Genomic DNA, 57,671 nt, shown 5'->3' with positions numbered 1-57,671 from the left:
GCAGAAAGCAGAATTATCGTATCGGATTCTAGGTAAAATTAATGAGCATTATCTGTTAGAGGTCAATCCTATTACAGGCCGTCCTCACCAAATCCGATCACAGTTAGCCCATATGGGTTGCCCCATTCGGGGTGATGTCAAATATGGTTATGACCGGGCGGTATCTGATAAGAAGATTTACCTGCACGCTCGTCGTCTTTACTTCATCCATCCAGTAAAGCAAGCTGGAGCACCAGACCGACCAATCATCTGTAAGGCAGGTTTGCCTAACGATCCTTTTTGGGAAGAATTTCTGGATCTGGACGACGAGAATTATAAGGACAAAAATATGGACTTCATTTTTGAATAAAAGAGCACAACGTAAGGTTATCTAAAAGCTAAAGGCCGCATTTTCTGAAGATCAGAAAATGCGGCCTTTAAAGCGTTTGCGAGCTGACTTGATTAAACAAGTCTGTTCGTAACTATATGTACTAGAAAATAAGTCAAGGCTCAGTCAATGTCGTTGCCGATGCTTGCTCTGATGGGGCTATATCCGAAATAATTTGTTCCATAACGCGCTCAACCATCTGCACAATCCCACGCAAAGCTCCGAAGATTATACACAGCGGCAGAATAATGGGCAGGAAAAAAACCCATTGAAAAATCATGTACAAGCGAAAATTTCTCATCGGTTTCAAGAAGTAATTTTAAGATTAAGGTTACGGTTTAGCCAATTCGACAACTTACGAATCAATGCTCAGTACGTTATTCTATTCTTATTCAAAATTAACCTTGCCTTAATACAAAAACAAGGACATCCTCTAAAAGTTTGCCGTGAACTATCGACTTTATATTTCCCTACTGGTTAATCTGTTGTCACTTGCCTAACCTACTCAATCCTTATCAATTATAATGCCAAAAATTAGTCAGGCCCAACCAAGTTAATCATTTTACAATTAAGACTTCTAGTTTATTTAATATTTTTTAAAAATGCTCCTTTAACGAGTTATTAATAGACCGTTTAGTATACATTTTTCAATAAGTATAAAGCTCAAAATAATACTAAATAGAGTCATCTTTCAATAGATTACCTGATTGCCAATGGTATTAATGAAGAAATTCGCCTTACTAAACGATTATAGTACTAAATAATAATCAACCAACTCCTGAGCTACCATGTGAACGGGACAATACCTAAACGCCAAACGTCGTCAGTACCACTGAAAACAGCATACTGACGACGTTTGGTGTCTGGCAATTAATTATTTATTGTAGAGTCGCCACAGCATCTTTAATGCGTTGCACGGCTTCAACTAGTGACTCATCTGAGGCTGCCGTTGAAATACGCAGGCAGTTAGGTGCCCCAAAACCCGAGCCTGCCACGGTTGCTACGTAAGCCGTGTTTAGTAACCATGAAGCAAAATCATCGGAATTCTCGATACGAGTCGTACCATCCGATTTGCCATAGTAGTAACTGATGTCAGGGAAAGCGTAAAACGCTCCCTCTGGTACATTAGTCCGAAAATGCGGTACTTCTTTCAATAGTTTCACAACTAAATCGCGTCGACGATGATAAGCCTTAGCCATTTCTATTGAGGGCTCCATCGGGCCATTCAAAGCAGCAACAGTTGCTTTCTGAGCAATCGAATTCGTACCCGAAGTAACCTGTCCCTGCAACTTCTCAACACCTTCGGCAATCCATTTAGCCGCGCCAATATAGCCAATACGCCAGCCGGTCATAGCATAACCTTTGGCTACACCGTTCACGGTGATTACCCGTTCGGCAACTTCAGGGATCGAGCCCATACTGAAATGACCTTCGGGTGTGAAGTTGATGTATTCATAAATTTCGTCGGCCAGAACATGAATATTTTCATAACGAGCTACTACATCGGCAATGGCCCGGAGTTCGGCTTCAGAATAAATAGAGCCAGTCGGGTTATTTGGCGACGCATACATCACAATCTTGGTCCGATCTGTAATGGCTGCCTCAAATTGCTCCGGTGTGACTTTGAAGTTATTATCGAACGCTCCATCAATAACAACTGCCTTACCCTCTGCCAGTTTCACCATTTCGGAGTAACTAACCCAATAAGGCGAGAAAATGACCACCTCGTCACCAGGGTTAATCAGCACCTGAATGACATTAGCAAGCGAGTGCTTGGCACCGGTCGAGACAACGATATTTTCGGGTTTCCAATCAATATTATTGTCGCGCTTGAATTTATCAGCAATGGCTTTGCGGAGATCGGGATAGCCCGCAACGGGTGAATAGCCATGAAAACCGTCATCAATGGCTTTTTTGGCAGCTTCGCAGATGTGTTGGGGCGTTTTAAAATCCGGCTCTCCAACGCTCAGGCTAATTACTTTGTGGCCCAGTGCGGCCAATTCGCGGGCTTTTTTGGTCATCGCCAGCGTGGACGATTCCTCCAGCGCGTTGATGCGATCGGCTAACAAACTCACGGTGTCAAGCGTGGCAGACATAATCGGTAATGTTTTTGAGAAAATGATAACAAACTGACTGCAAAGGTACTATATTTTCAGTGGAGGGGTTAAGTTTTTGGAGAATTAAAAATCGCATATTACCCTTCACTAAGTTGAACGCCAGTTGTATTAGCTTATACTATTCCTAGATCAAGCTTAAACTTTGTTCACTATAAGTAAACTTTCTAGCTAAATACCCTGTTCATCTGACTAGAAAACGCACCAGATGCAAAGGGGCTGCTGATGGACTCTAGTTTAATAATATGTTCAATATTATCGCAAGACGCACTCTACTTGCCTATTGCAAACTGTATCCATCAGCAGCTAATGCATTGAAGCAATGGTACGCAGAATGTAAGGAACACAGTTTCTCTAATTTTAATGAGCTAAAAGCAGTTTATGGTTCAGCCAGCATTGTTGGAGATGACCGAATCGTTTTTAATATCATGGGCAATAAGTACCGATTAATAGTACGTCTGGTTTTTGACTACAAAACCATTCAAATCAAGTGGTTCGGTACTCATGCCGAATACGACAAAATTGATGTTACAACTGTACAATATCAGAAATCGTGATCTTAAAAACGATAAAAACAGACGAAGAGTACGAGGTACTGATGAACTGGATTGATGAACAATTCGACAAAAAAACACCACCTGAAAGCCCAGATGGTGAACTACTACAAGTAGCCTTACTTCTTATCAAAGCTTATGAAGACGAGCATTATCCTATTCCTGCCCCTGATCCCATTGAGGCAATTCGATTAAAGATGGAAGAGTTAGGTTATAAAAACAAAGATTTTGTAGGTAAAGTAGGTAGCAAGAGTTACGTCTCTGCCGTATTGAATCGGCGAAAACCATTAACACTCGAAATGGTTAAATTCTTCCATAAGGAGCTAGGTATACCAGCAGGAGTGCTATTGAGTTAACCATACTTATGATCACCTTAAAGGCAATACTTCACTTTCATCTCCACATTCTTCTAATAACTCCAGCGTTGTTTTCTGTAAAATCGGATGTACAAAATCTGGTGCAATCTCAGCCAGCGGCACAAGCGTAAAGCGTCGCTCATGCAGATAAGGATGTGGAATAGTCAGCGTATTTGTTTGCCAAATGAGTTGATCGTAATACAAAATATCAATGTCAATTACGCGGGCACCCCATTTTTCGAGTCGAACGCGACCCAATTCCTGCTCAATTGCCTGCGTCTGAACCAGGAGTGCTTCTGGGGCTAAATTCGTCTCAACAGTTAGCACCTGATTCAGATAGGCCGGCTGGTTAGTCACGCCCCAAGGCGCCGTTTCGTACAAACTCGACTGCTTCACTATAGCCCCAACATGTTCTGCAATCAAATCAACAGCCCGTTGAAGAGTTGATCTACGATCACCAAGATTCGCACCGAGAAGAAGAATAGTCATGATGTAGGATATATGATGTAGAATATACGACATATGGTAGTCATTCATACACCCTACATCATATATCATACATTGATCAATAGTCTTTAATTGGCTTAATACCATAGTATGCCTTAATCTCTTCTTCGCTGGGTGCTTTGGCTGGCCGCACTATACGAAAACCAACGAACGAAGCGGAAGTCAACCACCAATCTGATTTAGGGCTTTGTGGGTCGAGTACTTTCCAGGATGGCGCAGAGGGTGTCCGGGCAGCTGAACGTAGCACATCTGGCTCATCGTCCCAGGAACCACCTCGTACGGCGTTGGGATAAAGTGTCGTCGTTGGTGCATAGGGTTCCTTAACTTTTCCACTAGCAACCTGCTTATAATAATCCTCAATGTACTGGTCCTGAGTCCACTCCATTACATTGCCATGCATATCATACAACCCAAATGAGTTTGGCTTTTTGGTTCCCACTTTTTTATACCCGCCACCACTATTACCTGTAAACACAGCATAGTCGCCTAGTTGCTTCACATCATTCCCGAATGAATAAGCTAACGTGGCATTCTTGTCATTTCCCCGGCAGGCATATTCCCATTCAGCTTCGGTGGGTAAGCGATAAAATACCCCCGTTTTAGCGTAGAGCCATGCGCAGAATTTGATCGCGGCATATTGCGTCATGTTAATGGCCGGATAGCCTGCCCGACCCATTCCAAACGACATGTCTACATAAGGCGGACTAGGTCGTGTAGTGGCATCTGTTTTGGCAAGGTTCGCATCTGTTTCGGTGTATTTGGCAGCCATCTCTTTCTCCATATTTGTGAAGGCAAACAGGTCGTAGAGGTCCCACGTTATTTCATACTTGCCCATAAAAAACGGCTCGATCGTTACACCGTGCTTAGGACTTTCATCGGATTTATGACCTTTTTCATCAGGTAAGCTGCCCATCAAAAATTTACCACCCGGAATAGCCACCATTGCATAGGTTTGATTGCTCCCTGGGATAGTTTGGGTATATGATTTACCGGGCGAAGACGTCTGGGCATTCGTACTGATGAGTGCTCCAGTCGTTAATACGAAGGTTGATAGGAGGTATTTCAGGCGCATTGTTAAGTAGGAATATAGAAACAGCAATGAGTGGTAAAAGTACGAACGATTTTCTTTGTTGTACCTTTGTACCCTCAAACCTATGTGCTTTTCAAAAGCCAGTAGGTTTCTCCGACTTATGAACTATCTATCAGCCGAAAATTTAACGAAGTCCTACGGCGACCGTACTCTGTTTAAAAACCTTACGTTTGGTGTCAATCGAGGTGATAAAGTCGCTATCGTTGGAGCCAATGGCTCAGGAAAAACTACACTTTTATCGATTCTGGCGGGAGCCATGCCGCCCGATTCTGGAATTGTCAGTCACCGAAAAGATATCACCATTGGATACCTTGACCAACAACCCGATCTGAACGACGCGCTGACCGTTATGGATGTTGTGTTAGCTGGCGAAAGTGCGCAGCTCGACGCGGTACGGGCTTATGAACACGCTCTGGCTACTGACGATCATGCAGCTCTCGAGAAAGCTATGATCGACATGGAAAAGCTGGAAGCCTGGGACTATGAATCTCAGATTCGCCAGATTCTGGGTGAATTGGGTATTCAGGATGTAGAGCAATTGGCGGGATCGCTGTCGGGTGGGCAACGCAAACGGGTTGCTTTGGCACGAGTTCTGATCCAAAATCCAGACCTGCTTATTCTGGATGAGCCAACCAACCACCTCGACCTTGAAGCGATTGAATATCTCGAAAATTTCCTGAATACGAATAATGGCACGTTGTTAATGGTCTCCCACGATCGATACTTTCTGGATCGGGTTTGCAACCAGATTGCCGAAATGGACAATGGGCAACTCTACACCTACAAAGGCAATTATGCTTACTTTTTAGAGAAAAAAGAGGAACGCGAATTAGCGGCTGCATCCGAATTGTCGAAAGATCGCAACACCTTCCGGCGTGAACTGGAGTGGATGCGTCGGCAGCCCAAAGCGCGGGGCACAAAAGCGCAGTACCGGATCGATGCGTTTGAAGACCTAAAAGAGAAAACAAGTGGCAAACGCAACGATGGTGAATTGGAGCTGAATCTGCGTATGGCCCGATTAGGGAGCAAAATTCTGGAAGTTGAAAATCTCAGTAAGCGGTTTGGCGACAAAATCCTGCTCGACCATTTCAACTATACCTTCAAACGGCCCGATCGTGTGGGACTGATTGGCAAAAACGGCATGGGGAAAACCACACTGATGAATATGCTGACTGGTCAGCTTCGCCCCGATTCGGGCAAGATTACAACAGGCGGCACGGTCAAGTTTGGCTATTACACACAAACGGAACTCGATTTACCCGAAAATCAGCGCGTAATCGACGTCGTTCAAGACGTGGCTGAAGTTATGAAATTAGCCAATGGCGACACGGTTACGGCTACGCAATTACTCAGCCGGTTTCTATTCGACCGTTCCAAACAGTATGATTTTGTGGCGAAACTGAGCGGGGGCGAAAAACGACGATTACAATTGTTGCTGGTTCTGGTACAGAATCCAAACTTCCTGATTCTGGATGAGCCCACCAATGACCTCGACATCACGACACTAAATGTACTGGAGGATTTTTTGCTCAATTTTTCGGGCTGTGTACTCATTGTAACGCACGATCGGTACTTCATGGATCGGCTGGTTGAGCACGTTTTTGTGATGGAAGGTGAAGGAAAAGTCCGTGATTATCCAGGAAACTACACCGACTATCGAGAATGGCGGGATTCACAACCCAAAAAATTGGCTTCACAAATTGATAAACCCACATCAGGGGTTATTAAGAACCAAACACCGGCGCCTGTAGTTTCTTCGGCAACAACTACGGTAAATGGCACCAAGAAAAAGCTTTCGTTCAAAGAAATCCGTGAGTACGAAACGCTGGAAAAAGAAATCGAATCGCTGGAACAACGAAAAGTCGACGTTGTGGATCTTCTTAACGGAGGTGGCCCTCATGAACAGTTAATAGCCTGGTCGCGTGAAATTGAGCAAATTGAGCATAGTATCGCCGAAAAATCAGACCGCTGGCTTGAGCTGGCGGAATTTATTTAAAGAGCGAAAGAGTGAAAGGGTGAAAGAGCGATAAGTACACACGCGGTTTTCACTCTTTCGCTCTTTCACCCTTTCACTCTTTACTCATGAACCAGATCATCGACTTTTTCCAGTACCTGCTTAATTCCGAAGAAATCATTCGGACGGGCGGGCTGGTGTTGATTACGCTCATCATTTTCGTTGAAAACGGCATCTTCTTCGGCTTCTTCCTGCCAGGCGATTATCTGCTGTTTTTATCGGGCGTATTTGCTGGCACAAAATTGCTGAACGTACCCCTCTGGCTATTACTAACCTGCATCTTTGGGGCAGCTGTATTGGGTTCAGCAACGGGCTACCTAACGGGTTATTATTTTGGAGCGCGAATCAAAAACCGGCCCGATTCATTGTTTTTCAAACAGAAATACATCGATAATACACGTGATGCTTTTCTGCGCTATGGCAACAGCGCCCTGATTATTTCCCGCTTTTTGCCCATTGTCCGTACGTTTGCTCCGTTGCTGGCTGGCCTTATTCATATGCCAGTCGGCTTTTTTATGCTTTACAATGTAATTGGTGGAGGTATTTGGGTGTTAACCTTAGTGGGTGGAGGGTTCTATTTTGGGGAGAAGTTCCCCTGGATTGTTGACTATGTTCAATACATCATCGTATTCTTCCTGGCCATCACCACCTTTACGGTTATTAAGGGTTATCTGAACGCTCGCAAGGAGAAAGAGCCCGAGAAGGTGAGCGAATAAGCATCAAGACGTCTTAATACCCTCAATAGGATATATGATTCGCACTAACTAGATCATATACCCTACATCATACTTAATACATCCCTCTTATTGTTCTTCGTTTTCCAATTTATTGGCTAATTCAAACATTGTGTCAAGGACCTGTTCCATTCGGTCGTGACCAACGATGGCGTCAAATTTATCACGAGCTTCCTGCATGCATCCTTTAAGACTCACGAATAGCTCCTTTCCCCGGTCATTCAGAAAAATGATGTTGGAACGGGAATCAGCTGGATTTTTTTGGATATAGATATAGCCTTCGCTCTCCAGCAAGCCAACAATCTTACTCATCATCTGTTTGGTGACGCAAGCCCGCTTTGCTAATTCATTATTTGTTGTTCCCCCCTCTTCAATGTTCGAGAGAAACATCAGATAACTCATTTTGAAATCAGTATAGCCAAGGGCATGAAGCTTGGGTTCTATCAAGTTACTCGTATATCGTTTGAGCCGCCAAAATAAACGACCTATAGATCGTTCCCGGATAGCCCGAAATTGGTCGAAATCAAAGGAATTTTTGTCTGTTTCCACGAACATGTCTGCAAAATAAAAAACGCTGAAACAATTCAGAACAAAAGATTGTACAAATATAGTCAACCTACTTGACTTTATAGTCAACCTGGTTTACTTTTGTCCCACATTTAGTCAAACATTTTTGACTGCATAATAGGTTCTTTATCAATAGGACTTGCCTAAAACCAGATATATACAATGGCAACCACAACACAAGAAATGGCAACTACAGAAGAAAAAAGCGGACTCAGTACGTATTTACCCCGCATTATTATAGGCCTCGTAGTAATCGTAGGAGGTTATTTTGGCTATCAGGCCTTCCGCCACAGTCAGCAATACGAAACGACGGACAACGCTCAAATTGAAGGCAACTCAGCGCCGGTACTGGCTCGGGTAGCAGGTTATGTAACATCGGTTAATGTCGATGATTACGCGAATGTGAAACAGGGCCAGCCGCTGGTAACGATTGACCCTCAGGAATACGATGTCGCGCTGGCACAAGCTGAAGCCGATTATCAGCAATCCCTGGCCGATTTACAAAATGCCCGCGCCGATCTACAAAATGCCCAGGCGACTGCCCGTAATGTAACGCAGAATGCCCGTGTTGCTCAGTCGAACGCAGCAGTGCAGGCTATTCGGCGCAACAAAGCCCAACAGGATTTGCAACGTGACCAGAATTTGTACAAAGAGCAATCGCTGACAAAAAAGCAGCTGGAAGACTCGCAGAATAATGTGGAAGTGCAGGCTGGTCAGTACAATGCAAATGTAGAGCAGATTAACCTTGCTAAAACGTCAGAAAGCGTAGCACAGGCTGGTATCGCTAAAGCACAGGCCAATATCCAGAAAATTCAGGCGGTTCTGAAAGTGAAACAGGCGGCCATCGACAACGCAAAACTGAAAGTAGGCTACGCACGATTGGCCGCTCCGATTGCCGGCAAAATTGGTCGCAAAAACGTAGTCGTTGGCCAATACGTACAACCTGGCCAGAATCTATTCACGATCGTTGCCGATTCAACCTTCTGGGTCGTTGCCAATTTCAAAGAAACCCAATTGGAGAAAATGCAGCTAGGTCAGCCTGTTGACATCAAGTTAGACGCTTATCCTGACCTCGACATTAAAGGTCGTGTATCGTCATTGTCAGATGCTACCGGAGCACGGTTTGCGCTTCTACCTGCCGATAACGCGTCGGGAAACTTCGTAAAAATCACGCAACGGGTACCGGTGAAAATCGAAATCCTGAATCCAGAGAAATACAAAAATCAACTGCGGGCGGGCCTTAGCGTAGATGCTGAGGTACGGGTAACACAGTAGTTGATTTATCCCTTTATTAACTTATGGCAACTCAAACATTGGCTTTGCCTGCACAAACGACTCTACCTGCTGGATTTAAAAAGTGGATTATTGTCGTGACAGCCATCTCGGCAGCCATTATTGAATTAATTGATACATCCATCGTGAACGTCGGCCTGACCGATATTGCGGGGAACCTCGGCGTCACCATTGAAGACGTGTCGTGGGTAGTAACAGCCTATGCCATTGCCAACGTCATTGTCATTCCAATGACCGGCTTTTTGCAGCGCTATTTTGGCCGCAAGAACTACTACGTTGGGTCCATTATCTTATTTACGGTTGCTTCGTATGGCTGTGGTTTTGCGGATAATCTCTGGGTGCTGGTTGGCTTTCGATTCTTACAGGGTATTGGAGGTGGAGCTTTGCTCTCGACCTCGCAGGGTCTGATGTTCGATGCATTCCCTCCTTCGCAGCGTCCTCTGGCATCAGCCTTGTTTGGGATGGGTATTGTACTCGGACCAACGCTTGGCCCAACACTCGGTGGCTTTATTATCGACAATTACCACTGGAGCTGGATGTTTTACATTAACGTCCCGATTGGCATTGCAGCCGTTCTTCTGAGTGTAGCCTACATCGATAAGAAGGCAGACGAACAAAACATTGACCGCAAACGTATTCAGATTGATCAGATTGGCATCCTATTGCTGGCCGTTGGCATTGGGAGTTTGCAATATGTACTGGAGCGGGGAGAATCTGACGATTGGTTCGATAGCAAAGTAATCCTATGGCTGACGGTTGTAGCCGTCTTTGCGATTCCGTGCTTCATCTGGTGGGAACTTAGGGGGACCAAAGATCCGGTGGTCGACCTCCGTGCCCTGAAAAACCGAAACCTGGCGGTTGGGTCGATTCTGATGGTGGTTATTGGCTATGGCCTATTTACGTCGGTGCTACTGTATCCACTCTTTGCCCAGCGGATTGTGGGGCTAACGGCTACGCAGACAGGTAAACTTCTGGTTCCTGGCGGCTTAATCATGCTCCCCATGTTTGCACTGGTTGGTCGATTGCTGGCCAAAGGCGTGTCGCCAAGATTGGCCGTGGCAGTGGGGTATGTGGCCTTTGCGTCCTTTTGCTTCATTATGTCGACCTATAACATGGACGTGTCGAATGGAGACTTCATTATTGCACTCACCATTCGGGGGGTTGGGCTGGCGTTTGTTAACGTCCCACTTATCAATCAGTCCGTTTCGACACTGGAACCCCGGCAGCTACCAACCGGTATCGCCATTGTGAACATGATGCGTCAGGTAGGGGGTGCCTTTGGGGTTGCCATTACAAATACCTACGTAACGCAACGAGCAGCTGTTCATCGGGGAGATCTGGTTTCGAATCTGCAACCCGGCGAAATGCTGACAACCGACCGCGTGAATGCCATGACACAGGCGTTGGTTGCCAGAGGTGTAAACGCGTTCGATGCTGCAACAGGCGCCTTCAAAAATCTCGACCTGATTATTTCAAGGCAGGCACTGATGCTTTCGTATCTGGATACATTCAAATTGGCGGGTTTGTTTTTTGTTGTCTCTTTCCCGCTACTATTCTTACTTAAATCGAAAAAGGTGGACGCGGCTACGGCCAAAGCCATTGCCGATTCAGCACACTGATAATTGGTTTTCGGTTTACAGTTCACGATAGCCGGCGCATCAACAAGTTCCTGCGCTAGTCCCGTAAGCGATAAACCACAAACCGTAAACCGTTCAAAACATGCATTCCCAATTTCTAATAATACCTATTCTGCTGGCCGCAGGAGCCCTTCAGGCGCAGAACCAGCCAGCACAGCTTCCCGACGATTTGCGAGCGCTGGTACAACAAGCCAATACGAATTATCCAGTCCTGAAACAGCAACAACAGCAAATTCAGGCAAATGAATTGCGGGTCGATATTGCCCGTACCAGCATGAAACCCAACGTATCGGGGACTGCCACCTATCAATACCTGAATCCGGTGGCGAAGGCTACGCTTCCCATTGATGGCGTGGATCGAACGCTGCAGTTCCAGCCTAACCACAACGTAAATGCCAACCTAGGCATTGGGCAAACTATTTATGACTGGGGCCGGACAAATGCAGCCGTACGACAGGCAACCGACAATGTGCAGGTTCTGCGCCGAGGTCAGGAAATTACCCAGCAAACACTGGCATATCAGGTAGCGGCTGCTTATTATGGCGTTGGATTTCTTCAGCGGAGTTTAGCCGTTCAGGATTCGGTTATCCGGACTGCCAGCGCCAATGTTCGGTTGTTGGCTACCCGCTTGCAAAATGGCGATGCGCTTCAATATGATGTGCTTACGCAGCAGGTTCGGGTGAAAGTGGCGCAAAATCGTAAGATTGAGATTCAGAATCAGTTAGAGCGGCAATTGGCGACACTCACCTACCTGACGGGTAACCCTAATCCAGACATTAGTCGGGCGGTGGAGCAATTTACGCTGGAAGCCATGTCGGGTCGTACACCAACCCAGATATTTGCACTGGCCAATGACAGCCAGGCAACATTAGCTGGTAATAAAGACGTACAACTGGCGCAGGATCGCGTTCGGCAGGCCGAAACAGACCTTCTCGTTAATAATTTGGCGGGACGACCCAGCCTTAGTTTCTCTGGTTCGGCAGGTTTCCGAAACGGTTATTTGCCCGAGATCAACACACCAAAGTTCAATATTGCAGCTGGCGTATCGCTTAACGTTCCCATCTATTCTGGAAAGCGGTATCAGTTACAGAATCAGGCCGCTCAGTTAAACCTGAATGCCAGCCAGTATGCTGTGGAGAATGCAAATGCCCAGGTTCGCCAAAGCATTGCTCAACTCAATGCCGATATTCGGAGTAACCAGACTCGTTTGGCGAACCTCGAAACGCAGGTGGAACAATCCCAGAAAGCCCTCCAGATTGCAAATGCCCGTTTGCGGAATGGAGTGATCACAAACGTTGAATTGCAAAGTGCAGAAACAGGTGTAGAGGAAGCGGAATTAGGGCGACTTAATTTCCAATATCAACTGATGCTTAATCAGTTAGAACTAAAACGACTACTGGGAGAATCCTTATTTTAGTAGTAACTGGTTATCATTTATTGCCATTTTTTAGTCATTGATTACTAGTCTTAGAAATACGGCCAATACAACGACTTACTACTAGATGATAACCGTTAGCCAGTAATGACGACCACTCTTCAACTGGTTAAACCACTGCCTAAAAAGTGTTAAAAATTCGGTCGTATACATACTAAATCGCACAAAAATGGCTTCTATATATAAAGACAATGGGCTGCAAAATAAAGATCGTATGATGAAGGAGCGAGTTATTGAGATTCTAAATGGATTTGGCGTTCCGGAAACCGCCATCACCGACCAAACTCATTTCACCCGCGATTTGGGTCTGGATAGCCTGGATACGGTCGATCTGATTATGCAGCTCGAACAAGAATTCGGGATTCGCATTCCTGACGAAGACTATGAAAAATTGACGACCATGAAAGGCGTCATGACATATCTGCATGGTGAACAAGCGATAGCTTGATTGACTAAAAACGCTTAGTAACTGGTTAACTTAACCGTGTTTGGCCGCTTCAACAATCCGTCGAAGCGGCCATCTTTTATTTGACCACATCGGTTGTCCACTAGTATTTAAGGAAATAGGATAGGTCTTTACTCAAGCAGTTACTAAAATCTCCGTTTATTAATTTCAGCCATAAAGCCATCCCGAAACTTTTCGCTTATAGGTATTTTCTTGTCGGCGATATGGATGTGATTATCCTCAACTTTAGTGAGTTGTTTGGTATTGATTATATATGAGTTGTGTACACGCACGAAAGGAGAAGAAAGTTGCTCTTCTATGTCTTTCAATCGGCGGTAAATTAATAATTGTTCCTGCCCGGTAATGAGCCGTACATATTCCTTTTCGCCCTCGAAATACAGGATAGTTGACAGCAATATCTTCTGCAGCACTTTCCCCGATTTCACAAAGAAATAATCATAGTCGATGGCTGGTTGGATAGGCTGTCGGGCAGGTTCGTTATTGCCGAAATACGATTCAATCTTTTGGGTCGCCGTCAGAAAACGCTTTAGGGTAATGGGTTTCAGCAGATAGTCGATGGTTGAAAATAGATAACTATCGGCAGCGTATTCCGAATAGGCGGTTGTAAAAACGATTTTCGTTGTCGGGGGGAGTAAGCTGGCCAGTTCCATGCCCGTGAGATGCGGCATGTTGATGTCCAGAAAAATAAAGTCTACGCTGTGGTCCTTCAAAAAAGTCAATGCTTCCAGCGCATCATAGCACTTGCCTTTTAGCTCCCATTGCGTAGTTTGCTGGATGAACATTTCCAGCAAATTCACGGCATTCGGCTCGTCGTCAATAATTGCACAGCTTAGATTCATACCAACGGTATTTTTAAAAAGGCCGTAAATAACCCGTTCTGTTTATCGATGGTCAGCTCAAAATTTGAGCCATACAGCATGGTAAGTCGTTTGGTCAGATTGGCAATTCCAAACCCCGTTGACCGATGCACTGGCGTTGTATCGAAGACCTTGTTGCGGGTCATAAAAAGCAGATAGCCATCTTGCTGTTCCAATGCAATATCGATCTGGTTCTGCGTACTGGATTTATCGATGCCATGCTTGACAATATTTTCTACAAAGGTCATCAACAGCATAGGCGGAATGCGGAGATCGGGATTAAACTTCTTTTCAAAATTGATGAGTACTTCATGCCGTATCCGTATTTTCTCCAGAGCGATATAGTTATCAATAAACTGAACTTCAGTGGTAATGGCCACAGTATCCTTCGGACTCTCGTCCACAAAATAGCGCATGATTTCCGATAGTCGTTCGATCAATCCGGCGGTTCGTGGCGCTTCGCGATAGGCTTCATAGTAAATGTTGTTCAAGGTATTGAACAGAAAATGAGGTTGTACCTGCGACTTTAGCAAGGCCAGTTCCGTCTGACTTTTTTGAATCAGAATCTCTTCCGTTTGCTGTTTCAGGGTGAAATACGCAATGGCAATCCGAAAAATCAGGCTGAGCACAAACGTCAATATGCCGCCGGGAATATATCCTAGGAGCGTCAGCAGGCCGGTATCGCGAGGTGTTGGCAGTACAACAAACTGGTTATACAGCGTGAGGGTAATAAATCCCCTGGCAATTCCTGTAAAAACAATAAATAAAATCGCCAGCAGGATGTACAAACTGGTTTGACCCTTCTGGTAAAAAGTTGGGTACAGAAACAGAATATTGCCGTAGATAATGATGGCGTAAAAGAGCGTGTTGACAAGCGTATAGATAATAGATCTTGGAAACCCATCCATCGGCAGAAGGGAAAAGAAGATCAGCAGCAATACCGATAGCCAGATCCATAGCTGAAGCGAAACGATATTCGACTTATTCTGAACAAGTTGCCTGTTTAGTTGCATACCCAAAGTTACCGGGCGATTTGATGATACTACTGTCTTTTACACGGATTGCCCAATTTATTCAATCAATGCCATCAGGTAGTCAATGATTAGGTAATTGCCTGTTCAACAGAAGCTTATTGAATAAAGCGCGGGGCTTGTTTAAAATCCAGTCGTTCTGGTTGAATTGATTTTTCGTGGCCATCTATCTGATTCAGTTTTGGCGAACGGATCTGGATAAGCAGACGAGTTACAAATCAGTCGCTTCATGAAATCGATAGCCAACTTTCTGGTCTGGGTTAGCATTTCGTTGCCTCTACAGGCGCAAACGAGCAGTAAGTTAATCGGGCGTGTACAAGATGCTTCTACAAAAGAACCCATCCCCTTTGCCAACGCAGTCCTGACCGATTCGATCACGAACGTTCGGAAAGCAGCGCAAACGGATGTGAACGGAACGTTGATTTTAGAAAATCTGCCTAACGGCCTGTTCTCCCTGACAATCAGTTTCGTTGGCTACGAATCAGTCCGTAAAGACAGCCTGTCGATTGACTCCACAAGCGGCTCGATCGATGTGGGCCTTATAGCTTTGCAGCTTGCCCGACATGTATTAAGTGAGGTGACGATTATCGGCAAAAAAGCGGCCCTGCAAATCGGTGAGGATAAAAAAGTTTTCTCCGTCAATCAGAGCCTGATCAGCGAAGGGGGCACCGCATCTGATCTGATCCAAAATGTGCCAACGCTGCAACTGGATGTTGACGGCAATGTGAACTTACGGGGTTCGGCGGGTGTAAAAGTGCTGGTTGATGGCAAACCGTCTCTGATTGCCGGTGGTACTGTATCGGAATTACTTCAATCGATTCCAGCGAGTTCAATTGAAACCATAGAAATAATTGCCAATCCATCCGCTAAGTACAATGCAGAAGGAGACGCCATTATCAATATTGTCCTGAAGAAAAACAACCGATTGGGGCTCAATGGATCGGTAGCACTAACGGGCGGCACTCGGTCGAATTATACGGGAAATGCTGCTTTAAGTTTTCAGAACAGTAAAGTTAATGTGTATGGAAATTATGGTTATCAGCATGTTAATACCTATGTCAATGGGTTTCAGCAAATTACCTATCTGAATTCGGCAGGCCCAATACGTTACTCGAACGAGACATTTCCGGCTACGAGTATCAACAAAGGGCATACGCTCAAAGCCGGCGCTGACTACTTCATCTCAGAGAAAAATACCCTTGGCTTTGCAGGGAGTTTTACAGCGCAGGAACCCCACCGGAATGAGTTTCTCCAGATTGATTTACTAAGCGCCACGCTTGCTTCCGTAGAGCGAAACCATCGGAATAATACAACGAATGGTAAAAATCAGAGCTATGATATTAGCCTGGATTTTACCCAAAAATTCAGGAAACCTCAGCAGGAGTTGAGCATAAATTTTACCTGGGCTCATGGAACGAATACGAATTACAGCCTCTACGAAACCACTGCGTATAACGCCAATGGCGAATTGGTTTCCGCCATACCCGATGCGCTGCAAGACAACCTTTTAGGGCAGAATACAAATTATAACATACAGACCGATTATGGCATTCCCATTGGTAAATCCGGAAAGCTGGAAACCGGTTATCGCGCTCAGATCAGTTCTGGACAGGCCGATCGATTTGTGAATGACCTGAATAAAGTAACTGGTGCCTTTGGCCCGAATTATGTATTTACGAACTTCTATGCCAGTACAAATCAGGTGCATGCGCTGTATGTGAACTACAGCAATCAGATTAAGAATTTCAGCTATCAAGTCGGTGTACGGGGAGAAGATGCCGATATGAAAGCCAACTTGCAGAGCTATGACCCCAATCATGTATTGTATGAAACCCCGATAAGGGTCGCCAACCGCGGGCTATATCCGAACCTGGTTTTAACCCAGAAACTGAACGGTGATCAGCGATTGAAACTAAGCTACAGTCGCCGGGTAAATCGGCCGAACGCGCGCGAGATAAACCCGTTTCCAGATATTGCTGATCCGGTCAATTACGTCGCAGGCAACCCGAACATACTGCCTGAAAATATTCACCTGATCGAAGTTGGCTATAGTAAAAATCTAGAAAAAATCACATTTACATCGAATGTATATGTCAAACAAACAGACAATGTCATCAAGCGAATCGAAGGCAATCCCGTGAATAGCCTGATCGTAGGGTCGTATCAAAACCTGAATCGGGCTGTCATCAGCGGCCTTGAGTTAATTGGTCAGTTTACACTCGTAAAAGCCTGGGAGTTTACGACCAACGTGAATATGTATTATCGGCACAGTGCGGCTAATCCTCAGTTCGGATTGGCCGAAACGCACGGCTTAAGCTGGAATGCAAACATGACGCATACCATTAGCGTAGTTAAAAATCTTTCGTTGCAGCTACGCGCCGATTATCGGGCTTCCGACATCATTATTCAGGATCTGTATCATCCGTCATTTGGCATCGATGCCGGAGCAAAGTATGATTTCCCCAACCGAAAAGCGTCGATCAGCTTCAACGCCCGGGATGTATTCTATAGTCGTCAGCGATCTTTTTTACGAGAGAGTAAGACCGTTCTGTTTGATTTTTCCAGCAAATCGCAAAGTGCACGGGCCGCGCTGACATTTTCGTATCGCTTCGGAAAAACAACAGCTAACCCTAAAAAAGGCAAAAAGACCGATGTGCAGGAAAAACGGATTGATGAAGTGCCTTAGGAGCTGTCAGGGCCTCATTAATGGGATTCATTAGTAGTAGCTGAGTTACCTGTAGGCTTTATATAAGCCATTATCAGTAAAGCCGTCCAGGAAAAGCCTTTAGTCTATACTCAATGTAGGACTATCCATGCGCTCGATTTCTTCACGTATCCTGATTTATTTTCTGACTCTCTTTCTACCGCTTGCTTGCACAGATCCAGATACGAATGTTTTAGTCAGCACAAATGATATACTCGTAGTCGACGGGACAATCACCAACCTGGCCGAACCCCAAATTATTCACCTCAACCGATCAAAAGCTGACCCCCTCACTGGGCGATTCGGTACTACACCAGTTACCAAAGCGACAGTGATGGTTGTTGTTGATTCGTCATTGCAAGTCCCCTGTCATGAGACAGTTGATGGGAGTTATCAACTACCCAGCGATTTTAAAGGCCAGATAGGCCATGCCTATCAACTTCGTTTTACGCTGGACGATGACACTCAATATGTATCCAGTCAGCAAGTGATGCAGGACGTACCACCCATTACCAAAGTAAGTGCCCGCTTTAACCCAAAAAGCCTTCCTACTACCCAATTATATGGTTATACGGCCGCTCATGACCTCTTCCTGGACAGTCAGGACCCGGCCCAACAGCACAATTATTATCGCTGGGATTGGAAACTCTATGAACGCCAGTATTGGTGTAAAACCTGTAGAAACGGGGTTTATGCCGTTCACAAAATCCTGCCTGGTGTCTATAAATCAGACAAGGATTTCACCTACTTCGTGGCTGGTAACGAACTCTATGAAGATTGTTTCACGCCCTCACCTGGACTATCGCAAGTCGATGCGAATGCACCTGTTGTCCCTTCAACATCCTGGAATTATGATTATCCTTGCCGAACCCCTTGCTGGGAAATATTATATAGCTCCGATATTCAGGTCTTCGATGATCGCTTTGCCAATGGGAATATGATTAGCCAGCAACGGGTAGCGCAAATTCCTTTTTATGATTACCAGCCCGCTTTAATCGATGTTCGCCAACTTTCATTAACACCCGACGCCTACCGGTACTATAAGCTATTTGCCGATCAGTCCCAGAAGGCAGCTGGTTTGGTCGATGTACCACCTACGGCCTTAGGTGGCAATGTTCATCGGGTGGCTAATTCACAAGTCCAGGCTGTGGGGTATTTCACGGCTTCAGCCGTCTCGGTGGTGCATTATTGGCTCGACAGGGCTGATCGGCAGGGATACGCTTATGGTGCAGATCCTACAGGAAAGCACATTAACGATGGCGACGATTTATTTTTTGCCCTCAATGGTCGTTCGTCCCATCCAGAGCCGCCCCCGCTTTATATCCTGGATGACTACAGGGAGACGCCTAAAGTCAAGATTTGGCCTTATACAGACCGCCCACCAACAGCTCCCTGTTTGCAAAGCGATAATCGAACTCCCTTTAAACCCGAAGGCTGGCGGGAGTGATTTTCTATTTCACATCCATGTTCACCAACGCGCTTCCCCGCAACACCGGAATCACGTCGTACAGGTCGTGCTGTAAGCAATAAGCAATATCTTTTTGAATACCCAGCCGCTGGAGTCGTCGGATGTGTGATGCGTTCGACATATAGCCAATCAGGTTGTCTTTTCCTTGAGCGTAGAGCCGCCAGGCCATAATAGCGCTGTCTTCGGCCATCGCATAACTGTCCTTTAGTCGATCCACCAAGGCTCCGGCAAAGAGTGTATCTTCCAGATTGACGCGACCTTTCCAGCCTGCACAGAGTACCATTACGTCGTAGCCGTCGGTTTTTAGATACCGCACAATAGCATCTAAATTCAAGAATGAGCCCACCAGCACTTTCACCGCCGATCTTGATTTGGTAATAGCCAGCGTCCCGTTGGTAGTTGTCATAGCGACGTTTGCTCCCTGAATGCGCTCATCCATATAGGTAAACGGTGAGTTATCTAACTCAAATCCATCTACCTTGCGGGCGTTTCGTTCAGCAGCGGCCAGATAACCACGCTCCTGCAACTGCCGACATTCTTCAATCGTGGCGACGGGTGTAATACTATTGACACCATACGCAAAGGCAGTGACCATACACGAAGTTGCGCGGAATACATCGGCTACGACAACAATCGTGTTTTCAACGGTGTGGAGGTGTAATAAATCGGGGGTAAAGCAAACGTCAATTTGTTTCATAGAACGGTTTCTGAACCGGGATTTAGTTGATTTAGGGATTTTCTAGATTTTGCTTATCGATTCGCTTCAAAGAAGCGCGAAACAAAATCCAGAAAATCCCTAAATCAACTAAATCCTGGTCATTTTTTAACGAAAGGGAGTTTAACAACCTGAGCTTTCAACAGCCGGTCGCGGACTTTGACAAAGATTTCGGAACCGGGCTTGCTGAATGCCGTTTGAACGTAACCCAGGCCAACTCCTTTGCCCAATGTAGGCGATTGGGTGCCCGAAGTCACTTCTCCGATTTGGTTTCCGTCGGCGTCCGTCAGCTCATAATGGCCACGGGGTACGCCCCGGTCAAGTAATTCGAAACCAACTAATTTGCGTGGAACACCTTGTGTTTTCTGCTCTTTCAGCACATCGGCGTCAATGAAATCGTGGGTAAATTTCGTCACCCAGCCAAGTCCAGCTTCAATGGGCGAAGTCTCGTCGGTAATATCGTTGCCGTAGAGATTATAACCCATCTCCAGGCGTAACGTATCACGTGCACCCAGACCGATGGGTTTGAGTCCGTAAGGTTCACCTGCCTTCGTGATGGCAGCCCAAACATCCTCAGCCTGATCATTCGACACGTAGATTTCGAAGCCGCCCGCACCCGTGTAACCCGTTGCCGACACAATTACGTTGGCACATCCGGCAAAATCGGTTTTCTCGAAGGTGTAATATTCCATCGAGTCGAGGTCGGCATTCGTAAGCGACTGGAGTGCTTTGGCAGCCAGAGGTCCCTGAACCGCAAACAGGCACATGTCATCGGAGACATTGACCATGTTTACGTTGTAGTCCGATACGTACTGACTAATCCAGTTCCAGTCTTTTTCAATGTTCGACGCATTGACCACAAGCATGTATTCCAGATCGCTGATGCGATACACCAACAGGTCATCGACAATACCACCACGGCCATTGGGCAGGTAGCTATATTGCACTTTACCATCATACAAAATGCTGGCATCGTTAGCCGATACGCGCTGAATGAGGCCCAATGCGCCCTCGCCTTTGAGAATGAACTCACCCATGTGCGAGACATCGAAAATACCGACAGCATTACGAACCGTGTTGTGCTCGTCGAGGTCGGAAGAATAGCGAACGGGCATCTCGAAGCCCGCAAACGGCACAATTTTAGCGCCTAACTGCTGATGAATGTGATGAAGAGGGACTTGCTTGAGCGACATGTACGCGGAGGTTATCCGGCAAATTTACGAACAGATTACGGTTTTAACTTCTGGTTGTTCAGATTAGCCTTAGTACAGAGAGAAATTGACGGGCATAACATAGTTGACCTGTACTTTTTTTCCATGCTGGATACCGGGTATCCAGCGACCACTCGTCTTTTTTACTACTCGAAGAGCTTCTCGATCTAAATCCGGCTGAACGCTTTTTATTACTTCATAATCGCACAAAGTGCCATCGGTACAGACAGAGAAACTAACGACAACCTGCCCTTCTACGCTAGCTTGCTGAGCGCGAATAGGGTACTGTAGGTTCTGGCTTAAAAACTGTTTTAAGCCCAACATCCCACCCGAAAATACAGGCATCCGATCCTCTACTCTATAATCGGTCATTTCCTGACCAGCTAGGGATGATTTTCCGGCGATTAAAACTCCTTTATCATATTGCTCTTCATAGGAATAGGAGCTATCGGCATAATGACCCGTCCATACGCCTTGCTTAAAATAATCTTTGAAAACACCCTGCTCGACAACTGATGTTTCCGGGCTATTATCCCGATATGATTTTATCTTCCGGCTGTATTCTGCCCAACCATTTCCGTTTTTAACCAACTGCCGTCCGGTGCTATCCCAAAATGAGGTTACTTTCTCTATGACTGCCGGTTCCAGTGTAGAGCCTGTAATCAATTCCCGAACATGCTGAATCTGACCATTTGAATACCAGGACACAATTGCCTGTTTATTGTCATCATATTCTTTTCGTTCGGCAATCGCGCCATTTGCATGATAAACAAACTGCTGACCGAATAATTTCCCCGTCCTGTAATGACTGGCTGTCAGGCGTTTTCCGGTTGCATCTACTACGTATAAATCACCATTCAATTTTAGTAGCGCCTGCTGATGGCCAAGAGAATAAGAAGGCTGTCCCGCCAAATCGGGCTGCACATTTTTTATACGTACGAGTGTATCGCGCGCATATTCTTCCCATCGTTGATTAATGAACTTATAAAGCACAAGATCATCAGTGGGCAAGCCATTGGTATCCAAAGGGCTAACTTCTTTAAATTTCACACGCTGATTACTATCAGGCAGTATATTAATATCTGCATCCAGGTAGGTTATTTTTTCGCCATGTTCATAGCTAAAGGGTGTATTGGGTTTGAACACAATGGGCATGCTTATTTGCTGCCGAACGACTTTACCCGCTTTTTGAGCTGGTTTCCACGCTCTATATAGGCTAAACACGCGTATAGCTTCCCGATCACAATCGGGACGAATGCTTTTTATAAGCGTTACGCTCGACACATGACCGTCTGGTTCCACAATGCCATTCACTACGACAACCCCGCCTATACCTTTTGATTCAGCCAGTATCGGCTTCCGTAAATTCGCCTGAAGGAATGTATTAAACGTTGTAATACCACCACGAGGAGTAGCAGCACTATCGACCTCAAAGGATTGGTATATATCCTGCTGGGCAATAGCTACTGAGCAGCAAAGAAGCAGTAGTAGCGAAAGAACAATTTTCATGAGAAACGATACAGGAACACTAGTGGCAGGTTATACAAACGGCTCTATTCTAATACTAATCACTCTATTAGGATTACCTTATTGCAAGGTAAAATTGATCGGTACATTATATTTTACATTGATCTTCTGCCCGCGCTGATGGCCTGGTACCCAACGGCCACTTGATGCTTTTAAAACCCGTATAGCCTCTTCATCTGTACCGAAACCAAGGCCTTTTATTAGATCAATATCCACCACTTGCCCATCCGTATTGATTATGAAACTAAGGAATACCTGGCCCTCAATTTTAGACCGTTGGGCATCCGGCGGATATCGGAGATTCTGCGCCAAAAAACTACCTAGTGCTTGCATACCTCCCTTAAACTCCGGCGTCTTTTCAAGTACTGTATACGTTACTGTATCACCTCCAAGCAGGCATGACTTTCCTTTTTGGAACACTCCTTTGTCAAATTGTTCTTCATAATAAAATGACTTATCCTCGTAACGCCCTGTCCAGATACCCTGTTGAAGGCCATTTTCATAAACGCCCTCTTCAACAACTGTTGTTTTAGGCAATAAGCTAGCATACGATCTTCTATATTCTTTATTACTTACTCGTCCGTTCCCGTTTTTTACCAACTGCTGGCCTGTTGAAGCCCAGAAGGCGATAACCGAACTTGGGATTGGGTTGTCCGTAGGTTTTGTTTTTTTATTCATCCGAATTTCTCTGATCTGACCATTGTCATACCAGGATGTGGCAGTAAGCCCTTCCTCAAATTCTTCTCTTTTTTCAGACACCAACCCATTTGAGCTATAGTGTACGCCTGTACTTGTTGGCACCCCATTCTTATAAACATACTGGTAAATCATCGATCCAGACTCACTACGCATGATCACCTCACCATCCCACGATTTAGCATTAGTCTGGTATCCTGTCATGATCGTTGGTTGTTCCGACGGATCTTGAGATTTATTGACCTGACGAGCAAATGGTATACGATACTCTTCTTTCCAGTTCGCTCCTTTAGCCTTATAAACAACGATGTCACCATTGGCAAAGCCATTGCTATCTAAAGGTGCTATTTGTTTATACCGAGCCTTATCACTGCTATCGGCAAGAGGATTCTTATCAACGTCATAATAGTTAATTCGGGCTCCATTGTTGTAGATAAATGGAGGATTGGGTTTGAACAGAACAGTAGCCGTAATTTGCTGTCGAACTGCCCTTCCACCTTTAAAACCAGGCTTCCATGCCTTAAAGAGACTAAACACGCGTATCGCTTCACGGTCGCAATCGGGACGGAGACTATTCATCACCTTGACATCCGATACGCTTCCATTTGGCTCAACAATAGCGTTAACAATAACACGCCCGCCAATGCCTTTTGCCTCAGCAGCTACCGGTTTACGTAAGTTCGTTTGTAGAAATGTGTTCAGAAAGGGAGAGCCACCACGTGGGTCAGCAGCACTATCAACTTCAAATGATTGATACACTGGCTGCTGCGCTATAGCAGACGAGAAACAAAGCAGAAAGAATACTAAAAGTGTGGATTTCATAAACAGGTGTTGAGAATAATCGGCCCTAATTTATATAAAATGTGCACTTCAGCATGCCCGTTTTTAATTAGTTTTAAATCTCTCTACTCCGATTTTCTCCGAATGAGCAGCTAATTCAAATCGAACTATTCCGCGATTTCACAGATGAATAGGACTCGTATGCAGATTACATATTGGTTCATGATACTGATAAACTGACTTTTATATCGCATTAAACCAACAGTTGCATCATGAGACTATTCATCTTCCTCCTACTGACAGCACTCAATTTTCAGCATGTAAACGGCCAGGCAAATCGTAAAGGCGACGTTTACGCCAAAGCCATTCAACAGGCAAAACGATTTGTCGACTCACTCCGGCAAAAGCAGGACATACCGGGCATTTCTGTTTGTGTTGGCACAAAAGACAAAATTCTGTGGGCAGCTGGCTTTGGCCTTGCCGATGTTGAGAATAAGGTACCTATTACGACTGAGTCCAAATTCCGCATAGGTTCAGTTTCTAAATCACTGACGTCCGTTGCGTTAGGCAAGCTGATCGAAGAAGGGAAATTAGACCTTGATGCGTCTATCAATCAGTACGTTCCTAATTTCCCGCAAAAGAAATTCCCCATCACCAGTCGGCAACTGGCGACACATACGGCGGGCATTCGCCATTATGGTCCAAACGACCCACTAAACTGCCTGAAACGGTACGAAACAGTGCAGGATGGCCTGGTGATATTTAGTCAGGATACGCTACTGTTTAGGCCCGGAACCGCGTACAATTACTCCACCTATGGCTACAATCTGCTAAGCGCCGTTATTGAAGGGGTTAGCCACAGCGATTTTCTTTCGTATATGCAAACGGCGGTTTTCACCCCACTGGGTATGAGCCACACCAGCCCCGATTATAGCGAGCACATTATTCCGAATCGAGTCCGATTTTATGAGCACACGAAGACGCAAGTCGTCAACGCTGCACAGGTCGATAATAGCTACAAATGGGCCGGTGGGGGCTTTTTATCGACGCCGTCTGATTTAGTCGTGTTTGGCAGCAGTTTGTTAGCCGGTAAAGGCCTAAAAAAAGAAACCGTCACTTTGCTATTCACACCACAGCTACTCGAGAATGGGAAAAATACGTATTATGGATTCGGTTGGCGGGTTGGTACGGATAGCAAGGGCCGGAAAATTATTCATCACGGTGGTACAATCGATGGTGGCCGGACTTTTCTGATGCTCTATCCAGACGACAATCTTGTCGTAGCCATTGCTGCCAACATGCAACAGGGCGTAACCATTAACGTCTCTGAAGTAGAAGCGATAGCGCAGTATTTCCTACACAAGTAGCTATGAAACAATCGGTTATCATTTTCTTGCACATCGGCTACTGGCTACTTTACTGGTTTCTGTTCACGTTCCTCTATTTCGTGTCCAGAGCTACGTCGCAGGCGCTCTTTGACGACGACTGGGCGACCATTGTTTTGCTGGCGTCATTAACAGGATTGATCAGTTTTTATACCTTCTACTTTTGGCTGGTGCCGCGCTATCTCACCAGGAAACGGATTGGAGAGTTCATCGCCTTCGGGTTATTGACTAGTCTAGCCACGGCCTGTCTGACGACGCTGATTATCGCGATCACGGTGTATAGTCTCGTGTCTATTTTTCCCGAAGTCGAGGGCCAGTTTACATTGATAGCCATATTTACTGTACTAGCGCTGGTCAACGGTATCCTAGCTACCATCATCAGCGGTTTCATTACGTGGTATGCCGATATGCATATTAAGGAAATACTGATTAACAAGAACTTACAAGCCGAGTTGGCTTTACTAAAAGCGCAAATCAATCCACATTTTCTGTTCAATACGTTAAACAACATCGACGTACTGATTGAGCGAGATGCGTCAAGGGCCTCTTTATACCTCAATAAATTATCGGATTTACTTCGGTTTGTGCTCTACGAAGCTCAGCATGATCAGGTTCCATTGGCTAAAGAACTGAAATACATCGAGAAGTATATTGATTTACAGAAGATTAGAACAACCAATAGCCATTTTATCGACCTAAAGATTGAGGGTGATGCAGAATCGATCAGTATTGCTCCTATGATTTTTATCCCTTATCTTGAAAATGCCTTCAAGCACTCAACAAACAAGAAAATTGATGGAGCAATCCGTATTCATATATCAATTGACCACGAACGAGTTACGTTCGAGTGCATCAATATCATTGACAAACATAAGCGCAATGATCAAGCGCCCGGCGGGCTTGGTAACCAGTTATTAAAACAACGACTGGATTTACTTTATCCTAATCGGCACACATTGTCTATTCAGGCGAATCCTGATCAATACGCCGTTCATTTAAGTTTGCAACTCCATGCGTCTCAACTGCCTGCTTATTGAAGATGAACCACTAGCTCTATTGCGACTGAAAGAGTACGTAGAGCGTGTCCCATTTTTGCGATTGCATCAGGCATTTGACAATGGATTAGAGGCCATACCGACCCTTCAAAACGAATCAATCGATCTACTCTTTCTGGATATTGAAATGGATGGTTTTTCTGGGCTTCAGTTACTGGAAACCCTGCCCCACCGACCAGCCGTTATTTTAACCACGGCATTTGATGAATATGCTTTGCGAGGCTATGAGTTTGGTGTTGCCGATTATTTGCTCAAACCCTACACATTTGAGCGGTTTCTGCAAGCCGTAATGCGGGTTCAGGAACGACTACAGGCTGGTCGTAAAGTTGAGGAAAACACGTTTTTGTTTGTCAAAACAGAGTACCGGCTTCAAAAAGTAGGCTTTGATGATATTCTCTTCATTGAAGGCATGCGCGACTATCGGCGACTCCATTTACGAAACGAAAAAATTATGACGCTGGAAACATTTCGGGATTTGGAGGCAGTGCTGCCAACTCGAAAATTCTGTCGAGTTCATAAATCGTACGTAGTTGCCATCGACAAAATCGAATCCATAGAACGGGAGCGAATAAAAATTCGGCAGGAATTAATTCCAATATCCACTACGTATCGCGACCATTTCTATGAGCTAATTGGGCGTATTTAAGCGTAATGAATACCTCTTAGAGACTTTGCGCTTACTCCTGCGCCTTTGCGTTTAGAAAGTATGTCCTAATGCCAATCGCTCCACGCCAGCCTTCACTAATTCCTCCAATTGTTCTTCAGTGGCTCCATCGGCCACAATCTTAACGCCCACTGATTGGGGAACGAGTTGTCGAAACTGTAGAGCTGTTTCGAGCGAAAACGTAGCAGGAAGGACACCCGTACTATTTTTAAGAAAATCGGCTCCGGCATCGGTAGCCAGTTTGATCACCGTCCGAATTTGCTCCTGATCGAGCAGCGAGGTTTCCAGAATGACCGTAAAAAACTTCTCCTGTGCATGAACCATCGACACCAGTTTCGCCAGTTCAATTTTGAGCCAGACCGAGGCTGGAGAAAATAACGCCGACGTATTCAGAACTACTTCTATCTCGCTAGCACCATCCTTCAGAGCCCACTCTATTTCGGTTTGCTTGGCTTCCGTACGCTGATAGCCAAATGGGTAGCCGATAACCGTCGAGAGGATAGCCGGATGCGTATCGCCCAGTTCGCGCCGAAATTTCTTCACCCAAAACGGCGCAACAGTTAGTCCAGCCATTCCTAATTGTGTCACCTCATCGAGCGCTTCATACTGCTCGTTGATCGTTACGCCAGGATGAAGCAACGTCCGTTCGATGTAAGGGAAGAGGTGGTTCATAAGGCAAAAGAGCGAAAGAGTGAATGAGGGAAAGAGCGAATTGCTGACGCAGGTGTATCGCTCTTTCCCTCATTCACTCTTTCGCTCTTTAATTTACGAATTAAAGTACTTCAGCTTTACAACCTCTTTTGGGTCGAGGAAGCGCCACTTGCCGCGCGGTAACTCTTTCTTGGTCAGACCTGCGTAGGTAGTCCGATCCAGCTTGGTCACTTCATAACCGAAGTTTTCAAAGATTCGGCGTACAATGCGGTTACGGCCTGAGTGAATTTCAATACCTACAACATACGCATCGGGCGTTACAATACTGAGCGCATCGGGTTTGATTGGGCCATCTTCGAGATCGAATCCTTTTTTGATAGCCTCAAAATGCTCGTCTGTGATTGGCTTATCCAGTTCAACCTGATAGATTTTACGAACGTTATACGAAGGGTGTGTCAGTTTGTCCGCTAATTCACCATCATTGGTCATCAGTAGCAGACCTGTTGTATTACGGTCTAACCGGCCCACTGGGTACATGCGGAAGCTGCCTGCATCGGCCACCAGTTCCATAACCGTTTTGCGTTCATTTGGGTCTTCGGTCGTGGTGATGTAATCTTTTGGTTTATTCAGCAAAACGTACACGAATCGCTCTGGATTCAAGACTTTGTTGCCGTACTTAACCGTATCGCCCTCTTTCACTTTGTAGCCCATTTCGGTCACGACTTTGCCATTTACCGAAATTTCACCCTTTGCAATGAGTTCATCCGCTTCCCGACGCGAGCAAACACCCGAGTTGGCAATATATCGGTTCAAGCGGGTTAGAGTTGGTCCGTCATTACGTAGCCCGTCGTTTTGTAATCCGTCGGCTTGGCCTTCTGTGCGTTTTGACTTACCGCCCCCACTCTTACGGTCGATACGGCGCTCTTCTGTATTACCACGGTCCTGGCGAAGTGCTGCATTCTCGCGTGCCAGTTCCAGATTATAGTTTGGTGCCTTGCTATAATTCCCTGTCCGCCGATCACCCGAATCTTTGCGTTGTTGTCCCGAGAAACGAGTATCTCCCGTTGGACGGTCGCCGTCGCGGGAACCACGATCCCGGCGGTCATTACCTCGTTGATCGTCACTACCAAAGCGGTTGCGCGCATCGGCTTCCCGGTTGAAACCACCTACTCGTTTGAAAGTTGGCTTAGAGGATTGTCCATCGCGCGAGAAACGAGAGGGTTTATCTGAGCGGTCGATACGTGTCCGACGAGAATCGCCATCCGAAGGTCGATCTTTCCGATCATTATCCCGTGGTCCACTTTCCCGATTAAATCGGGGCGAACCAGTTGGGCGGTCGTTATCGCGGCTAGGCCGATCGCGGTCAGGACGATCATTGTTGTTACGTTCAAATCGGGGTGATCCAGTCGGGCGGTCATCCCGACTCCGACGAGAATCGCCATCATTATCCCGGTTGTAGCGGGGTTTACGATCCTCTTCATCCCGGTTGTTGAATCGATCTGGCCGGCGGGGTGAATCATCACCCGTACGACTGGTTGGTCGGGGACGATCATTGTCGAAGCGAGGAGTTCTGGCTGGGCGTTCATCCCGACCGAACCGATTGTCGTTCCGATCCCGGTCAGGGCGAGAAGGTCTATCAGAACGGTTTGTATCGCGTGAATTGGAATCTCTGTCTCTGTTGAAGCCAGGCCGTTCGTTCGTATTTCGGTCGAAACGGGCGGGTCTTGTCCCTTCGCCACCATTCTCCCGACGACGATCGCCGGTAGGGCGGTCATTGGAACGGGAGTATCCACTCGGGGAGCCACCGCTGCGGGAATCGTTATCCCGGTTAAAACGGGGTGAACCTGATGGGCGCTCATCACGGCTCCGGCGATCGTTTGACTCTTTATTGAAACGGGGTGATCCGGTTGGACGGTCGTCACGACCTCCCCGGCGGTCGAATTTATTATCCTGTGGTCGCGCCGAATCGTCGTTACGGCTACGGTTAAAACGTGGTTGTCCGGCGCCTTCGCCGTTGCGGTCACGACCGTCATCCCGACGGCCAAAAGAACGTGGCTCACCATCACGGCGCGGTTCGTTCTGCTCTGAATCCTGATTCATGGAAAAATACAGTAAATCTCTTGTTTGTATGTGTAAATAACGCTGATTGTCAGCATTCTTGTTGAGGCAAGTGCAAAATGGGCTACAAAGGTAGGGCTTTTCAAGACAACCCAACTATGCCTCGTTTTTCCCAAACGCTTTTTATCGAAAAAACAATCCAAGATAGCACTCAGTCGTTAGTCAATAGTTGCCAGACGGTAGGTCAATAGTGCGCCTTTACCTGTTGGCCGACACACTCGACTATTGACTAACGCCTTTATGCTCCACCCGAAGCTACCACCACTCTATACTCCCGACCGCCGTACGACTAGTCAATCACTCATGAAACGGTATATGGATTGGCTTTTCATAAAAAAGGGATTGTATTTCCGCGATTATGACGACCTCTGGGACTGGTCGGTAACGGATCTGGAAGATTTTTGGGAAAGTATCTGGCAATTCTTCGATGTACAGGGGCACACGCCTTACCATCAGGTGGTTTTCAGGCCTAATCGGGAAGATATGATCGGTACCGAGTGGTTTACAGGCGCTACCTTAAATTATGCCGAACATATTTTTCGGCATAAATCCACGCAGGGTCGTGGCGATCGGACACCTGCTTTATTATTTGCCTCAGAACGTCAGTCACTATTATCAGTATCCTGGGAAAGTCTTGAGCATCAGGTGTCGGCAGTAGCAACGTATTTACGGAAACGGGGGGTTGGTATTGGCGATAGAGTGGTGGCCATGCTTCCTAATATTCCTGAAGCGATTGTCGCCTTTCTGGCCACAAACAGCATTGGTGCTGTTTGGTCGAGTTGCTCGCCCGATTTTAGCGCGGCCAGCGCCTTAGATCGCTTCCGCCAACTAGAACCAAAAGTGCTGCTAGTCGCCGATGGTTATAGTCATCATGGCGAAGACATCGATAAAACAGACACGATTGGCGAGCTATGTCGTCGATTGCCAACCCTGCAAACCCTGATTTGGGTACCTTACCTAAACGCTGATAGCGAGTTTGTTGGCAGAACTTCCGTCAACGTTATTCTCTGGCATGAGGTGCTGGCTATCGAAACGCCAGACGAGCTAATCTTTGAACCAGTTCCCTTTGATCATCCGATCTGGATTCTATATTCATCAGGTACTACGGGCAAGCCCAAAGCTATTACGCACAGTGTGGGCGGCTGTCTGCTCGAACATCTGAAAGCCCTTGCGTTACATCAGGACGTGCGTATGGGCGACCGTTATTTCTGGCATTCCAATACCAGCTGGATGATGTGGAATTTTGCTATTGGTTCCATGTTGGTGGGCGCTACGCTTGTTCTCTACGATGGTGCAGCCAGTTATCCGAACCTGAACGTACTATGGGAATTGGCTGAAGACGCCCGAATCAATCATTTTGGCAATGGAGCAGCTTACTATATGGCTTGTCAGCGGGCAGGATTAAAACCGATTGACACAACCAAACTAACTTATCTTCGAACAATTAGCTCAACAGAGTCGGTTCTTTCACCAGAGGGCTTCCGATGGATTTACGAGTCAGTCAAGCCAACAATCTGGTTAACAGCACTCAGTGGCATTACCGATATTTGCAGCAGTTTTGTGGGGGGCAATCCCCTCCTACCCGTTTATGAAGGCGAAATTCAATGTCGATGGCTGGGTTGCAAAGTCGAAGCATTCGATGGGCAGGCAATATCCGTTCGCGGCAAGTTAGGTGAAATGGTTGTTCTGGAACCGATGCCTTCTATGCCCATTTACTTCTGGAACGACCCATCAAATACGCAATACCGAAAGAGCTATTTTGACGAATACCCCGGCAATTTCTGGTCTGGCGATTACATCCAAATTACAGAGCGAAATGGCGTACTCATTCACGGTCGCTCCGGCGCCACTCTCGAACGCGACGGTGTACGAGTTGGCACCAGTGAGATTTACAGTGCTGTTGAGCGCTTTGTCGAAATCGCGGATAGCCTGGTCGTGGGACTTGACCAACCGGGTCGAGGCTATTTTATGCCTCTATTTGTCGTTATGCGGGATGGTTTTCCGCTAACCAATGAGCTGATCACACGTATCAAACAAACGCTTCAGAGTCAGCTCAGTCCTCATCACGTACCTGATGCTGTTTATTCTATTTCGGAAGTTCCCTACACAATTAGCGGTAAGAAGCTCGAAACATCGGTCCGAAAAATTCTGGCGGGTATGGATATATCATTGGCGACCAGCAAGGATACCCTTCGTAACCCAGCGTCTTTACACCAATTTGCCGAGTTTAAGAAATGAGGAATCTGGCTTGAGAATCCTACTAACTGCCAATAGCAGCTAAGTTTCCTTATTAACTATTATACAATTGCGCGTATAGCTTCTGTATTTTATCGCGACTCCGTTTAAGTCGCATTTTAACCGTACTTGGATTGAGATTATAGATGTCTGCTATTTCGTTAATACTTAATTCATCTTCGTATTTAAGCCGCAAAAGAGATCGCTCTTTAACCGACAGTTCCGCTAAAACCCGATTAATTAACTGCAGGGCTTCTTCATGCAATTGGGTCTCTTCGGGTTCGGGAATATTCTGATCAATCTCTTCCTCAGTCGTGATAAAATTAGAGCGCTTGGCTAATCGAATCTGATCGGAGCAATAGTTATACGAAATAGCGTATAGCCAGGTCGAAAAACTTGACCGTTCCTGAAAAGCTTCTAATCGATTAAATACCTTGAGAAAAATATCGTGCGTAAAATCTTCGGCTTTTAACGGATCTTTCGTCATCGATAGGCACCGACGATAGACTTTGTTAACGTAACGATTGTAAAGCGTCTCAAAACAGTGATTGGGCTGACTGGTTAGGTACTGACGAATCATTTCCTCATCGCTTATTGAATCAGTCATAGTAGTTTAAATTAATTCTCTGGGTTAGATATTCTAACTAAAAAGTTACTCAGATTGCTCCGAAATCTGCGTCTTAATATACTGAAAATATATTAAAAGGTAGAAAATCTTCAAACCAACCACAAATAGTTATATTTTATATATCATAAAGCCAGTCTGTAACTTATAAGTATCCTGAAATAATTATAATCTTATCGTATATTCCTACGAGTAGCCAGAGCACTATAAAGCGTAGCGTTGCCATAAATAGAGTCACGTTCCCGTAGTTTATGTATAGTCTGATAGCCAATCCGTTCAACTAAATTGGTTAACGAACGATAGCTTACCGGATAAGGAACCCAAGGTGCATTAGGCGTATCTGTATCATACTCAATAATGAGCAAATCGTTTACTTCCATAAGGTACCCGCTCATTTTTTCAAGAAAGGCAATCTGGTCTGATACGTAATGCAGCGAGTTTGCCATCAGGAATCCATCTATTTTTGGCAGTGGAAGTTCGTCACGAATGAAATCTGCCACATACGTTTCAATTTTTACCTGATGACGAAGGTTGGGAATAGTTTTAAGGGCCTTCTTGTCGGTGTCGATTGCATAAATAGTGCTGCCCGGCTGAAGCAATCCGGCTAACGCACGTGTAAACGTGCCGCTGCCTGCCCCTAAATCGGCCCAGACTGTTTTACGACTTGTATCAAGGTAATTAGTCCGTATCAGGTCAGATGCCTCTGTGTCTGTCATTTTATTATTCGTTTGCTACATCCAGACATATCATCTTTTCAGTCTGGTCAATGGAACTACCTGTCTACTACCCATTATCGTTGATTCGTCAGAGGATGTTGTAAATAAATAATGACCAGCGAGAGCAGGAAAAATGGCAATTCAATAGCGACTCCTTTCAGGTCTTTATCGTGCAAATGGTAGGCGATAATCACCAATATCCCAGCTGCTGTGATGAAGTTTCCCCAGACAAACGTTTGAGGTATCAGTACTAATACAGCCCCCAACATCGTGAAGAAACCCAGAATTGACAGGCTGGTTTTATTGAAGTTCCATTTACTGAACATGTCGACCATTTCAGGTTTACCACTAAACATGGCCCAACCTTGTTTAAGACCCATGTACAAAGCGAAAAGAATAAGTACGGCATTCAGAATTTTCAATGGTAGTGCCATGATAGAAGGTGAATTGGGGTATACAACGTAAATTTATAAATCTCTGTGTTTAAACATTCTTTACCCGGCCAACTAACTTGGTGAAGCTGCTGGAGGGGCTTAATTTTACCTGAAACTGTACGTCTTATTGTAAGGACATTCTCAACGTGATGCCAACACAACCACAGCAACATATCGTCCAGATTGGTACCAAAAAGCAACAAGCGGTTCTGTCGAAATCGCAGAAAGAGTTTAATCGGCTCATCCAGAAAATTGAAACGCTAAACCAAAGTCTGCACGATCTGCGGGAAGCTACTCAACATATTCAACAGCGTGTTCAAACCGACTATCGTCCGTTACTTACGCAATACAGTCGTTTCCGAGCCGACCTGGTTCGTTTGTTTGATCGGGCTTATGAAAGTAAAGGCTATACAAAAACGGAAAAGAAAAAGCTTGTTGATCTGATTCAGAACATAGCCTTCGAATTGATTGATAACCAGGGTATGGACGAGCTTAAGCCTATTTACAACAAACATACAGAAGAGAATTTCGACAAAACCAACGCTGAAGCCGATCAGCACACGGCCGAATTGCTTAAGGAAATGATGGGAAGCATGTTTGGCATTAACTTCGAGGATGATGTTGATGTGAGCGATCCACAAAAAATGGCGGCCTATGTGCAGGAGCAGGTAGCGCAACGGGAAGCTGCCGAAGCCGAACGAAAGCAACAGGCCGCCGAGCGTAAAGCAGCAAAGCCAAAATCGGAAAAACAACAGGAACGCGAAGCCAGAAAACAGACTGAAGAACGTAACATCACAAAAGCTGTTCGAACGTTGTATATCGATTTAGTAAAAGCGTTCCACCCCGATCGTGAACTTGATGAGGCCGAGAAACTGCGCAAAACCGAAATCATGCATCGGGTAACAGAAGCTTACGAAAAAAGCGACCTACTGGCACTACTCCGACTCCAGCTTGAGTTTGAACACATCGATCAGTCGCATCTGGAGACCCTTGCCGAAGAGCAGCTTAAATACTATAACAAGATTTTACGACAGCAGGCGCAGGAGTTAGATGACGAATTCTTCGCGCTACAAAATGACCTGGCGGCTATGACAGGAAAACCTGCTTTTGCGGTTAACTCGCCAATCGCGCTGGAGTTTAGCCTGAACAGCGACATCGCCCAATTGAAACGGGACATCAAACAAATCAAATCCGATATAAAGGCTTTTTCCGAACCAGCCATATTAAAACAATGGCTGAAAACCTACCGTATTCAAAAGCCCGATGAGTTTTCATTTTTCGATTTGATGTAGGCGCTGTATCCCCTAGAATCAATACGAAAAGATCGTGGACTACTCAATCGTGGCAAGATCGCGTAGTGATCAAATGTTTATAGTAAAATGTATGTGCTATCTGCTTGGCATGCCGCAGGTATGCTACCAGACAGCTATTGTTGCATACCTACGGCATGCGAATGAATCCGTATCAATCTCTCTTCTATAAACATACCATGCCTACAGCATGAAAACGGTCATGCGATTCATTTGCCTCATCAACACCTTCTACAATACCAACTAGTGCGTTTTTTATGAAATCTTTGAGTTCCATAGCTAAAAGAAAATGACCGCAGTTAGGGTTAACTGCGGTCATCAACTATACAAGAACTCTTTACTTTATCAATTCCGCAACGCCTTGCCGCCTGTTAGCAGGCTTTGAATTCGCTCCAGCGTTTTCTTTTCGCCTGTTAAGGAGAGGAAAGCTTCCCGTTCCAGGTCGAGCAGGTATTGCTCAGATACATTTTGTGGGCTGCTCAAATCGCCCCCACAAATAACGTAAGCGAGTTTGTCGGCAATTTTCCGGTCATGATCCGAAATGTAGCGACCCATATGCATGGCTGTAACACCCGCCCGGAACAGTGCGATACCCGTTTTTCCCTGCACCTTAATGTCGGTACGTGGTTTGGGTTGCGTGTAGCCATTGTCGGCCAGCTCAATGGCAGCTTGTTTTGCTTCGGCTAACAGGCGACTACGGTTCAGCACAATCTGATCAGTAGAGCGGAGGTAGTTCATTTCGCGAGCCTCCTGCGCTGAAGTCGAAACTTTCGCCGTAGCAATGTTCATGAACACGTTTTGCAGGATGTTCAATTCGGGGTCGCCGGTTTGGTAGAGATCAGACGCCCGAGCGGCCATTTCTTTTGTTCCGCCACCAGCAGGGATCAAACCAACACCCACTTCGACCAGACCAATATAGCTCTCAGCATGCGCAACAACACGGTCGGCATGAAGTGTGGCTTCGCAACCGCCACCCAGCGTAAGTGTATGCGGAGCCACAATAACCGGAACCGACGAGTATCGCAACCGAGCGATGAGTTTCTGAAATTGGGCAATCATCAGATTTACTTCGTCGAACTCCTGCTCTACGGCAAACATGAACAGCATAGCCAGATTAGCGCCTGCAGAAAACGCTTCTGTCGAGTCGTTCCCAACAACTAGTCCCCGGAAGTCTTTCTCAGCCAGGGCAATACCTTTGTTCAAGGCTTCCGAAACTTCTTGTCCAAAGGTGTTCATTTTACTACGGAATTCTACATTTAGAATCCCGTCGCCAAGGTCAACGATGTTGGCCCCTGCGTTTTTCCAGACGATGTTATTACTGAGATTTTCCAGAATGGTAAACGCTTCGGCACCCGGAATAACCTTGTAGCTTTTCGTTGGGATGTCGTAATATTTCCGCTTGCCATTTTCGACTTTGTAGAAGGCATCGAAACCCGCATCGAGCATGTCGTACACCCATTGCGCGGGTTTCTTCCCAAGCGACTCGATCAGTTCAACACCTTTTTTAACACCAATGGCATCCCAGGTTTCAAACAACCCCAGCTGCCAGCCAAAACCAGCCGTAATCGCAGCATCGATCCGGTAGAGTTCGTCCGAAATTTCGGGAATACGGTACGTAGCGTAACGGAAACCATCGGCAAAGATCTGACGGTAAAATTCACCCGCTTTGTCTTTACCAGCAATGAGTACCGGAAAACGCTTTTTGAGATTATCAATTGCCTTCGTACTTTCCAGCGTCGCGAATTTGACCTTTTCAGAAGGCTTGTACTCAAACGTTTTCAGATCGAGCGCCAGAATCTGCGTTTGGCCTTTATCGTCCTTCGTTTTCTTATAATAACCTTGCCCGGTTTTATCGCCAAGCCATTTATTTTCCATTAATTTCTGCACAGATGCAGGCAACTCAAACGATGCTCTCGATTCGTCATGTTGCATTTTAACGAGGTTACCCGCCACATTGGTCGTTGTATCCAATCCCACCACATCCGACAGGCGGAAAGTCCCCGACTTGGGGCGGCCCACCACCGGACCTGTGAGTTTGTCTACTTCTTCTACGGTCAGGCCCAGTTCTTCGGCCACGCGAATAGTCTGAATCAATGACTGGATACCGAGTCGGTTGGCAATGAAACCGGGCGTGTCTTTACACAAAACCGTCGTTTTGCCAAGGTACAGATCGCCATAGTTCATCAGGAAATCGACAACGGCAGGATCGGTATCGGGGCCGGGAATGATCTCGAGCAGACGCAGGTAACGCGGAGGATTGAAGAAGTGCGTTCCGCAGAAATTCCGGCGAAAATCATCACTACGTCCTTCCGTAAGCAAGTGCATCGGAATACCCGACGTGTTCGAGGTGATTAATGTACCGGGCTTTCGAAATTGTTCAACTCGCTCATAAACAGAGCGCTTTACATCTAATCGTTCTACGACTACCTCAATTACCCAATCGAAACTGGAAATATCTTTCAGGTTATCGTCAAAATTCCCTAGCTTGATTCTGTCGGCAAATTTCGGGCTGTATAAAGAGGCCGGACTGGCTTTCAGCATGGTTTGGAAAGCATCTGTAACAATGCGATTCCGAACCAGTGGACTGGCCGTTGTTAAGCCTTTAGCCTGCTCCAGTTCATTGGGTTCTTTTGGCACAATGTCCAACAACAGCACATCGACGCCAATATTAGCAAAGTGAGCCGCAATACGCGAACCCATAATACCCGACCCCAGCACAGCTACGCGCCGAATTGTACGATTTTTTGTTTGACTCCTGGGTTTTTCTAAGGTAGCTTCCATGGTTTAGTTTGACTCGGTAATTGGATTGACCCGCAGATCAGGTAGATGTAGTGGATACATTAGTAGCAAAAGAATCTGCGTAAATCCGCTATATCTGCCTTGTCTGCAGGCTTATTTTAAAACAATTAGTCTAGTGGCAGTTCTTCCGCTTCGCCAGCTTTGATGCGGGCGTTTTCTTCTTCAACCATCCTATTGATGTCTTTCATTACTTCCAGAAAGACAACCAGCTTATCGAGCGGGATTCGCTCCCGAATCATGTTATTGAATTGGATAACGCCATCGCGGGCCATTTCGCGTTTGGCTTTTCCTTCTTCGGTCAGGTAAATTCGAACGAAGCGTTTATCATTACCATCCACTTCACGTCGAATCAGACCACGTTCTTCCAGGTTTTTGAGCATTCTAACTAACGAACGCGGCTCCATACCCAGCAGGGGACCAATTTTGGTGGCTGGGGTTCCTTCTTCCAGATCTATATTAAGCAGCACGTAGCCAATCGCCATGGTAATGTCGAAGCGGGCTGCATAGGCGTTGTACATGCGTGAAATAGCATGCCAACCCCATTTTATATGAAAATCAACCGTTTTCTCCTTTTTCATGATAGGTGTCTCCAGATCTCATCTGGACGTAAATCTACCACTTTTTCATAAAAACCGTATGCATGCATACCAATTATCTGGTCGCGTAAGTGGTCCTGTCGGGATTTTATGAACCTGCTGACCGGGTGGAGTTAACCATATTCCAGAATTTACACAAAGGCCACTAAAGGATTGACTAATTCCTCACGAAGATAGGCATCCACCCTGTAGGTCAAAACACACAACCCGTGATCTGTTATGTTACTTATTCATTTACCCCAACATTTGGTTCATCAACCACATTTATTCCCGCCTACACAGTCGATATCGTAATTTTGTAACTCATCTCATCTATGAATGGTAGCCTGGTTAAGAATTCATGGTAAACAGTTATTAATTGGTGTTGCCTTAGCGGCACTGCCCTTGGTCTATTTTGTGTATCAGGGTGTAAGCTGGCGTCCGCTTAACCCACACGAACATATTATTCAAAATGGGCTGGCTTATCTACTGCTGTTGCTCTTCTCCTATTATAACCACACTGTATTTGTCCCACGCTGGTTTCTGGCCAAGCAATATGGGCGATACACGCTTATTGCAGTCTGTTGCGTTTTAACTATCGCATTTCTTCCGTATCGGATTGAGCAATGGGCTTACTTTAAAGCACCTCAGGAGAATACCCCGTTGGCCTGGGCCCGGCAACTATTTGTGGAAGAAATGATGCTGGAACCTCATTCTGGCCCGCCAGACCGGGCACATCCGGACGATCTTAATCCCCACGACAAACGAGGATTTCCCGAACCGCCGAATGGCCCGCACCCAGACAGGCGGCAAAGAGATCACCACGGTCCCCCGTTTACGCTCTTGCTTCCGGTTAAATTGGCTCTCTTTTTCCTATTGGGCAGTGTAAGTACCCTGTTGTCGATCTCGGTACAAACGGCCAACCGGCTCCGACAGGTTGAAAACGATCAGTTGAAAGCCGAATTACAGCAACTTAAAGCGCAGATCCATCCTCATTTCCTGTTTAATACACTCAATAGCATTTATTCATTGGCGATCCGGAACGACGAGCGGACAGCAGATACGATTGTCAAGCTCTCGGAGTTTATGCGCTACATCATTCGGGATGCGCATCGAGATAAGGTGCCGTTGTCAACAGAGGTTAATTACATTGCTAATTATATTGATTTACAAAAGGCTCGCTTACGAGATGCGGTTCAGATTGATTACCAGTTGGAAGGAGACCAAAATCGCTTACAAATTGCACCACTGCTCCTATTCTCATTCATTGAGAATGCGTTCAAATATGGCGTTAGCCCAGAAGAAGATTCCCTGATTATCATTCATTTATCTATACAAGATGAGCGACTACGGTTGTATGTGGCCAACAACAAGGTAGACGTTAATCAACTGGAAAAATCAACGACTGTTGGGCTAAAAAACGCACGGGAGCGACTTAGGCTCCTTTACCCGAATGCACATGAACTAGTAATTGAGGACACCCCGATGCATTACCGTGTTACATTAACCCTCACCTTATCATGATGAACGCGATAGCCCTGGATGATGAGCGTCCTGCGTTGGATGTAATTGAGGCCTTCTGTAATCGTATCGATTCAATAAAATTGGTTAAAACTTTCACGCGTACCGGCGAAGCCCGCTTGTATCTGGAAGCTAATCCGATAGACCTCATCTTTTTAGATATCAACATGCCCAAAGAGTCTGGGTTGGCATTTTTCAGATCTATTACCCAACAAACCCTGGTTATTTTCACAACGGCTTATAGTGAATTTGCCGTCGAGAGTTACGAAGTATCGGCCGTCGATTACCTACTAAAACCGTTTACTTTTGATCGGTTTGGGCAGGCCATACAGCGGGCACAGGCGCGGTGGCAGTCGCTACGACAACCAGGTAGCAATACCATGGAAAGCCCAGAGCAAACTTTCTTATACTTCCGGGTCGATTTCAATCTGGTGAAGGTTACTCTAAGTGATATCCTGTTTATCGAGGGATTGGATAACTACCTGAAGATCCATCTAAAAGAAGGCGCCCCACTAGTCGTACGGCTTACCTTAAAAGCCATGCTGGATAAGTTACCAGCCCGAAACTTCATTCGCGTTCATCGCTCATTCATTGTTGCCATCGACAAAATTGAAGCGCTCCGAAACCGGATGATCCTGATTGGGGATGAAGAAATTCCTGTTGGGAGTAGTTACGAAAAGGATTTCTTTAGCCTTTTCCGCCGATAGATTTACCCCCTTGCCAGGCAGCTTGCCGAGGCCATTCAATCAATAAAAAGCCTGTTCACCCCTACCCAGCACCTATTCACCACAAATCACTACGTATGGGCAACACTTGCCCAGGTCTTTACGTAACGGTTATTAAGTAATTATACTCTTCTTACAAAACAAGATTCATTTTCCATGAAAAGGAATATTCTAGTTACTAGCATAGCTTTAGCACTGATTTTTAGTGGCTTAGCTATCTTGGAAGCCTGCAAGTCTACTGATGATACGGTTACACCGACCTCAACTTCAGGTACTACGACTACGACCACAAGCTCAAGTGCTATCACAACGACACTCTCCGCTACGGCGACTACCACTACCTGTGCGTCCACTGGCGTAGCTCAGATTGTTTGTCTGGCTGAAGCCTTCAAGGCTACTTTGACTACTACGCAACTGGCCACGGCCCAGCTGACCTATTCCAAAACGAATGCTCAGAAATGGTCGAACCTACCGGCTGGACTCTCTGCCCGAATCGGGATCAATCTTGGTTCACTTTCCTCCACACAATTAGCCGCTTTCCGCAACCTGATGGTGGGCTTACTGGCCTTGGGTACGACCAACGAAGGGTACGACGAGATGATCGGCAATCTGGCAGCTGACGATTATCTGAATACGATTGGTGGCGGCTCCGATTATGGGGCTGGAAACTACTATCTGTCATTCCTGGGCACTCCCAGCACAACGGGATTATGGTCGATTCTGTTTACCGGTCACCACTATACCCAGCCTTTCACCTTCAACGCCGGGGCCGTTACTGGCGTCACGCCCGCTTTCCGGGGGACCGAGCCACAAGCAGCTGTTACGGCCGCCAACCGAACCTACCAGGCCTTTGAGCAGGAGCGAGTCGCGTTTGGAGCTATGCTGACGGGCCTAAGCACGAGCGAGCAGACGACGGCTAAGCTATCAGGTACATATACGGATCTGGTACTTGGGCCTGGTCAGGACGGTAAGTTTCCCGCCACCAAGGTAGGCTTGCAAGTTGGTTCGCTAAGCTCAGACAAACAAGCCCTGGTACTGAGTGCCATCAAGCTCTACGTCAATGATCTGGAAGCCACCACTGCCGCCACCGTGCTAACTAAATATACATCGGAATTAGCCAGTACCTATATTTCGTATTCGGGAACGACAGCGATGGCTTCTCAAGGCGACTATGTACGTATTGATGGGCCAAGTGTGTGGATCGAGTTTTCGTATCAGGGGGGTGTCATTATCAAGAATACGCCCCACTCTCACTCGGTATGGCGCGATCATACCTCCGACTACGGTGGTAATTAAGTAATTTTTCTCGTGAAGCATCAACCTTTTTCCATCAGCCGTTCATACGGATGGCTGATGGTTTTCTTAATCGGTCTTTTGGCAGTCGGGCTGTCAAATGTATCCTCGGCACACCCAATGCCTAATTCGGTAGTGCTGCTGAATGTACACGCCAACCGAATTGACGCTGAGGTGCAGATTCCACTAAGCGAATTACAGGCAGCTTTTGGTCACGCCGTTAACGACTCAGCAGCTCATCTGATTGACCGGCTCGGCCCTCAGTTGCGGGCTTACCTGATCCAACATATCCGTCCCCAAAGTCCTGATGGACAGAATTGGTCTGTATCGATAGGGAAATTGGCGGTACTGGAAACCCAGAACCCAATTAACGGAGTGTACCGCGAATTGATGGCGGAGGTCAAACTAGTTCCTCCAATTGGGCAGGTCGTTCGGCAGTTCGTCTTTTACTATGACGCTGTCCTCCATCAGGTGGTGACCCATAAAATATTGGTCTCCGTTCGGCAGGATTGGGCGAATGGATTACTAGCCGATAATTCCCCAGCTCAGGTAGGTATTATTAGTCTGGATATTGTGAATAACCGAATCCTACCTCTGACTGTTAGTCTGGAGTCGGGTAGTATCTGGTCGGGATTTTCGTCTATGGTAAAACTCGGGACGAAGCACATTGCCGAGGGTACTGACCATCTGCTGTTTTTGCTCGTATTGCTACTGCCTGCCCCATTGCTGGTCACTGGTCGTTCATTCCGACGATTCGGCTGGGGTCACTTTGGTGGGGTTCGCTATAGTCTTCGGCATATTTTGCTGATCGTTACTGCCTTCACCATTGGTCATTCATTGACTCTACTGTTGGGGGCAATGGAGTGGGTCCGGTTACCGAGCCAACCCGTTGAAGTGCTCATTGCGGTGTCCATTCTGGTGTCGGCGATTCATGCCGCTCGACCTTTGTTTCCGGGTCGAGAAGCCTGGGTGGCGGCTGGCTTCGGACTGGTTCACGGGCTGGCTTTTGCCAGTACGCTGGCTAACCTTCAACTGGATGCGGGCCCAATGGCACTGAGTATTCTGGGTTTCAACCTGGGTATTGAACTAATGCAACTCCTGATTATTGGTCTGACGATTCCCTGGCTGATGTTGCTGAGTCGCACACCTGCTTACCGGGTTGTTCGGTTAACCGGTGCTTTTCTGGCTGCCATTGCGGCTATTGCCTGGGTGATTGAGCGTATCACCGGTCAGCCTAATAGCCTGACAAAGGGAATAGAGCTGGTTGCAAGCTTTACTCCGTATGGACTGGGCGTATTGGCTGTGATCGCCCTATTGCTCACCTGGCGAATGAAGCGAGCGAACCAACTACCTGCCTAATAATTACTTACAAAGCCGTATCTGGTGTCCTTAATAAGTTGGGCAGCTTTTCGATCAATTTATTGGGTACACCATAACCTTTAAATACTCTCAGGCTATATTATTCACTTTAACAAAGCCAAAACGCCCAACTTAAAAGTCGGGCGTTTTGGCTTTGTTAACTATGGGGCACGATTACAGTTTCTCTTTCGCTACTTTAACATCCTTCTTGGCCTGGTCTTTTACCAGCTCGCCTTCCTGCTTCATGTGTTCTTTTCGATGCGCTTTCAGAGCTTGTTTATCACCCGTCGCCTTATCTGTTTCACGAGCCGCTTTATTGACTTTTAAAGCTGCCTTATCCGCAGCGACTTCGCCTTTCGCTTCAACAACTTCAGCTTTTTTCTTGATTTTGTTATCCTGGGCCTGAGCCATGCTCAAGGTGAGAGCAAGGGCCGCAACGATTGCAATTACTTTTTTCATAACGTTTTTTGGGGCAATCCCGTTAGTGAGTGTTAGTTTCATAAGAGCCAATTCACTACCTAGCGAATCTACTTATACCCATTTAACAAGCATTGAGTAATCTTGTTTATAATTCGGGAGTGTATTAAAAAATATTAATGATGAATAGCGTCGTTAGTTTAGCAATCGGGATGGCCGGCACTATGCCTTGTTCAGCGCTTTAACAAACGAAATTAGCTCTTGTATATTCAGTACAAAATCGATGGGAGCGCTCAGTATGGCTTGTTGGGGCATAAAGGCAACCTGTGCCGTTTCGGGCTGCTGAACGATCGTAACACCTCCAGCCCGTTTAATGGCGCTCAAGCCATTGGTACCATCGGCATTAGCGCCCGACAGCAAAATACCAACCAGCGAAGGGCCATATACATCGGCAGTCGATTCAAACGTCACGTCAATAGACGGGCGACTGTAATTGACCTTTTCAGAATCATCCAGGGAAAACGTACCATCCTGTTCGATCAGGAGATGATAATCAGCGGGAGCCAGGTAGATCATACCCGGCACAATACTGTCTTTGTCATCTACCTCTTTGAGTGGTAGGTTTGTTTTGAGCGAAAACAGGTTTGCTAAGGTCGAATCTGAGGTATTTTTCCGATGCAAAACAATGATAAGTGCAAATGACAACGTAGGCGGTAAAGCAGGTAGCAATTTCAACAAGACGTCGATGCTGCCGGTAGACCCCCCGATAAGCACAATTTTACAATCGTCTATTACTTGATTTTCCGCCATATTTTTTCGGTTTCAACTTGCTGGAATTGAAGCTGTATGCTGGAAAACTTCAGGGTTTCTTTGGCTCCTAGTGCCAAATAACTAAGCGGTCCTAAGCTTTCATTAAATAGGGTTAGTACGCGCTCCTGTAAGGCTTTGTCAAAATAGATTAACACGTTTCGACACAGGATCAGATCAAACTCATTGAAGGAGCGATCCGACACTAAATTATGGGTCGAGAATACCATTTTCCCCGCCAGCTCTTCATTGAACTTAACATGACCATACTGCGCAGTATAATAGCTTGAAAAATCGTTTTTGCCACCCGATAGAATGTAGTTTTCGGAATACTGCTTCATGGGACTTAGCGCAAAAATCCCTTTGCGAGCGATGTCCAGTACTTCCGAATTCAGGTCTGTGGCATATAGCAACGATTTATGCAACAGGTTGGCTTCCTTGAGCAGGATAGCCATTGAAAACACTTCTTCGCCTGTTGAGCAGCCAGCATGCCAGACACGAATAAAGGGCTTGGCAGCTAGCTTACTAAGCACGTCTGTTCGGAGTGTTTTATAGAACAGCGGATCACGGAACATTTCAGTAACGTTCACAGTCAGCTCTTCCACAAATCGCTTCAGGTAATTTGGGTCTGATCGAACCCGATAACGCATCTCTGCAAAGCTCGGAAACTTATCCAGAGACCACAGCCGGTTAATCCGTCGCTTCAACGACGCTCTGGCATAATGGGTGAAATCATACCCATACACCTCAAGCAGGTCATTTAGCAAAAGATCTACCTCTTTTTCCTCAATCATTTTTTGTTGGATACTGTTAATTCCACGGATTCTGTTGACTCTATTTATGATAAAATCCGGCTATCAATTGGCTAGAATCATTAACATCCATAGAATCTAAATTATGTTTCCTTTAAATGCCTGACAGCAAGTGCAATAGTCGATCAACGTCAATTGGCTTGGCAATGTATTCTGTAGCACCAGCCCGCAGGCACTTTTCCCGGTCGCCAACCATTGCCTGTGCTGTAACCGAAAAAATAGGCGTGTTTTCCCGATTTGCCAGACTTTTGATACGCGGAATAGCTTCATAACCGTCCATATCAGGCATCATCATATCGATCAGAATTGCGTCGATTACCACATCGGTTTTGAGCAGTTCCAGCGCTTCCCGAGCACTTAGGCAAGACAGACATTCGAACGATTTAGCCTTCAGTGTGGCCGTGAGGGCAAAAATATTTCTTGAATCATCATCAATAATCAAGATTCGTTTTTTAGGCATGGTGTTGATTTTTTGTCTCCGTGCATCTGTGTATACTAATTTTTACTATGATCTGTCATAAAGCCAGACGCGTAGCAGAGACACCAGTTGGTCGATGTCCACGGGCTTGGTAATATAGTCCGATGCCCCGGCCTGAATGCACTTTTCCCGGTCGCCAGTCATGGCTTTGGCCGTAACGGCAATGACGGGTAAGTTCTTCCATTGATAATGTTCCCGAATCTTTTGGGCCGTTTCGTAGCCATCCATCTGAGGCATCATCATATCCAGTAATACGATATCAATTGTCGGATTCTCGGCTAACTTTTGAAGGGCTTCCTTACCATCCAGAGCGGCAATAACGGTCATGTTGTATTGCTCTAATGCCTTCGATAACGAGAAGATATTTCGCACATCATCATCGGCGACCAGAACTGTTTTATTGTCGAGTACCTGACTCAGTCCCCGCATCTTTTTCGAACCACTGTTGCTATCGGACTGTTTGTTTTCTTCAACCAGGTGTAAAAAGAGCGATACCTCATCAAGCATACGCTGATACGAATGGGCCGTTTTGACAATGATCGAATCCGCGTATTTTTTAATTTTCAACTCTTCGGACATCGACAGGCTCTTGCCCGTAAAGATGATAATGGGCAGGTTTTCGAGCCCAGGGTTTTTCTTCGCTTCTTCCAGGGTTTCGTAGGCTTTATGATCTGGAATACCCATGTCCAGAATCACACAATCGACTTCCTTACTTCTCAGTGCACTAATGCCCTCAGCAATGTTACTTTTCAGTTCTGATTTAATACTGAATGTCTCCAGAAAGTAAGCCAACGCTTTGGCATGCTTGGGGTTATCTTCAATGATCAGAACTTTCTTATGGTTGCGATCCAGCACATATTCGAGCTTTTTGAAAACGTCCTGCATCTGCTCAAACGCCATCGGCTTGTCGACAAAATCAATAGCCCCTTTCAGTAGACTCTCATTCTTGAGCTTGTGCGACGACATGATATGCACCGGAATTGGCCGGGTTTGTGGATCAGCTTTCAGGGCATCCATCACCTCCCAACCGCTCATAACCGGCAACTGAATATCGAGCAGGATACCAATCGGCTTGTAAATAGCCGCCAGTTTCAGCCCTTCGTCACCCCGAACTGATACGACCCCTTTGTAGCCTTTTTTGCGGGAATAATCCAGCAACGATTTCGCGAAGTTCGTATCGTCTTCAATAATCAGGATTGTTTTGTCCCCTTCCTTAATTGCATTTCGATCATCGGGAATTGCTTCTGGAATGGTAGCGCTGATGTATTTATCGGGAACGGCGGTTCCAGATATGGGCAGTTGACTCTGTGGTGCCGGGCTTATTACTGATTCTGTTGGGAGAGAGTCAGCGCCCGAAACAGGTATATGAACCGTGAATTCACTACCCTCATTCACTTTACTTGTCAATTTAATCTCGCCCCCGAGTAATTTAGCCAGCTCACGGCTGATCGATAATCCTAAGCCGGTTCCGCCATATTTCCGTTTGGTAGAGCCATCGGCCTGCTGGAACGCTTCGAAAACAAGTGGCTGTTTTTGTAGTGGTATACCAATACCCGTATCCTTCACCACAAAGCAGAGAGTCGGGTGGATAGCCTCGCCATCGCCGGTACGTTTGGTCTTGGCTTTATTTTTTTGAACCGTAAGGGTAACGCTGCCACTCGATGTGAACTTGATGGCATTCGAGAGTAGATTCTTCAGAATTTGGCCCAGCCGCATTTTGTCGGTTTCAATAACGGCCGGCACATCGGGCTCAACGGTTATCGAAAAATCAAGACCTTTCTCTTTGGCAAGCACACCAAACAGCGACTGTAGCTCATCGGTCACTTCCTGAATGGTTACGTCCTGGTAATCCAGTTTCATCTGTCCGGCTTCAATTTTGGACAGGTCCAGAATTTCGTCGATAAGGCCAAGCAAACCGTTACCCGACGACTGGATTACCTTGGCGTATTCAACCTGATCACCGTTCAGATTTTCGTCCGTATTCTCGGCCAGTAATCGGCTCAATAATAAAATCGAATTGAGCGGAGTACGAAGCTCGTGCGACATATTGGCCAGAAACTCCGATTTGTAGCGGGTGGCCAATTCCAGCTCGTCGGCTTTTTTCTGTATCTCGCTGGTTTTCTCTTCCAGCAAAAGGCCACGTTCTTCGAGTTCGGTATTGGTTTGCTGAAGTTCTTCCTGCTGAACACGCAGTTCCTCTTCCGACGCCTGGAGTTTCTGGGCCTGCATTTCCAGTTCAGCATTCAGATTTTCCAGCTCATTATGCTGCGCCTGCAATTCCTCCGATTGGGCCTGGGTTTCTTCCAGAAAGTTCTGTAACTTACTATAATCCAGGGCCGCATTGACCCCAATCGCCACCGCTTCCAGATTGCGTTCGATAAAATCGATGACTAACAAGTCGGGTTTGCGCAGGAAACCCAGTTCAATTGCCCCAACACAGGTATCGGCGTAAATCAACGGGGCAATCACTAAGGATGTTGGGCGAGTGTCGCCCAGTGACGATGTTATACGGCTGTAATCGGTCGGTACATCATCGACAATAATCATTTTTTTACGTTCAATTGCTTGCCCAATCAACCCTTCTCCAGGATTGACCATAGCTGGCACTTGCTGAGCAGCATAGCTCCCTGACAGCTTAAAACTTGACTCATTATCGACCAGATAAACCGTACCCAGTGGAGCGTCCACGTAATTGGCAATCGTATCAATTAAATACGTTGCCAGCTTTTTTAAATCTTTCTGACCCCGAATGGCATCGCTCAAGGCAACCGAACCAGTTTGTAGCCAATTTTTATTGTTTAAGTCTGTAAATGTCTGTTCCAGTGAGGTTGTCATCTGGTTCAGTGCTTTCGATATGCGACCTAATTCATCATCCTGTTCGTCGGTACTCCGTACCGAATAGTCTCCTCCGGCAATATCCTGCGTGATGTCCTCCATCACGGCAATCCGTCTGGCCGTTTCAACGTATTTCTCTTCGTCCAATTTTTGTCGGGCAATCCGATCGTCCAGATCCCGTTTGATCCGCACATACGTAAAGGAGGTAATCAGCATAGACACGATTGCTGCAATAACAAGCAGGAAAGGCGTATAGGTAATGTAAATCTGCTGCTGCTCGATTCGGGATTGAAGTAAGTTTTCTTCCTCTGCTTTCAGCCGGCTAATCACGATCCTCAGCTTATCCATCACCTCTTTACCCCTCAGCATTTCTCTATGCCGCTCGACCGTGTCACGGAGAAATCCTTTATTCTGCCGGACCAGATTAATAATCCGCTGCATCTGCGAAAACTTGGCTTCGTAGAGTTCTTTAGCTTCGGCCAGATTCTTTTGCTGGTCTGGATTATCGATCGTTAACTGACTGAGTCGATCATAGCTGGTCTGTACTTTTTGAAAGCTACCGTTGTAAGGCTGTAGAAAAAGAGGGTCAAGCGAGACAAGGTACCCACGCTGCCCCGTTTCGGCGTCCTTCATATAGGAGATAATATTCTCCGCTTCAATAAGTACCTGATTGGTATGATTAACCAGTTGCGAATTACTGATCAGTTTCTGAATGCTGTAAAATGACGCAACAAGGCTAATAAGCAGTAGGAGTGTTGAGATACTGAAAACAACCTGTAGCTGTTGGATTACCGAATTCGATGTTGAATATTTTGGCATAGGTAGAGGAGTAGGCTAGATTATACAGTTTCGTTAATCACCGGCTGACTAGCTTGCTGCACGGGTAAGACGAGAATAAACCGGGTCCCTTCATCGACGCGGCTCTGTGCCCAAATAAGGCCCTGGTGCTTATCCACATTCTTTTTAGCAATGGCTAAACCGATACCGGTACCCTCGTAAGTAGCTCGATTGTGCAGGCGTTGAAAGATAACGAAGATGCGATCCAGGAATTTTTCGTCGAATCCAATGCCATTATCCTGCACCACAATCCGGCAATACGCTCCTTCTTCTGAAGGAATACCGTCAATATCTTTTGTGTCGATAAGTTCGGCGCTAATGCGAATGACGGGAGGCACATTTTCTTTTGCAAACTTGAGTGCGTTACTGATCAGATTCTGAAAGATTTGCCGCATCCGACTCGGCATTGTTTCAATGATGGGTAGTTTATCAATAGCAATGGTAGCGCCCGTTCTGCTAATGGACTCATCGAAGTCCAGCAGCAATTCATTGAGCATGGCGTTAAGGTCTGTTAGCTGAAATGATTCAGGGTTCGATAGCCGTGAGTAGGCCAGTAAATCATTAATCAGCGACGACATTCGTGCCGATGACCGAATTGATCGATCGAGGTAAGAAACGGCTTCCTCATTGCCTTTGAGGTACTTTTCCTTAATGGTGTCGTTCAACAGCTGGATCTTTCGCAGAGGTTCTTTCAGGTCGTGCGACACGACCCAGGTGAATTGCTGCAATTCATGGTTGGTTCGCTCCAGTTCCAGATTTTTGAGCAGGAGTTCATTGGTGCGTAACTCAACCTGTTGTTCAAGCAGTTCGGCTGCCAGTTTTTGCGGATGAATATCGGTAAAAGTGCCGATCCAGCGGATCAATACATCCTGCTGTCGGATAGGTAGTATACGTAGCAAATGGTAGCGGTACTCGCCCGTTATTAAGTCTTTTAAACGGACCTCGCGGGTAAATTCGGCACTCTGGGCAAATAGCTGATCCCACTCATGGCACAGCATATCCTGTGTGTGGGTTTCCGGAAATGTCTTGGCGCTGGTAGCGTAGCGAAACCAGTGCTGGTTTACGTATTCAATCTGGCCATCGGGAGCCACGGTGAAAGCCATTTGAGGCAAGGTGGACATTACCGCCTGTAACTCCTGAATACGCGCAGCTAACTCCTCCTGAGCACGTTTACGCACATCAACCTCTTTTCGTAGCGAATCCTGTGTAGCCCGCAGTTCCTGTTGCTGCTCATAAAGTCTGTGCAGCGTTTTGACTTTCAGGACCAGTATATCCGGATCGACGGGCTTGGTCAGGTAATCGACTCCACCAGACGTATAGCCCTGAGTAATGAATTTTTTTTCGGTGTTAACAGCCGACAGGAAAATAATGGACGTATCCCTGGCTCTACTGAATCCCGAAATAGCGTTGGCTACTTCAAAACCATCCATGCCCGGCATTTGTACGTCAAGAATGATGACGGCGTAATCCGTTTTAAGGATTTTTTTCAGGGCTTCCTCCCCCGATTCGGCAGTATCCACCGAAAATCGATGCAGCTCAAGAATCTTCTTTAACGGGAGAATATTTTCCTGTCTGTCATCAACAATAAGAATCATGTCAGGGTATTAATTAGAACGTTGAATAAAATGGCCCCTTCACAAAAAAGCGGTCTCGTAGCAACCAGATGGCAAATGCAGCCTATAAAAGCCTAAAATTAATGAGTTACACGAATATTCGCCAGAATTCTGATGCTAGGCAGAAAACAGCGAATTAACCGTAAGCATAAGATAGTCACTCGTACTGGCTGGATGTAACTACATTTTCACTTCTTACTCTATTTATAACCCAGGAATGCGCAGTATTGTGTGCCTGCGAGCGCAACGGCTTGCTGCTGTTCTTCTGAGAGCGGAAAAAACAAATGAGTATCAACCGTAACGGCAGCCTTCTTTATCGTACGTTTCCAGGTGCCTACCACTCGCCCATCGACAACAATGACTGGGCTAAAAATACCATTACCCGCACTCACAATCTGGCTAAGCCCCAATGAGCCTAGTGGCGCTGTCCGATCTTTGTAGGCTACTAAGTATTCGTCGAACGATGGTAACAAATGAACGGTTGGCAATACCGTATAATCAAGAGTTTGAGAAGCCATCCAGCATGTCTGGCCCTGTATAACTTCTGAGATCAGCCTGGATTTAGCTAAGTCAAGTCCTTCTTTTACTTCTGTAACCGTTAAGCCCGACCACCACACGAAATCCTGTAGCGTAGCCGGCCCGTGGCTCGTAAAATAACGTATGGTAAGGCTGGCTAAAGCTTCATCACGTACTAGTCGGTTAGTATGAGGAAACCATTCGTCCAGTAGCGTAAATGTAAATTCTTTGCCTCGTCGATTACCAAAGCAAATCAGACCATCGAAAGCAGCGTTGCCTAACAGAAAATTCAGGCGTAAATCGTGGGTGAGAATGCCAGACTGCGTAAGTGCATCTTTCAGCTCGGGACGGGTTAACTGCTGCCCACCTTCCAACGCACGAATCATGGCCGTCTGACTTTTCGCAAATACAGCTTCGTTTAAGTCGAGCTTGCGGTAGTGAGTTCCGCATTGTGACGCAAGTCGGTGCCTGACTAGCGTTAATAACCACCGGATATCCTCAGCGGCTATAAGGTGTAACGTACTCCGTAATGCCCAGGTACGAATAATGGACTTATCGGCAATGGCTTGTTCAATGGCAGCATCGGTTGTGTTGGGTAAACGCAGGCCAACTGCCCATTTGGCGGCAGCATAATCCTGTGCCTGCATTGCCCCAAACCAGGCGACCAACTCAGCTGGCCGGGTAAATAATGGCTGAGCCAATTGTTGATTAATAAGCCGATGCTGAATAAGGGGTGAATCTGGCATTTTAGTTGGGCCATCCTACTGGTTTAAATGGCGTTCGTTGATCAATAGGGCCACAGACAGCCGTAGGCGGACGAGACGGGCCACCAATGATAAACGTGGGGCCAGGGGATGGTGGGGGCAGATCTTCTGGATGGGGAACACGCGCGTTAAGCGCATAGAATAAAGTGGGAGGAATACCCTCTGCATCTTTTCGGTCGATGTAGTACGGTTTAGCCACAACGGATGAAGCGGTAAAATACCCAACGACAACCTCGTTTAATGCCCTCACATTGTGAACATTCCCCGGCAGTACTGTTGGCGGAGTATCGGACAGGCCGCCTGTATTTTGCGTTTGCAGTTCAAACGAATTGAAGTAGTGATGGGCATCTTTCGTAATAGCCCCTTGCCGAATAACGACCAGGCAGGGACTACGCTGGTAAAAGGGAATGTGTGCAACGGGCCGTCGGGCAATGAGACCTCCATTGCTAAGCTCGTCATCGAAAATATTGATGATATGGCTATGCAGGATTTCCCAACATTGCGTTCGACAAAAATAATCAAATTGAGTAGCCTGAACATACTGATAAGGTAAGCCAGTGAGTGGATAAAAGCAATCCTCCAGCGGCTGATCTGTCGATTGATATGTACCATTATGTAAATCCACTACCTTATTGACAACATAAAGTCCCTGATAACAGGAGCGGCACCAATCTTGGCGTTCATACAACGTCCAATCCCATCGATAATAATTATGCACGTCGACAGGGTCCTGCGTATCCAGATACACATCATGGCCTGCTCTGTAGTGCATATCGATTGCCTCCGCCTGAGAAATACTGGTAGGATTAAACTGAACAGTCAATCGGTCAATAGGGGGCGGTGCAACAGGCATTACCTGCTGAGTAGATAGATAATGTGTCCCATCGTTGAGGGTAAATCGCAGTTGATAGGCATGGCCTGGTCGTCCTTTAAAATCGCTGGGCAGTTGATAGTTACCATCTATGGTCTCATGACAAGCGATCACTTCCGATGAATCGACAACCACTTCGACCGTTGCTTTGGTAATAGGCAGCGTCCCACTTCGACCCGTCAGTCTGTCGCCCTGCGCGCGATTGAGTTGAATGATCATCGGCTCAGCTAAGTCTGTAATGGTACCATCCACGACAATGGCATTTACTGCGTCTCTCTGGCTTTGGTCGAGGGGATCGACGCAAGCCAGAGGCAGCAACAAAGCGGTTAAACAACTGAATCCAAGTAAAACAAACGAGCGCATAGACAGCCACCAGATAGCTCTATTAAAACTGCTTTACGGATTCATTCTACTAGGCAGCCATGACAATTTAATTTATACAGATGTAAGGGCAGGCATTACTCACTTCGCAGGCTTTTAACGGGGCTGGTCAGAGCGGCTCTAATCGAATGAAAACTTATCGTAGCCAAGGCAATCCCCAGAGCAGCTATGCCTGACCAGACAAATACCCACCAACTGATTGTGATTCGATAGGCAAAATCGGCTAACCAATACTGCATCAACCAATAGGTGATAGGTGTAGCTATTAGCTGCGCAGCGATCACTAGTCTGATAACGTCTTGGCTTAACAGCATAACCAGACTGGCGGTAGTGGCACCAACTACTTTCCGGATACCTAATTCTTTCAATCGCTGCTGTGCAGAAAATACTATCTGCCCAAAAAGGCCCAGGCAGGAGATCAGAATGGCAATAATCATGGCCGTTTTAATAAGCGTAACGTCTTTTGTTCGCGCTCATACAAACGGGCAATGGTTTGATCAAAAAAATGATACTGAAACGTTTCATGGGGATAAATCTCTTTCCAGTTAGCCTCAATCCGGGCAATCTGAGCCCCGAATTGGTCCAGTCCGCCCTCACGGGTTGCCAGCTTTACGCTTATTGCTCTTTCGCTGTTTTGGTTGGAACTGAAGAAGAAAGGCTCAATTCGTTCATGGAGTGAATTGGCATGAAAGTCTTTCACCACGCCCACCACTACGCCGGTAGCCTCGTCCATGCCCGTTTGAACCAGTTTACCTATTGCATCGGCAGGCGTCCTAAAGCCTAATTCTCTGGAACAGGTTTGATTAATGAGAAATTCGCCGGGCCTGTTGGCGGAACTAAGATTCCGTCCTGCCAGAATTGTCAAGCCAAACAAAGGCACATACTGGTCGTCAGCAAGCTCATAGGCTGCACCTACTTTGGCGTTAGCGACATCCACATAGCGGATATAAGTTTGCGCATGCCTCTTGGCGGCTGGTGTTTCCAGATGGGTACTCACTTGACGAACACTTGGTAGCTGCCTGATCCGTTCGGCAAACACACCAGACCGATCCTGGGGATTACTCCATGCGGTATAAAACGTGACAATGGCATCGTGCTCAAATCCCAGATCCTTATTCATAATAAATCGGATTTGGTTGCCGGCAATAAAGGTGCAAGCCATAAAAATAAGCGAGATGACGAACTGAAAAACGATCAGTGACTTTCGGAAATAGCTTTTGTTATTTAGTTTCCCTACTCCTCGGCCTTTCAGGCTATTAACAGGCGAATAGGACGCTATAATCGTTGCTGGATAATATCCGGCTACCAGCGAGGTCATCAAAATCACCGACAGCAGGAAGGCAATTGTAGTTGGACTTAGCAAACCTGAACTTACACCAGGCGGTATCATGTCAGGAAATGCATAGATAACGGGTAGCGTAAGAGCGATAGAAAGCCCACCCACCAGTAGTGTAAGTAGCCATGTTTCAACCAAAAATTGACCGATCAAACTGGTCCGGTTGCTACCTAAGGCTTTCCTGACACCAATTTCTTTAGCCCTACCTATCGATTGGGCTGTCGACAGAGTAATAAAATTAATAATGGCAATGAGCAGGCTAAAGGCAGCAATACCCATCAGTCCATACAAGGTTGGCCGATGGGCTTTGCGGGAGTAATTATCCCGATAGTTACTGTCAAAATGAAGATCGGAAAGCGGTTGGAGGGTTAAGGTAGTCGTAAAGCCTGAGTAGGGAGGAACATGACGGCTTAAAAATTGGGGAAATTGCTTTTCTACCTGACCGGGATTCTGCCCGATTGCCAGCTTGGCAAATCCCTGTGCATTCGGATTCCAGTTCCCCCAATTGTCAAGCTGGATTTCCTTCTTTAAAAAGCTTTGCCGGACAGTCGGAAAGGAAATAAAATCGGTAAACGTGAAATCTGTTTGCTTCTCGAAGTCTTTGACGATACCTGAAACCGTCAGTACGAGTGTACTGTCAAACAAGACATCCTGGTACTGAATGGTCTTGCCCAGGATAGCTGATAATGGTTGGCTCTCAAAATATTTATGCGCCTGACTTTCGGTCAATACGACCTTAAAAGGCTCCTGTAAGGCAGTGACCGGACTGCCAGCTAGCCAGTGGTACTTGATGTGGCTCTGCGACGATAATCGGTGAAACTCCCTCGCCGGGCCTGACTGCGTCAAATTCTCTGGGCTGTTTGTTACTGTTTTCTACAACCACCCTCGCATAGTAGTTGTAAAAGGTTGCCACGCTCTCAAATCCTGCCAACTCCTGACGAAGCGTAGCTGGTAACGAATTCGGAGTGCCGCCGATATAACCAGTTTTGCCTTCCGGATCTTGCTGGCGGGCAACAATCCTGTATATACGTTCCTTGTCCGGGAGAAATGTATCATACCCGATTTCATAACGAGTTATGAGAAAAATGACCAGACTGGCACTCAGGCCCATGGATAGTCCGAAGACAGTCAGAGCAGCGTTGGTCTTATGTCTATTGATTATACGCCATGCCGTTTTAATGGAATTTATTACCATGATTGTCGAAAGCAAGGGTTGCGCTATACACTTGTGGCTAAGACGATTGACTCAGCAAAACATTACAGAATCTGGTTTTTTTTGGTCTTAGTTCGCCCAATGATTAACCAAGCCGCTCGGAAATCTGGCCACAAATCAATTCGGCCTTAAACAGAGAATTTAATTGCCCGGCCCCTCAAAAGTTATAGGGCTGGGCGGCAGAAAGATGCGTCAATCTATAGTTTATTTACCCCGTTAATTTCATATTCTTGCACCCATAGCGTGCAGCGAGCCGTAAACCATGATTGGAGTATTTTGTTCGAGAAAATGACAACGTTTAATAAATTCAGGACCTAATAAGCAATAATTACTAAACACTAACATTTGATTCTCAATAAATATATAGTTGTTTGCATTAGATAATTTCTACACCTTAATGTAACAACCATGTTGACAAAGTATACCTTTAGTCTATTTCTTCTTTTAATACTATCATTTTTCAATAAAAGTTTTGCACAAACCCCGCTAGGCGGAATCGTAGCTGGTACGTTAACAAAAGCGAATAGTCCCTACGTTATTACCAGTTCAGTAAACATCCCCACTGGGCAAACACTTACCATAGAGCCAGGGGTAGAGATTCGCTCGATGTTTTATGGGGATCAACTAGTGGTCAATGGTACATTGATTGCCCAGGGCACAGCCACCGACTCAATCCGGTTTGTGGGTTTTGCCAACTCTGCCTACACCGGTTCCTCTCATGGGGGACAACTCTTCTTTTCCAACAGCACCAACTCAGAGTTGGAGTATGTAGCGATGGATCGATGGGGGGATCTGCAGAATTATAGCAATGCGATTTATGTCTACAATTCCTCGGTGAGTATCCGTAACTCCTCCATTCGAAACAGCGAAGGAACCGGTATTTACACCAACTCAACGATGAGTGTCACCAACTCAACGGTACAGAACAATCAGACGGGGATTTACATCACTGGGGGCTCCATCACTCCTATTATCAGTTCGGTGACATTTAGGGGCAATGCTAAAGCCATCGATGCGACGGCTGCCACGGTAGGAGGAATCAGTAACCTGACCAATACGGATATCTATCTCCGAACTGAGGCCTCCACGGTATCCTGTACCATCCCCAAACCGGGTTCAGGCTCTTATTATGTGTTGAACAACTATGGATTTACCATTAAGGAGAACACAACGACCACGATAGAGCCAGGGGTAGAGATTCGT

General features: G+C 46.2%; 49 protein-coding genes (1 of these 49 running past the window's edge). 21 read left to right on the top strand and 28 right to left on the bottom strand.

Annotated elements, in window-relative coordinates; translation table 11 throughout:
- A protein-coding gene (locus tag GO755_RS17295; protein WP_157586444.1) for an RluA family pseudouridine synthase crosses the window boundary here: on the top strand, positions 1-349 show its end. It extends 398 nt beyond the left edge of the window; 349 of the gene's 747 nt are visible here — the last part of the coding sequence; the start codon falls outside the window, past its left edge; the stop codon is at positions 347-349.
- A 133-nt stretch (positions 350-482) separates the two neighbouring features.
- Here the strand turns inward: GO755_RS17295 and GO755_RS17290 are convergent, their stop codons facing one another.
- Together GO755_RS17290 and GO755_RS17285 are read right to left on the bottom strand one after the other, a co-directional pair.
- The gene (locus GO755_RS17290; RefSeq protein WP_111347560.1) at positions 483-668 is read right to left on the bottom strand and encodes a hypothetical protein; all 186 of its coding nucleotides are present in this window, start codon (positions 666-668) and stop codon (positions 483-485) included.
- A gap of 577 nt (positions 669-1,245) precedes the next feature.
- Positions 1,246-2,463 (bottom strand): pyridoxal phosphate-dependent aminotransferase, encoded by a 1,218-nt coding sequence (locus tag GO755_RS17285; protein ID WP_157586443.1) that lies wholly within the window; start codon positions 2,461-2,463, stop codon positions 1,246-1,248.
- A 263-nt stretch (positions 2,464-2,726) separates the two neighbouring features.
- On the opposite strand from GO755_RS17285, the gene GO755_RS17280 reads away from it, so the two are divergent.
- Entirely contained in the window at positions 2,727-3,038 is a 312-nt protein-coding gene (locus tag GO755_RS17280; RefSeq protein WP_157586442.1) for a type II toxin-antitoxin system HigB family toxin, read from the top strand.
- The gene (locus GO755_RS17275; RefSeq protein ID WP_317165896.1) at positions 3,035-3,391 is read left to right on the top strand and encodes a helix-turn-helix domain-containing protein; all 357 of its coding nucleotides are present in this window, start codon (positions 3,035-3,037) and stop codon (positions 3,389-3,391) included. Before GO755_RS17280 ends, GO755_RS17275 begins: the two co-directional genes overlap by 4 nt.
- A 12-nt stretch (positions 3,392-3,403) precedes the next feature.
- On the opposite strand, the gene folK is transcribed toward GO755_RS17275, so the two are convergent.
- Together folK and GO755_RS17265 are read right to left on the bottom strand one after the other, a co-directional pair.
- On the bottom strand, positions 3,404-3,880 hold the full coding sequence (gene folK, locus GO755_RS17270; RefSeq protein ID WP_157586441.1) for a 2-amino-4-hydroxy-6-hydroxymethyldihydropteridine diphosphokinase: 477 nt from the start codon (positions 3,878-3,880) through the stop codon (positions 3,404-3,406).
- Between the two features lie 76 nt (positions 3,881-3,956).
- Positions 3,957-4,970, bottom strand: coding sequence for a formylglycine-generating enzyme family protein (locus GO755_RS17265; protein ID WP_157586440.1), 1,014 nt, complete (start codon positions 4,968-4,970; stop codon positions 3,957-3,959).
- Positions 4,971-5,088: 118 nt separating this feature from the next.
- Here GO755_RS17265 and GO755_RS17260 point away from each other — a divergent pair, with 118 nt between their 5' ends.
- Together GO755_RS17260 and GO755_RS17255 are read left to right on the top strand one after the other, a co-directional pair.
- Positions 5,089-6,984, top strand: a complete 1,896-nt coding sequence (locus tag GO755_RS17260) for an ABC-F family ATP-binding cassette domain-containing protein (protein WP_157586439.1) — start codon at positions 5,089-5,091, stop codon at positions 6,982-6,984.
- An 86-nt stretch (positions 6,985-7,070) separates the two neighbouring features.
- Positions 7,071-7,718 (top strand): DedA family protein, encoded by a 648-nt coding sequence (locus GO755_RS17255; RefSeq protein WP_157586438.1) that lies wholly within the window; start codon positions 7,071-7,073, stop codon positions 7,716-7,718.
- 87 nt (positions 7,719-7,805) lie between these two features.
- Here the strand turns inward: GO755_RS17255 and GO755_RS17250 are convergent, their stop codons facing one another.
- On the bottom strand, positions 7,806-8,291 hold the full coding sequence (locus tag GO755_RS17250) for a MarR family winged helix-turn-helix transcriptional regulator (RefSeq protein WP_157586437.1): 486 nt from the start codon (positions 8,289-8,291) through the stop codon (positions 7,806-7,808).
- Positions 8,292-8,465: 174 nt separating this feature from the next.
- On the opposite strand from GO755_RS17250, the gene GO755_RS17245 reads away from it, so the two are divergent.
- The 4 genes from GO755_RS17245 to GO755_RS17230 all read left to right on the top strand — a co-directional run bounded on the left by GO755_RS17245 (position 8,466) and on the right by GO755_RS17230 (position 13,116).
- Entirely contained in the window at positions 8,466-9,578 is a 1,113-nt protein-coding gene (locus GO755_RS17245) for an HlyD family secretion protein (RefSeq protein ID WP_157586436.1), read from the top strand.
- A gap of 23 nt (positions 9,579-9,601) precedes the next feature.
- Complete coding sequence (locus GO755_RS17240; protein ID WP_157586435.1) at positions 9,602-11,215, top strand: DHA2 family efflux MFS transporter permease subunit; 1,614 nt, start codon at positions 9,602-9,604, stop codon at positions 11,213-11,215.
- 100 nt (positions 11,216-11,315) lie between these two features.
- On the top strand, positions 11,316-12,650 hold the full coding sequence (locus GO755_RS17235) for a TolC family protein (RefSeq protein ID WP_157586434.1): 1,335 nt from the start codon (positions 11,316-11,318) through the stop codon (positions 12,648-12,650).
- A 235-nt stretch (positions 12,651-12,885) separates the two neighbouring features.
- On the top strand, positions 12,886-13,116 hold the full coding sequence (locus GO755_RS17230) for an acyl carrier protein (RefSeq protein WP_157586852.1): 231 nt from the start codon (positions 12,886-12,888) through the stop codon (positions 13,114-13,116).
- A gap of 143 nt (positions 13,117-13,259) precedes the next feature.
- Here GO755_RS17230 and GO755_RS17225 read toward each other — a convergent pair whose 3' ends face one another.
- Positions 13,260-13,973, bottom strand: a complete 714-nt coding sequence (locus GO755_RS17225) for a LytR/AlgR family response regulator transcription factor (RefSeq protein WP_157586433.1) — start codon at positions 13,971-13,973, stop codon at positions 13,260-13,262.
- Entirely contained in the window at positions 13,970-15,004 is a 1,035-nt protein-coding gene (locus GO755_RS17220; protein WP_157586432.1) for a sensor histidine kinase, read from the bottom strand. Before GO755_RS17220 ends, GO755_RS17225 begins: the two co-directional genes overlap by 4 nt.
- A 247-nt stretch (positions 15,005-15,251) precedes the next feature.
- Here GO755_RS17220 and GO755_RS17215 point away from each other — a divergent pair, with 247 nt between their 5' ends.
- Both GO755_RS17215 and GO755_RS17210 read left to right on the top strand, forming a co-directional pair.
- A complete protein-coding gene (locus GO755_RS17215) occupies positions 15,252-17,708 on the top strand; it encodes a TonB-dependent receptor domain-containing protein (RefSeq protein WP_157586431.1) in 2,457 nt (818 codons plus the stop codon).
- A 127-nt stretch (positions 17,709-17,835) separates the two neighbouring features.
- A complete protein-coding gene (locus GO755_RS17210) occupies positions 17,836-19,173 on the top strand; it encodes a DUF4249 domain-containing protein (protein WP_157586430.1) in 1,338 nt (445 codons plus the stop codon).
- Between the two features lie 4 nt (positions 19,174-19,177).
- On the opposite strand, the gene GO755_RS17205 is transcribed toward GO755_RS17210, so the two are convergent.
- The 4 genes from GO755_RS17205 to GO755_RS17190 form a co-directional block, all read right to left on the bottom strand.
- Complete coding sequence (locus tag GO755_RS17205) at positions 19,178-19,891, bottom strand: 2-phosphosulfolactate phosphatase (protein ID WP_157586429.1); 714 nt, start codon at positions 19,889-19,891, stop codon at positions 19,178-19,180.
- A gap of 119 nt (positions 19,892-20,010) precedes the next feature.
- Entirely contained in the window at positions 20,011-21,102 is a 1,092-nt protein-coding gene (gene gcvT / locus GO755_RS17200) for a glycine cleavage system aminomethyltransferase GcvT (protein WP_157586428.1), read from the bottom strand.
- A gap of 69 nt (positions 21,103-21,171) precedes the next feature.
- Positions 21,172-22,629, bottom strand: coding sequence for a TonB family protein (locus tag GO755_RS17195; protein ID WP_157586427.1), 1,458 nt, complete (start codon positions 22,627-22,629; stop codon positions 21,172-21,174).
- Between the two features lie 78 nt (positions 22,630-22,707).
- Positions 22,708-24,165, bottom strand: coding sequence for an energy transducer TonB (locus tag GO755_RS17190; RefSeq protein ID WP_157586426.1), 1,458 nt, complete (start codon positions 24,163-24,165; stop codon positions 22,708-22,710).
- Between the two features lie 230 nt (positions 24,166-24,395).
- On the opposite strand from GO755_RS17190, the gene GO755_RS17185 reads away from it, so the two are divergent.
- From GO755_RS17185 to GO755_RS17175, 3 genes are read left to right on the top strand one after another with little or no spacing between them, the layout of a single operon-like run.
- Positions 24,396-25,490, top strand: coding sequence for a serine hydrolase domain-containing protein (locus GO755_RS17185; RefSeq protein WP_157586425.1), 1,095 nt, complete (start codon positions 24,396-24,398; stop codon positions 25,488-25,490).
- Positions 25,491-25,492: 2 nt separating this feature from the next.
- On the top strand, positions 25,493-26,545 hold the full coding sequence (locus GO755_RS17180; protein WP_157586424.1) for a sensor histidine kinase: 1,053 nt from the start codon (positions 25,493-25,495) through the stop codon (positions 26,543-26,545).
- Entirely contained in the window at positions 26,520-27,209 is a 690-nt protein-coding gene (locus GO755_RS17175; protein ID WP_157586423.1) for a LytR/AlgR family response regulator transcription factor, read from the top strand. Before GO755_RS17180 ends, GO755_RS17175 begins: the two co-directional genes overlap by 26 nt.
- Positions 27,210-27,260: 51 nt before the next feature.
- On the opposite strand, the gene GO755_RS17170 is transcribed toward GO755_RS17175, so the two are convergent.
- Both GO755_RS17170 and GO755_RS17165 read right to left on the bottom strand, forming a co-directional pair.
- A complete protein-coding gene (locus GO755_RS17170; protein WP_157586422.1) occupies positions 27,261-27,899 on the bottom strand; it encodes a deoxyribose-phosphate aldolase in 639 nt (212 codons plus the stop codon).
- Between the two features lie 93 nt (positions 27,900-27,992).
- Entirely contained in the window at positions 27,993-29,978 is a 1,986-nt protein-coding gene (locus tag GO755_RS17165) for a pseudouridine synthase (RefSeq protein ID WP_157586421.1), read from the bottom strand.
- Positions 29,979-30,236: 258 nt separating this feature from the next.
- Here GO755_RS17165 and GO755_RS17160 point away from each other — a divergent pair, with 258 nt between their 5' ends.
- Complete coding sequence (locus GO755_RS17160; RefSeq protein WP_157586420.1) at positions 30,237-32,234, top strand: acetoacetate--CoA ligase; 1,998 nt, start codon at positions 30,237-30,239, stop codon at positions 32,232-32,234.
- 52 nt (positions 32,235-32,286) lie between these two features.
- Here the strand turns inward: GO755_RS17160 and GO755_RS17155 are convergent, their stop codons facing one another.
- The 3 genes from GO755_RS17155 to GO755_RS17145 all read right to left on the bottom strand — a co-directional run bounded on the left by GO755_RS17155 (position 32,287) and on the right by GO755_RS17145 (position 34,006).
- Entirely contained in the window at positions 32,287-32,838 is a 552-nt protein-coding gene (locus tag GO755_RS17155) for an RNA polymerase sigma factor (protein WP_157586419.1), read from the bottom strand.
- 191 nt (positions 32,839-33,029) lie between these two features.
- Positions 33,030-33,572, bottom strand: coding sequence for a class I SAM-dependent methyltransferase (locus GO755_RS17150; protein ID WP_157586418.1), 543 nt, complete (start codon positions 33,570-33,572; stop codon positions 33,030-33,032).
- 74 nt (positions 33,573-33,646) lie between these two features.
- On the bottom strand, positions 33,647-34,006 hold the full coding sequence (locus tag GO755_RS17145; RefSeq protein WP_157586417.1) for a DoxX family protein: 360 nt from the start codon (positions 34,004-34,006) through the stop codon (positions 33,647-33,649).
- A gap of 149 nt (positions 34,007-34,155) precedes the next feature.
- Between GO755_RS17145 and GO755_RS17140 the strand changes: the two genes are divergently transcribed.
- Entirely contained in the window at positions 34,156-35,298 is a 1,143-nt protein-coding gene (locus GO755_RS17140; protein ID WP_157586416.1) for a coiled-coil domain-containing protein, read from the top strand.
- A 363-nt stretch (positions 35,299-35,661) separates the two neighbouring features.
- Here GO755_RS17140 and GO755_RS17135 read toward each other — a convergent pair whose 3' ends face one another.
- The gene (locus GO755_RS17135) at positions 35,662-38,097 is read right to left on the bottom strand and encodes a 3-hydroxyacyl-CoA dehydrogenase/enoyl-CoA hydratase family protein (RefSeq protein WP_157586415.1); all 2,436 of its coding nucleotides are present in this window, start codon (positions 38,095-38,097) and stop codon (positions 35,662-35,664) included.
- A gap of 125 nt (positions 38,098-38,222) precedes the next feature.
- On the bottom strand, positions 38,223-38,693 hold the full coding sequence (locus tag GO755_RS17130; protein WP_157586414.1) for a MarR family winged helix-turn-helix transcriptional regulator: 471 nt from the start codon (positions 38,691-38,693) through the stop codon (positions 38,223-38,225).
- Positions 38,694-39,029: 336 nt separating this feature from the next.
- Here GO755_RS17130 and GO755_RS17125 point away from each other — a divergent pair, with 336 nt between their 5' ends.
- The 4 genes from GO755_RS17125 (at position 39,030) to GO755_RS17110 (ending at position 43,588) form a co-directional block, all read left to right on the top strand.
- Positions 39,030-40,214, top strand: coding sequence for a sensor histidine kinase (locus GO755_RS17125; RefSeq protein ID WP_157586413.1), 1,185 nt, complete (start codon positions 39,030-39,032; stop codon positions 40,212-40,214).
- Positions 40,211-40,918 carry a LytR/AlgR family response regulator transcription factor gene (locus GO755_RS17120; RefSeq protein WP_317165895.1) on the top strand — a complete coding sequence of 236 codons (708 nt, stop codon included), beginning with the start codon at positions 40,211-40,213 and terminating at the stop codon, positions 40,916-40,918. The genes GO755_RS17125 and GO755_RS17120 overlap by 4 nt, the downstream gene beginning before the upstream one ends.
- 174 nt (positions 40,919-41,092) lie before the next feature.
- Complete coding sequence (locus tag GO755_RS17115) at positions 41,093-42,232, top strand: DUF3500 domain-containing protein (protein WP_157586412.1); 1,140 nt, start codon at positions 41,093-41,095, stop codon at positions 42,230-42,232.
- A 12-nt stretch (positions 42,233-42,244) separates the two neighbouring features.
- On the top strand, positions 42,245-43,588 hold the full coding sequence (locus tag GO755_RS17110; RefSeq protein ID WP_317165894.1) for a HupE/UreJ family protein: 1,344 nt from the start codon (positions 42,245-42,247) through the stop codon (positions 43,586-43,588).
- Between the two features lie 174 nt (positions 43,589-43,762).
- Here GO755_RS17110 and GO755_RS17105 read toward each other — a convergent pair whose 3' ends face one another.
- From GO755_RS17105 to GO755_RS17060, 10 genes are all read right to left on the bottom strand, one after another.
- Entirely contained in the window at positions 43,763-44,047 is a 285-nt protein-coding gene (locus GO755_RS17105) for a hypothetical protein (protein ID WP_157586411.1), read from the bottom strand.
- Between the two features lie 180 nt (positions 44,048-44,227).
- On the bottom strand, positions 44,228-44,815 hold the full coding sequence (locus GO755_RS17100; RefSeq protein ID WP_157586410.1) for a chemotaxis protein CheB: 588 nt from the start codon (positions 44,813-44,815) through the stop codon (positions 44,228-44,230).
- Entirely contained in the window at positions 44,797-45,606 is an 810-nt protein-coding gene (locus GO755_RS17095) for a CheR family methyltransferase (protein ID WP_157586409.1), read from the bottom strand. The genes GO755_RS17100 and GO755_RS17095 overlap by 19 nt, the downstream gene beginning before the upstream one ends.
- A 112-nt stretch (positions 45,607-45,718) precedes the next feature.
- Positions 45,719-46,084, bottom strand: a complete 366-nt coding sequence (locus tag GO755_RS17090) for a response regulator (RefSeq protein WP_157586408.1) — start codon at positions 46,082-46,084, stop codon at positions 45,719-45,721.
- 45 nt (positions 46,085-46,129) lie between these two features.
- Positions 46,130-49,756, bottom strand: a complete 3,627-nt coding sequence (locus GO755_RS17085; protein WP_157586407.1) for a response regulator — start codon at positions 49,754-49,756, stop codon at positions 46,130-46,132.
- A 20-nt stretch (positions 49,757-49,776) separates the two neighbouring features.
- Complete coding sequence (locus tag GO755_RS17080; RefSeq protein WP_157586406.1) at positions 49,777-51,369, bottom strand: sensor histidine kinase; 1,593 nt, start codon at positions 51,367-51,369, stop codon at positions 49,777-49,779.
- Positions 51,370-51,587: 218 nt separating this feature from the next.
- Positions 51,588-52,649: a winged helix DNA-binding domain-containing protein gene (locus GO755_RS17075; RefSeq protein WP_157586405.1), complete on the bottom strand. Its 1,062-nt coding sequence runs from the start codon at positions 52,647-52,649 to the stop codon at positions 51,588-51,590.
- Position 52,650: 1 nt separating this feature from the next.
- Positions 52,651-53,901, bottom strand: a complete 1,251-nt coding sequence (locus GO755_RS17070) for a DUF4249 domain-containing protein (RefSeq protein WP_157586404.1) — start codon at positions 53,899-53,901, stop codon at positions 52,651-52,653.
- A 95-nt stretch (positions 53,902-53,996) separates the two neighbouring features.
- Entirely contained in the window at positions 53,997-54,356 is a 360-nt protein-coding gene (locus GO755_RS17065; RefSeq protein ID WP_157586403.1) for an ABC transporter permease, read from the bottom strand.
- Positions 54,353-56,101 (bottom strand): FtsX-like permease family protein, encoded by a 1,749-nt coding sequence (locus GO755_RS17060; protein ID WP_157586402.1) that lies wholly within the window; start codon positions 56,099-56,101, stop codon positions 54,353-54,355. The genes GO755_RS17065 and GO755_RS17060 overlap by 4 nt, the downstream gene beginning before the upstream one ends.
- Before the next feature lie 775 nt (positions 56,102-56,876).
- Between GO755_RS17060 and GO755_RS17055 the strand changes: the two genes are divergently transcribed.
- Positions 56,877-57,671: hypothetical protein (locus GO755_RS17055; RefSeq protein WP_198174856.1), on the top strand; the 795-nt coding region annotated here is incomplete at its 3' end.

This window comes from Spirosoma arboris (assembly GCF_009754945.1).
Classification (GTDB): domain Bacteria; phylum Bacteroidota; class Bacteroidia; order Cytophagales; family Spirosomataceae; genus Spirosoma; species Spirosoma arboris.
Note: the sequence above shows the minus strand (reverse complement) of the source record. Positions and strands in the feature narration are given on the sequence as shown.

Coding starts and splice junctions, on each gene's coding strand:
- GO755_RS17290 (WP_111347560.1), bottom strand. CDS start 668: ATGAGAAATTTTCGCTTGTACATGATTTTTCAATGGGTTTTTTTCCTG.
- GO755_RS17285 (WP_157586443.1), bottom strand. CDS start 2,463: ATGTCTGCCACGCTTGACACCGTGAGTTTGTTAGCCGATCGCATCAAC.
- GO755_RS17280 (WP_157586442.1), top strand. CDS start 2,727: ATGTTCAATATTATCGCAAGACGCACTCTACTTGCCTATTGCAAACTG.
- folK (WP_157586441.1), bottom strand. CDS start 3,880: ATGACTATTCTTCTTCTCGGTGCGAATCTTGGTGATCGTAGATCAACT.
- GO755_RS17265 (WP_157586440.1), bottom strand. CDS start 4,970: ATGCGCCTGAAATACCTCCTATCAACCTTCGTATTAACGACTGGAGCA.
- GO755_RS17260 (WP_157586439.1), top strand. CDS start 5,089: ATGAACTATCTATCAGCCGAAAATTTAACGAAGTCCTACGGCGACCGT.
- GO755_RS17255 (WP_157586438.1), top strand. CDS start 7,071: ATGAACCAGATCATCGACTTTTTCCAGTACCTGCTTAATTCCGAAGAA.
- GO755_RS17250 (WP_157586437.1), bottom strand. CDS start 8,291: ATGTTCGTGGAAACAGACAAAAATTCCTTTGATTTCGACCAATTTCGG.
- GO755_RS17245 (WP_157586436.1), top strand. CDS start 8,466: ATGGCAACCACAACACAAGAAATGGCAACTACAGAAGAAAAAAGCGGA.
- GO755_RS17240 (WP_157586435.1), top strand. CDS start 9,602: ATGGCAACTCAAACATTGGCTTTGCCTGCACAAACGACTCTACCTGCT.
- GO755_RS17235 (WP_157586434.1), top strand. CDS start 11,316: ATGCATTCCCAATTTCTAATAATACCTATTCTGCTGGCCGCAGGAGCC.
- GO755_RS17230 (WP_157586852.1), top strand. CDS start 12,886: ATGAAGGAGCGAGTTATTGAGATTCTAAATGGATTTGGCGTTCCGGAA.
- GO755_RS17225 (WP_157586433.1), bottom strand. CDS start 13,973: ATGAATCTAAGCTGTGCAATTATTGACGACGAGCCGAATGCCGTGAAT.
- GO755_RS17220 (WP_157586432.1), bottom strand. CDS start 15,004: ATGCAACTAAACAGGCAACTTGTTCAGAATAAGTCGAATATCGTTTCG.
- GO755_RS17215 (WP_157586431.1), top strand. CDS start 15,252: ATGAAATCGATAGCCAACTTTCTGGTCTGGGTTAGCATTTCGTTGCCT.
- GO755_RS17210 (WP_157586430.1), top strand. CDS start 17,836: ATGCGCTCGATTTCTTCACGTATCCTGATTTATTTTCTGACTCTCTTT.
- GO755_RS17205 (WP_157586429.1), bottom strand. CDS start 19,891: ATGAAACAAATTGACGTTTGCTTTACCCCCGATTTATTACACCTCCAC.
- gcvT (WP_157586428.1), bottom strand. CDS start 21,102: ATGTCGCTCAAGCAAGTCCCTCTTCATCACATTCATCAGCAGTTAGGC.
- GO755_RS17195 (WP_157586427.1), bottom strand. CDS start 22,629: ATGAAAATTGTTCTTTCGCTACTACTGCTTCTTTGCTGCTCAGTAGCT.
- GO755_RS17190 (WP_157586426.1), bottom strand. CDS start 24,165: ATGAAATCCACACTTTTAGTATTCTTTCTGCTTTGTTTCTCGTCTGCT.
- GO755_RS17185 (WP_157586425.1), top strand. CDS start 24,396: ATGAGACTATTCATCTTCCTCCTACTGACAGCACTCAATTTTCAGCAT.
- GO755_RS17180 (WP_157586424.1), top strand. CDS start 25,493: ATGAAACAATCGGTTATCATTTTCTTGCACATCGGCTACTGGCTACTT.
- GO755_RS17175 (WP_157586423.1), top strand. CDS start 26,520: ATGCGTCTCAACTGCCTGCTTATTGAAGATGAACCACTAGCTCTATTG.
- GO755_RS17170 (WP_157586422.1), bottom strand. CDS start 27,899: ATGAACCACCTCTTCCCTTACATCGAACGGACGTTGCTTCATCCTGGC.
- GO755_RS17165 (WP_157586421.1), bottom strand. CDS start 29,978: ATGAATCAGGATTCAGAGCAGAACGAACCGCGCCGTGATGGTGAGCCA.
- GO755_RS17160 (WP_157586420.1), top strand. CDS start 30,237: ATGCTCCACCCGAAGCTACCACCACTCTATACTCCCGACCGCCGTACG.
- GO755_RS17155 (WP_157586419.1), bottom strand. CDS start 32,838: ATGACTGATTCAATAAGCGATGAGGAAATGATTCGTCAGTACCTAACC.
- GO755_RS17150 (WP_157586418.1), bottom strand. CDS start 33,572: ATGACAGACACAGAGGCATCTGACCTGATACGGACTAATTACCTTGAT.
- GO755_RS17145 (WP_157586417.1), bottom strand. CDS start 34,006: ATGGCACTACCATTGAAAATTCTGAATGCCGTACTTATTCTTTTCGCT.
- GO755_RS17140 (WP_157586416.1), top strand. CDS start 34,156: ATGCCAACACAACCACAGCAACATATCGTCCAGATTGGTACCAAAAAG.
- GO755_RS17135 (WP_157586415.1), bottom strand. CDS start 38,097: ATGGAAGCTACCTTAGAAAAACCCAGGAGTCAAACAAAAAATCGTACA.
- GO755_RS17130 (WP_157586414.1), bottom strand. CDS start 38,693: ATGAAAAAGGAGAAAACGGTTGATTTTCATATAAAATGGGGTTGGCAT.
- GO755_RS17125 (WP_157586413.1), top strand. CDS start 39,030: ATGGTAGCCTGGTTAAGAATTCATGGTAAACAGTTATTAATTGGTGTT.
- GO755_RS17120 (WP_317165895.1), top strand. CDS start 40,211: ATGATGAACGCGATAGCCCTGGATGATGAGCGTCCTGCGTTGGATGTA.
- GO755_RS17115 (WP_157586412.1), top strand. CDS start 41,093: ATGAAAAGGAATATTCTAGTTACTAGCATAGCTTTAGCACTGATTTTT.
- GO755_RS17105 (WP_157586411.1), bottom strand. CDS start 44,047: ATGAAAAAAGTAATTGCAATCGTTGCGGCCCTTGCTCTCACCTTGAGC.
- GO755_RS17100 (WP_157586410.1), bottom strand. CDS start 44,815: ATGGCGGAAAATCAAGTAATAGACGATTGTAAAATTGTGCTTATCGGG.
- GO755_RS17095 (WP_157586409.1), bottom strand. CDS start 45,606: ATGATTGAGGAAAAAGAGGTAGATCTTTTGCTAAATGACCTGCTTGAG.
- GO755_RS17090 (WP_157586408.1), bottom strand. CDS start 46,084: ATGCCTAAAAAACGAATCTTGATTATTGATGATGATTCAAGAAATATT.
- GO755_RS17085 (WP_157586407.1), bottom strand. CDS start 49,756: ATGCCAAAATATTCAACATCGAATTCGGTAATCCAACAGCTACAGGTT.
- GO755_RS17080 (WP_157586406.1), bottom strand. CDS start 51,369: ATGATTCTTATTGTTGATGACAGACAGGAAAATATTCTCCCGTTAAAG.
- GO755_RS17075 (WP_157586405.1), bottom strand. CDS start 52,649: ATGCCAGATTCACCCCTTATTCAGCATCGGCTTATTAATCAACAATTG.
- GO755_RS17070 (WP_157586404.1), bottom strand. CDS start 53,901: ATGCGCTCGTTTGTTTTACTTGGATTCAGTTGTTTAACCGCTTTGTTG.
- GO755_RS17065 (WP_157586403.1), bottom strand. CDS start 54,356: ATGATTATTGCCATTCTGATCTCCTGCCTGGGCCTTTTTGGGCAGATA.